The organism is Paenibacillus sp. FSL R5-192, assembly GCF_000517845.1.
In the GTDB taxonomy this organism is placed as follows: domain Bacteria; phylum Bacillota; class Bacilli; order Paenibacillales; family Paenibacillaceae; genus Paenibacillus; species Paenibacillus amylolyticus.
The window spans coordinates 173,015-230,685 of sequence record NZ_ASPR01000079.1 but is presented as its reverse complement, the minus strand read 5'-3'; the positions used below and the strand labels follow the sequence as shown (position 1 = coordinate 230,685).

Sequence of the window (57,671 nt, the reverse complement as noted above, 5' to 3'; positions counted from 1 at the left end):
TAGACAGGATCGGCTTAATGTTAAGCAACGTTCCCAAGATGGCTGAAGCTTTGCCAATCCGACCGCCCTTTTGCAGATACTCCAAAGTATCTACAAGAAAGAACAACTTGCGAGATTGTTGCATCCCTTCAATAGCCGCAGCGATTTCGACTGCTGACTTGCCCTGTTCGGCAAGTTCAGCAGCCTGTACCACCATTAGACCGTATCCATAAGATGCTGACTTCGAATCCAGCACGGTGATGTCACCCTCAGTCTCAAGCAAAGACTTGCCAAGCATGGCCGATTGATAGGTACCACTCATGCCGGATGACAGGTGGATCGATACAATCGGGCGTTCCGGGTTCTCATCAAGAAGTGATTGGTACACATCCATGAAATCGGTTGGAGATGGCTGTGAAGTTGTAGGCAACACAGATACCTTCTTCAACTTTTCGTAGAACTGTTCCGAAGTCAGATCAACGCCATCTGCATAGGTCTCTTCACCGAACAGAACACGTAGCGGAACAATATGAATCCCGTATTTGCGAATGAGTTCTTCGGGAATATCTGCCGTACTGTCTGTTACTATCGTAACCTTGTGGCTCATGACTCTCCTCCTCTTCGCTAGAGTGCTATAAGTACATGTTCAAAAAGTCAACTAGAGACTTTTTGAACAACCTTTATTAGGACTCTACGGAGAACAAATAATAATACACAGGCTGTCCTCCAAGATGTACCTCTACCTCAGCATCAGGATACTGTACTTCAAGCCATGCAGCGAGGGCAGCAGTAACCTCAGGGTCAGCTTCTTCCCCTTCAAGGATCGTCACCACTTCATCTCCACTCTCCATCATCTGTTTGAGCAGACCTTCACATGCTTGAAGCATGGTTTCATCCGTCGCTACAATTTTGGAGTTATGAATACCGATATAGTGCCCCGCCTTAATATCTAATTCATCATATTGCGTATCACGAACCGCATGAGTCACTTGACCGGACTGTACCCGGCTGATGGCCTCCAACATTTGGTCACGGTTTGTTTCCGCAGACTCATCTTCTTGGAAAGCAAAAGCAGCAGCCATTCCCTGTGGAATGGTCTTGCTTGGAATAACCGTAATCCGGCGCTCATCTTCAAGCAATTCACGAGCCTGCTCGGCAGCCAGTACAATATTCGAGTTATTCGGGAGTATAAATACCTGCTCCGCAGCAATGGAACGAACGGCTTTTACAAAATCCTCAGTACTCGGATTCATCGTCTGTCCACCGGACAGAACAACATCAACACCAAGACTTTGGAAAATCTCTGCAATACCGTCACCGGAGGATACCGCAATAAAACCATACGGTGCCATCTCATCTGCAGGAAGCACAGCCTCTTCCATACTGCGCGCTGCCTCAGGTGGAATCTCTGCAAACAATTCAGGTGATGGAGCAATGTCCATGCCTGCTGTCAGGAGATCCCGATGCTGTTCACGCATATTGAGAATATGAATCTGTGTAATCTCACCATAATGCAGCGCCAAGTTTAATACATCGCCTGGTGTCTTGGAATGGACATGAACTTTGATGACTTCATCATCGGCAATGATGATGATCGAATCCCCATTAACTGACAACGCTTTCCGGAATGCTTCGTCATCAAATGCCACTCCTGCGTTCTCTCCAAGCTCACGATTAATGAAGAATTCCATATCATACAGGAATTCAATATCTTCCGTTTCCAGTCTCGCCTGAGCAGACAATGGCATCTCCGGTGCAATCACCTGCTGTGCAGGCTTCTTGATATCCACTGCTGTCGGTGCAGCCGGTTTCAAAGCAGATGCTGCCACGGATGGGGTTACTTCTTTGTTCAGTGAAGTACGACTCCCTCCGTCACTTTGCAGCAATACTTCCATAAAGCCCTCGTAGATATATACAAGCCCCTGACCACCTGAATCCACAACACCAACCTGTTTCAGTACAGGCAGTAATTCCGGAGTCATTGCCAGTGCTTCTTTTGCTTTTAACAAAACTTCATTCATTAATTCAGTAATATCATTCGTCCGTCTTGCGTAGTAGTTGGCATGTTTCGCCGCTTCCTTGGCTACGGTAAGAATGGTCCCTTCAACGGGCTTTACGACTGCTTTGTAAGCTGCGTCAACACCGTTCTGCAGGGCTGCTGCAAATTGGAGCGTATTCAGTTCCTCATAGGGAGCAGCTGAACGACTAAAACCACGGAACAATTGCGACAGAATAACTCCTGAATTCCCCCGTGCGCCCATAAGCAGGCCTTTCGATAGAATACCGGCAGCTTCGCCGATGGAGGCAGAACTTTTTCTTTTAATCTCTGCGACTCCTGCACTCATTGTCAAATTCATGTTCGTTCCCGTGTCACCATCCGGCACAGGGAAAACATTCAGGGAATTGACGTGCTCTGCATGCTGTCCAAGTTGTTCCGCTCCGGCAAGTACCATTGCGGTGAAATCTGTTCCATTTAAAGAACGTATACTCAAGTGAGAATTCCCCTTCCTAGCTTGATACACGAACACCTTGCACCAAGATGTGTCTGGTCTGTTCATGCGCTAACGCGGACTGCGTTATTCTTCGTCCATACCTTGTCCGGCACAGGCATACAATACAACATGTCAGCCGGATTAACGGTCTGGGCGGCCGGGCTACCAATATCCTGCACTCTCTGCACCCCTAACTTCGGGGCATACGGATATGCACCGGTATCAAGAGCCGGCATGAATGCCGCATGGAGACTGGTGCCAATGATGGAATGCCGCAGCTCACAGCGTTGCCAAAAAAGCAGACCACCGACCTCTAAGTACGGTTTATTCTCCGACTTCCTCGCGGCAACAGCCTGTTCACCACTGTATTATGGACTACTCAACATTGTACTATATTAGACAGGAGAAATAAATAAAGTTTTTGGATCAGTTGACGAAGCTTTTTTAATTATGATATTATATTCAAGTATTGTTTTATGCAGGTTAAGTAATGGAAATGATCCGGTTCATGCCGGCTTAAACAACGCCATTAGCTACTGAAACCTGATCTTTATGATCAGGAAGAACAATTTAGTCCTTATGGAATGACTTTTCGTTTCTGAAGGCAACTGGTTATTTTAGGATAGGAGGTGTAATCTATGTCTCGCAAATGTTATGTGACAGGTAAGAAACCGGGCACCGGTAACCACGTATCCCACGCTAACAACCGTAACCGTCGTACTTGGGGCGTAAACGTTCAGAAGGTCCGCATTCTCGTTGACGGCAAACCAAAACGTGTATACGTAAGCACCCGTGCACTGAAAGCCGGTAAAGTGACTCGCGTATAATCACGCAAAGCTACTATAAATCGGGTAAGCAAAAAGCACCTTGTTCCTTGCAGGTGCTTTTTTGGTATTCAAAAAAGGGATTCTTGAATACGCTCATTAACATGTGAATGGCCGCCGCATGGCGCTTCGCAGGTACGAATTCCAGATAAGCCTGAGCCAAAGCGGCGGTATTCCCTGTTACCTTATCAATCGGATCAGTGCTTTTGAAACGTATTAAGAATCGCCTTTACAAACCCTCCCAAAAACTTCGGCAGTTTGAATGTGTAAAATTTCATAATTCACCCTCCCCATCATGCTCATGCGTCCGCCGTATCCTATGCTTCAGGCCTTCTTTACCTCAAACACGACAAAAAAGGCTACATGAGAAACCTGCTCATGTAACCATATTTATGCGGAACCTTCGATCCCTATTCCACAATGACAAGCCCGAAGATCAGGTCATTTACGTTTGGACAGGAATATATTGATAGGCAGCGATCATGAAAACACTCAGTAAATAATACAGTATGCCGAAAATGACAAAAGTAACCCGATGTCCCGTACGATCAAATTTGCGGAAATACATAATAACAACGCCTACCCCGATTAATGACGTGATGGCATTAAACGGGGATTGAATAACCGCAAACAAAGCAAGCACAAGTCCCGTCACGAGACTCGCAGCCATCGTCCACAGTGTCTCCTTGAGGTTCATAGATCAGCCTCCGTAGCTACGGCGTATTTCAGTAATCGCGGCAGCACGATCCTCACGGCCAAATACGGCACTCCCGGCAACGAGCACATCTGCTCCAGCTTCCACCACAAGCGGGGCTGTATCGGCAGCAATTCCGCCATCTACTTCGATATGTACATCATGGCGTCCCTTTTCGTTTAACCAAGTACGAATCTGCTTGATTTTGTTCATCGTACCCGAGATGAATGCCTGTCCGCCAAAGCCAGGATTGACCGTCATGACAAGAACCATGTCCACATCATCCAGAACTTCGAGAATGGCAGACGCTGGCGTTCCCGGATTAAGGGCAACTCCTGCCTTCACTCCTTGCTCCTTAATTAAATGAATAACGCGGTGCAAATGCACACAAGCCTCAGCATGAACGGTAATTACCGCTGCACCCGCTTTGGCAAATTCCTCAACATAACGCTCCGGATTCTCAATCATCAAATGCACATCGAGCGGCAAGCTTGTATGTGGAGCGATTGCCTTCACAATCGCAGGTCCAAGCGTAATATTAGGGACGAAATGACCGTCCATAACGTCAACATGAATCCAGTCTCCTCCTGCAGCTTGAGCTTCTGCAACTTCCGCACCAAGGCGGGCAAAATCAGCTGATAATATCGATGGGGCAATTTTAATCATGTTAATACCTCCGCTTCTTATCTTTCATTTCGGTCAGGAACAGCACATAGTGCTGATATCGGCTTTCGGAGATCAGACCTTCTTCCTTGGCCGCAAGCACACGACAGCCTGGTTCATGTGTATGGGTACAACCTCGGAATTTGCACTGATCTGCAAACTGGGCGAATTCCCGGAAACAAGTGGAGAGTTCCTCCACACCGATCTCCAGAAAGTCCAGTTGGCTGAATCCCGGCGTATCCGCAACAAATCCACCATTATCCAACGGAATAAGCTCCACGTGCCTGGTGGTGTGTTTCCCTCGTCCTAGACGCATGCTGATCGCATTTGTCTCCAGCGTCAGGCCCGGCATCAATGCATTTAACATCGAAGACTTGCCTACACCGGATTGTCCGGAGAATACGCTGATCTTACCAGCCAGACGGTCTCTGAGCAATTCACTGCCTTCACCGGTACGTGAACTTGTGGAGATCACTTCATAACCAACCTGCTCATACAATGCTTTCACTTCAGCAACAGTGTCTTTGGCTGGATCAGCCAAATCCAGTTTGGTCAACACAATGAGTGCATCCAGCCCCGCCTGCTCGATGTGAACAAGGAACTTGTCCAACAGGTTCAGGTTCATATCCGGTTCCTTCACAGAGAACACGAGAACAGCCAAACTTACATTGGCTACAGGAGGACGGATAAGTTCCGTCTCACGCTTCCGAATTTCATCAACCGTTCCTTCTCCGTTCTCAGTCAACATGTAGCTGACGCGATCACCTACAAGCGGTGATGTTCCCCGCTTTCTGAAGATACCTCTGGCTCGACATTGAACGGCGGAACCTTCAACCGAAGGAACCCCGTTGTCTTCCACTGGCATGACATAATAGTAACCGCTTAGCGCTTTAACGATGATACCTTCTGGCATAGCTCCGACGCCCTCCTTTAGATGGTGGTACATTTACTCCAGACGCCAGCATAAGCCGCCCTTATGGACGGCTTGATGCGTTAATGACTTCCTTTTTCTTCTCTTTTTCCTTGCCGTGCCCCTTACCATTATTCATGGCAGAAGTGTCCTCATCTACGCTTTCACCCTCACCGTCTGCCGGTGTGGACTCAGGTTCACCTTCCTGATTGGAATCAACGCTTCCCTCATCAACGCTACCTTCACCTGGATCAGGCTCATTTTCTGGCGGCGTCTCAGTGCTTTGTTCCGGGTCAATGGAAGGTACGTTAACTGTTCCGTTTTTGGCTTCACTGTAGGAGACAAGATACGTATCCAGGAACTGTCCATCACGATAGACGGACACAGCCCCATTTTCATTTGGAGCGAGTACAAGTGGAATGGTCAAGATCTGGGTTGAGTTCACGGTGCGAGTTCCCCATTCCTGATTCTTGCCACGTGCATCTTCATATGTGATACGGATTTTACTGTTTTTGCCCTCTTCTTTGGGTGATACATTGATATCAAAAGGATATTGCAGCGCTTCAGGTGGATACCCCGTGCTGATAAAGATCGTAATCTTATCGCCAGGACTCACATCTGCGCCCGCTTCCACAGGCCATTGCTGCGTCACTTTGCCCTTTTCTACCGTATAACTTTGTTCTTCCTGTACCTGAGCAAGCTCAAGTCCAGCAGATTTAAGTTTTTCCTCGGCTTCACTGCGGGTAAGATTTTTCAGATCAGGCATTTTGACCGTTTCAGTGCCTTTACTTACGGTTAACTCAATCTGAACTGTCTCTGGATCAAATTCCTCATTGACACCCGGTGTCTGGGAAATAACAGAACCTGAAGCCACATCATTGGAGAACTCGTCTTTCCGCTGAATCTGATCTTCCTTAATGCCAAGCGCAGTCAACTTCTTGACAGCCTCATCATAAGTTACTTGTTTGACATCAATCATCTTTAAAAGTTCTTTTTCTGCACCAACACTGATCTGGACCTCGGAACCTTCTTTGACAACATCGCCTTCTTTTCTGCTCTGTTCATAGACGATACCGGGTTCGACACCTTCCTGATACAGACGGATGACCTCATCACTGACGACGAGTCCTTTCTCCTCAAGCATTTCCCGAGCTTTTTCTTCCGTCTGGGTGATCACGTTAGGCACGGTTACTTCAGGTACAACCAGCATACCCTTGACATACCATACAACGCCCACCATGGCGATTAGAATAAGAACGGTTAATGAGATGAGTAGAGCTGGCTTCTTCCAACTCTTCGATTTTGCCTTACCCTTGCCAGTTTCTTCGTTAGACTCCATCACTGGCACCGCACCCGTCGATGTAACTCCGCGCGGTTCAGGCTTGATGGCTGGCATAACGCGAGTCTGATCTATATCATCCTCATCCGGAAAATCAATCTTCGTTTCATTACGTCTCTCCGGCATCAGGCAAGTTTCCAGATCGGTCTGCATTTCTTTGGCCGACTGATAACGTTCCTGCGGATTTTTACGCATGGATTTTAAGATGACATTTTCTACACTTTGCGGAATCAATGGATTGAATTTGCGTGGTTCATCGAACTCTTCCTGCAAATGCTTCAATGCCACACTGATTGGACTTTCACCCAGAAACGGAAGTTGCCCGGTAAGCATCTGGTAAAGTACGATCCCAAGAGAATATAAGTCCGATTTTTCACCAGTAACGATGCCTTTGGCATGCTCCGGTGAGAAATAATGTACAGAACCAACTACAGAACCCGTCTGCGTAATCGTTGTAGATGTAACGGCACGGGCAATCCCGAAATCCGTTACTTTCACGCGGCCATTCCGGCCAATTAATATATTGTGGGGTTTGATATCCCGATGAATGATTTGATTATGATGTGCATGATCAAGAGCATCTGCAATCTGGGAAGCGATTCGCACCGATTCGTCCACCTGCAGAGGGGCACGTTCTTTAATAATTTCATTCAAGTTTTTGCCTTCCACGTACTCCATGACAATATAATGAACGTCATCTTCCTGCCCCACGTCATAAATGCTAACTACATTCGGATGAGACAGCGATGCTGCCGACTGTGCTTCCCTGCGGAAACGGCGAATAAACTCTTCGTCATGCACAAACTGTTGTCTAAGGACTTTGATCGCTACATTCCGGTTCAAGAGAAGATCCTGGGCTTTGTACACAAGAGCCATGCCGCCACCGCCGACACGCTCAATCACTTCATAGCGTCCCCCTAGTTGGTGCCCAATCATGACTCACACCCCGTTTCCGTATCCACGGAACCTTCCCTCTGCAACTCGAACAAAGCAAGCGTGATGTTGTCGTCTCCCCCAGCAAGTAAAGCCAACTGAAGCAGTCGGTCTGCACGATCTTCCAATGCCAGTTCCAGATTGCCGGCAACCTGAATAATCTGCTCATTGCTGACCAGGTTACTGAGACCATCACTGCACAGGAGAAGAACTTCGCCTTCCTCCAGCTTGACGGTATCCAGATCTACCTTCACCTCGGCATCTGTTCCAAGCGCACGAGTTAGTACGTTGCGACGTGGATGATGGGACACATCCTCTTTGCTAATCTGACCATTTTTGAACAATTCATTCACCAGTGTATGGTCCTCGGTTAGCTGGATCACAGCTTTGTTCGCAATTTTGTAGGCTCTGCTATCACCGATGTGTCCAATAACACCTTCCGTATCGTTCAATAAAGCCGCAACCACCGTTGTTCCCATGTTGTGATACTTGTCATCTGTTGATGCCGTGCGGAAGATAACTTCGTTGGCATGCAAAATAGCATCGCTGAGAGCCGCAGACAGAGACGCATGTGACAGACCTGGTTCCAGTGTTCCCAGATCTTTCACCAACGTCTCTACTGCCAAGCGGCTTGCCGTATCCCCTGCAAGATGTCCACCCATGCCATCGGCAACAATACCCAGAATATATCCTGTATCGAGATTACGAATCCAGGCTGAATCTTCATTCACCGAACGCACTCGTCCGATATGGCTCACATGAACTGTTTTGATCAAAACGTTCTCACCTCAACTCCATATGCTTTGCACGAAGCTGACCGCAAGCGGCAGCAATATCATGTCCCTGTTCACGACGAATGGTTACATTAACACCCTGTTCCGAGAGAATCTTCTGAAAATTGAAAATGTCGCTTCTCGATGTTCTTACGTATTTGCGTTCAGGTACATGGTTAACCGGAATCAGATTCACGTGGCACAACATGTTCTTAAGCACACTTGCCAGTTCTGCTGCATGCTCTGGCTGGTCGTTTACCCCACCAATAAGTGCATACTCGAACGTAATTCTCCGACCTGTTTTGGCCAGATAATAACGAAGGGACTCCATCACGTCTTCAAAAGGAAAACGACGGTTAACCGGCATCAATTTCGAACGCAGTGCATCATTTGGTGCATGGATCGAAATGGCGAGGTTAATCTGTGTATCTTCATCTGCAAACTTGTAGATGTTCGGAACGATTCCGCTCGTGGATACCGTGATGTGACGCTGACCGATGTTCAGCCCTTTTTCATGAATCATAATGCGCAGGAAAGTCATCGTAGCTTCATAGTTTTCAAAAGGTTCACCCGAACCCATGATTACGATGCTGCTGACACGCTCGTTGCGTTCATCCAGAATTTTCTGAGCCTGCACAACCTGGGCAACAATCTCCCCAGCCGTAAGGTTACGCTTGAGACCACCCAATGTGGATGCACAGAACGTACAACCAATACGACAACCAACCTGTGTGGTTACACAGATGCTGTTCCCGTAGTTATGCTTCATGATTACTGTCTCAATGGCATGATCATCATGAAGACCAAAGAGGAATTTAACCGTTCCATCTTTGGATTCAAACTTGGTAATTTCCTTAAGCGTTACAAATTCAAATTGCTCTGTCAGTTTTTCACGCAATGGCTTGGACAGATTGGTCATTTCACTGAAATCATTCACGCGTTTTACATAAATCCAGTCAAAGATTTGGCCACCGCGAAACGCCGGCTCCCCATTCTCAACAGCCCATTGCTGCAGTTGTTCCAGAGAATAATCATATATAAAAGGTTTCATTTTGTTGTCAACACCTATTCCTTCTTTTCTTTTCGTTGGCTTCCTTCTTTTCGTTCCATTCGTCCTATTCTATCACAAAGACCACGTTACATCCATGTATACCCTTGATATCGGTACTTCATGCATTATAACATCTCAATGCCGCCATCGCACCCTGTCACCACATTCTCTGACAATTATATCGAAGTCTCATCACAAAGAAATCCGCCGAAGTTCCCCTCGGCGGTCATACTTCCGTGCTCTATTAAACTGTTATTCCGCTGTTTTTGTCAACCGTGCGATGAAAAATCCGTCGCTGTGAGCGTATTGTGGCAAAATCTGAATACCACCGTTCACAACCTTCAAGTTCGCTATCTCCGATTCAGACCAGACGAATGCTTCTGCTGGGCTGTATTCCGGATGTCGATTCAAGAAGTCTGCAACCATATCCTCATTCTCAGCAGGCTCAATCGTACACGTGCTATACACCAGAATACCACCTGGTTTTAACAACGGCGCAACCTGATCAAGCAATTCACGTTGCAAGCCTGCGATATCTTCGATATCTTTTACGGTTTTGGTCCATTTCACATCAGGCTTGCGGCGAATAACACCCAGACCTGAACATGGTGCATCCAGCAAAATGCGGTCAAACGACGCTTCCGGGTACCGTTCATTCAGGTCTAGCGCATCTCCAGTTACAGCATCGATACAAGTCAGACCGAGACGCTCCGCCTGATCCAGGATCAGCTGGCGCTTGTGAGCATGTACATCATTCGCGACAATACGACCGCGATCCTGCATTTTCTCCGCCATGTGAGCTGTTTTACCACCTGGAGCTGCGCAGCAATCCAATACAAGTTGGTCTACTTCTGGCGCAACTGCTTCAGCGACAAGCATGGAACTTTCGTCCTGTACAGAGAACAACCCGTCCCGATACCAGGACGTTAGAGCCATGTTTCCGCCACTACGTACAAGAATTCCATCGGAACTCAGCTGAGAAGCTTCAACGACTGCACCTGTACTGGTCATCTCATGCATCAGTTTCTCCCGTGTGGTCATTGTTGTGTTGACCCGGACACTCACCGCTGGCGGCTCATTATTCGCACGACAGATCGCTTCCGCTGTCTCTTCGCCGTACTGGGCAATCCAGCGTTCAACCATCCATAACGGGTGGGAATGCTCCAGTGAAATACGTTCTGCAGCGGGCAGATGTTCTGGAATACGAAGTTCATCCCGATTGCGGATCATATTGCGGAGCACTCCATTCACCATACCCGAGATTCCCTGATGGCCCAGTTTCTTCGCCAGATTAACCGCTTCGCTCACCACGGCATGCTCCGGAATACGATCCAGGTATATCATCTGATAGACGCTGATTCGCAGCAGGCTACGAACCCATGGTTGCAGTTTGGATACTCCTTTGGCGACGTAACGTTCCAGAAAATAATCAAGTGTATTCAATCTGGCGATTGTTCCATACACCAATTCGGTAGCTAGTCCAGCATCTGCGGGGCTTAAATCCGCCTCTTTCAGACGGCGGTTCAACTCCAGATTACTGTATGCTCCATCTTGCTCAACAGCACTCAGAACCTTGACTGCCAATGTACGAGCAGATGTTTTGGGTTGCTGGGAGCGCGATGCACCACCCGATTTACCCGAATTCGGACGACGGTTTCCTTCACGTCCGGATGAATTCCCATTAGCTTTCTGGCCTTTTCCTGACGAACGACCTGGTATGTTCCCGCTCATCGCAGCACCGTTCCAGTTTTCAGTGTACCACCGCGAGCAAAGTCAGCGGCCTGCATCACCTTTTTACCTGCTGGCTGCACTTCAGTCAACCAGAGAGACCCATTGCCTGTGCGGACTTCAATCCCTGCCTTGTTCAATTGCAGCACCGTTCCCGGCACTGCTTGTCCAGCATCCGAAGAAGTTGCCAGGTCCACCTGATCGGGATTAGCCGCAGCCCAGACTTTGAAGACCTGATCATCCCACATCGTAAATGCACCGGAGAACGGCACAAGACCACGAATCTGATTGAACAGTTCACGTGAAGTACGACTCCAGTCCATTTTCTCGTCATCCCGAGTCAGATTGCGAGCATATGAAGCCTCGGCATCATCCTGAGGGACCGCTGTTGTCTCGCCTGCAATCAATCGTGGCATTTCTGCCTGAAGCAGTTTGGAACCAGCCTCACTTAATTTATCAAACATCGATCCTGATGTATCTTCATCCGTAATTGGCAGTTCCACACGCGAGATCATATCTCCGGTGTCCAGGCCTTCAGCCATATACATCAATGTGACTCCTGTCACGGATTCCCCGTTAATAATGGAACGTTGAATCGGTGCTCCTCCCCGATATTTCGGTAAAAGAGAGCCATGCACGTTCACACAACCGCGAACAGGCATATCCAGCACGGCTTTGGGCAGAATCTGTCCAAAGGCCGCGGTTACGATCAGATCCGGCTTCCATTCAGCCAAGCGGGCTACCGCTTCCGGATCACGCAATTTAACAGGTTGAAACACCGGCAGACCGTGGCGTTCTGCCGCGGCCTTAACCGGTGTTGGCGTAAGTACTTTTTTGCGTCCCTGTGGTTTATCAGGCTGAGTCACCACACCCACCACATTGTATCCCTCTGCCATCAGCATATCGAGAGAAGGAACTGCAAATTCAGGTGTTCCCATAAAAACAATATTCAAATCGATCACTCCTTAATTACGACGCGGTCCCGTTTGATCGGCTGCAATTTCGTACACTTTCTCGGCGACATCCGTAAAGAGTACGCCATCCAGATGATCAATCTCATGCTGGAATGCACGGGACAGCAAGCCACTACCCGTAATAATCAGCTCTTTACCTTCACGATCCAGACCTTTAACTGTAACGGTCTCGAAACGGCGAACATCACCATTAATTCCAGGGATACTCAGACAACCTTCAGGTCCAAATTGTTCTCCCTCACTTGCAATGATCTCCGGGTTAATCATCTTGATCAGCCCTTGCTCATCACCTGCGTCGATAACAATCAGACGTTTCAAAATACCGACCTGTGGCGCAGCAAGACCCACACCTTCCGCATCGTACATGGTATCAGCCATATCATCCAGCAATTTTTGTACATTTAGTGTAATTTTGGTTACTTCTTTGGCTCTCTTGTGGAGCACCTCATCTGGTTCTTGCACGATAATACGAATCGACATGTTGTAAGCACCTTCCTAATCCTCATCATAATTTCAGGACGATATCTGTATTTTTGGGGTATTCATTTAATCTATGTTTATACCGCTTGTTTACATCCGCATTTCTGCAAAATGCTTACATTAACATTTGCGGGTCTACATCCAGACTAATAAGCAATTTTTGCGCCTGAACATCATCGTCCATGCGCCGGGCCGTAGCCAGAGCGAGTCCTATGGCGTCTACATCCCCCCGCCATTTTATCATACATTGGAATCTGTATCTATTCTTGATCCGAGGAATCGGAGACGCTACCGGCCCCAGTACATCAAAGGCATCATTGCTGAATCGATCCAGACTGCCGAGCCATCCAGCCGCATTAGCCTTCTCTTTCAGTATTCGCGTATAGTTCTCGGCAAGACGAATCAATACCGGAAGTTGCTCATGCGAAAAGGTCACCAGAATCAGGCGACAGTATGGCGGATATTGCAAATTGCGACGGTGCAGCAATTCCTCACGTACAAACGACACATAGTCATGCTGACTCGCATGGCCAATGGAGTAGTGTTCCGGCGTATAGGACTGAACAAACACCTCACCAGGCAATTGGTGCCGACCCGCTCGGCCAGCTACCTGTGTTAGCAACTGAAACGTTTTTTCCGCAGCACGGAAATCAGGTAAATTCAACGCTGAGTCCGCTGTTATCACGCCAACCAGGGTTACATCCGGGAAATCAAGACCCTTCGCAACCATCTGGGTGCCCAGCAATACATCCGCCTTTTTCTCACGAAACTGTTTCAGCAGCTTCTCGTGAGCCCCTTTTTCCGTTGTTGTATCCACATCCATCCGAATGACCCGAATACCCGGGAAGAGCTTGGCAAGCTCTTCCTCGACTCGCTGTGTACCTGTACCAAAGTATCGAATATGCTCACTTCCACAGTCCGGACACACTTCCGGAGCCGCTTCCGCATACCCGCAGTAATGACAACGGAGATTATTCGAGCGCTGATGATACGTCAATGAAATATCACATTCAGGACAACCTGCCACATATCCACAACTTCGGCACATAACAAAGGTCGAATATCCACGACGATTCAGCAGAAGTACCGTCTGTTCACCACGTTCCAAGCGCTCCTCCAACCCTTTGTGCAAAGCCCTGCTGAACATGGAGCGGTTGCCATCCTTCAACTCTTCACGCATATCAACGATCCGCACTTCAGGCAGCTTGTTCCCCAGTGCCCGTGTTGGCATCTCCAGTAAGAGTGGTGCAAAATCATCATTACTCTGCGATCGTGCCGCGTAATAACTTTCCAGCGAAGGTGTCGCTGAACCCAGAACAACCACGGCCTGATGCTGCTGTGCTCTTTTTACCGCCACATCACGGGCATGATATTTCGGAGTTTCCTCCTGTTTGTAGGAAGTCTCGTGTTCTTCATCCATAATGATCAACCCAAGCCGACTGAATGGAGCAAATACGGCTGAACGCGCCCCAATCGCAACCTTCACCTGACCCTCACGAATCTTGCGCCATTCATCATAACGTTCACCGCCAGACAGACGACTGTGCATAACAGCAACTTGGTCCCCAAATCGCCCTTTAAAACGTTCTACCATCTGTGGTGTGAGTGCAATCTCGGGCACCAGTACGATAGCCTGCCGATCCTGTTCGATGCATTGTTGAATGGTTTGAAGATAGACTTCCGTCTTGCCACTTCCCGTAACACCATGTAACAAAAACATCCCATGGCGTTGTTCCTGCAATCGGCCATTGATATTGTCGTAGACAAGTTTTTGCTCATCGGTCAGAACCAGCGGTTCAGTCGCTTTGAACGTCCTGCCCTGATACGGGTCACGGAAGACCTCAACGTCCTCGGTGACAATCAATCCCTTTTCCTCAAGCCCTTTAATCGTCGCGGCCGATACCTGTAGTGTAGATAACACTTCTTTCATCGGCATGGGCAGCAGTTCTTTCATTTCCAGCAAAAAAGCCAGAATCTCCTTCTGCCGCTGTGCTTTCGCCGGGAATGAAGCAAGTGCTTCCTGAGCAGCAGCAATATCTACAGCCAGATCAACGGACTTCATCGTTTTTTTATTTAACTTGTCCTTGATGGCCTGACTTTCCAGCAGTACACCACCAAGCAATAATTTCTTAATTAGTGCAGCATGATTGGGATATTTCCGACTCAGTTGTTGCAGCGGTACCTGACCCCGACTTTTGACAAAACGGATGATATCCTGCTGTACTTTCTCGGTCGTAGACTCTTCTCCCCAAACAAATAACACCTCATCATCCGGTTGTGCTCCCGCCATCTGTCCATCAAGTGCATCTCCCAGCGAGATGTATCGCTCTGCTTTCCCTTTCAATGCCGTCGGCACCATGACCTGCAATGACAAAATCCGGTTACTGGCATAACGTCCACTCATCCATTCGGCCAACTCAACCAAATCCTTTGACAACGGGGGAACAATGTCCAGTAACTCCTGAATCTGCTTAAGCTTGAATGTTTCCTCTCCGGTACGCGGCACAAGATCAATCACGAATCCCTGCACCGTCCGATGACCAAAAGGCACACCCACCCGGCTGCCAATCTCGATCCATTCTCTCATCGATTCAGGTACCAGGTAATCAAACGGCCGATCTGTTTCCTTCACGGGAACATCGACTATGACCTTGGCAATCTCCATATCCTAATTCCTCCCGGCAATGCGCTCCGCCGCAATCTGGAGCAACCGATGAGCCACATCGTCCTTGGCCATCACTGGAAGCTCCTCCACCAAACCTTCCCGGCCATAGATATGTACCGCGTTGGTGTCTGTTCCAAATCCTGCACCCATGCGGGTTACATCATTGGCTACGATCAGATCACAGTTTTTCCGTTCCAATTTCTCACGTGCATACATCTCAACTGACTGAGTCTCCGCAGCAAAACCAATCAAAAACTGATGGGTTTTCTGTTTGCCCAGTGTTTCAAGAATATCTATATTTTTAATAAGTTCGAGCGACAGCGTGTCGCCTTTCTTCTTGATCTTCTCGGTGTAAACTTCCTTTGGACGATAATCGGCAACTGCCGCCGCCTTAACCACGATATCAGCATCGTCCCACTCGCGTGTTACCGCTTCATACATATCCTGTGCAGACTGTACAGGGATCAACTCAACGTTCTCCGGTGGCTTGGCTTGGGTACTGCCCATAACCAATTTCACATCTGCCCCCAGATCACGCGCAGCTGCGGCTATGGCAAATCCCATTTTTCCAGATGAATCGTTCGTAATGTATCGTACTGGGTCAATACGCTCAATCGTACCTCCAGCCGTAACGACAACCTTCTTACCTTGTAACAGTGAAGCTTGTCCTTGCCGGGCACGGTCTGCAGACTCTCGCTGTTCAAAGAAACGTTCCACCACATCCACAATGCTCTCCGGTTCTTCCAGACGTCCCTTACCCACATATCCACACGCAAGCAGACCTTCACCCGGTTCGATCATCATGGCGCCCCGTTCAACAAGCAGGTTCATATTATGCTTTACAGCTGGATGATCATACATATGTACATTCATCGCTGGAGCAATCATGACAGGGGCTGTCGTCGCAAGAAGAGTTGTTGAGAGCATATCATCTGCCATGCCATGCGCCATCTTGGCAATCACATTGGCTGTTGCGGGAGCAACCAGAACAAGATCAGCCAGATCGGCCAGATGAATATGAGATACGACTGCTGGCTCACGCTCATCAAATGTATCGGTATATACGGTGTTTCGGGTCAACGTTTGCAGCGTCAATTCGGTAATAAACTGTGTAGCGGAAGCTGTCATAATCACATGAACATCCGCTCCCTTTTGCACCAGTCTGCTGCATAATGTTGCCGCTTTGTAAGCGGCTATGCCGCCAGTCACACCAAGCACGATTTTTTTACCGTTCAACATGTTTATTTCCCCCGATATTTATACGACGTCTAGGGCGCGTCTGAAAACTCCGAAGGAAGCAGATTTTCCCGAATTTTCGTTCCAAGCAAGGAAGTTTTCCGCAGGCGTGCCGGGGCACGTCAAGGGAAAGTGACGCAGCAGGGGGCGAAAAGGCGGTAAAAGATGCACTTCAGCGAGTTTTGAGACACGTCCTAAGTAAGATTCCGTTAAAATATGCTTATTCGTAAAAAAATAACAACCTCGCGGTTGTCAATTAATCCGGCTTGCGCCGTATGCAGTTGAAGAGCAGCCGCAGGCGGCTTACTCTTCTTCTTCGTCCTGTCCTTTGATGACAACGAGCAGGTCTCCATAGATTTCTTCCAGTGCAACGCCAACTTGTTTATGGGATCTCGCACCTCTTAAATCCGTTTTTTCACCTTCACGTAGCTGTCTAGCCCGGCGGGAAGCAGCAACAACAAGGGAATACTTGCTGTCGACTTTGTTCATCATTTCATCAATAGAAGGATACAGCATATTAACAAACACCTCTTCGCATTAGTATAATCGCAAGTTGCCGCCTGACAGAACTGATGTGGCATGTCTTCACACCCGGGCATTCCGAGAAGGAGTGCTTCAGTATATGATATGACAACTGCCCCACTTATATCGCATTCTGCAGCGGCAAAAGGGATTATTTATTGATCTTACAATGTTCGGCGATTATGATGCTTTCTATTCTCTTGCACGCCAAATCAATTTCATCATTAACAACAGCGTAATCATACTGCTCCAGCAGACTGATCTCATCAACCGCCACAGACATCCGGTGATCAATGGTCGCTTGGCTTTCGGTACCACGGCCCTGAATGCGATCTTTCAGCTCGTCCAATGAAGGAGGAAGCAGGAAAACAAAGATGCCTTCCGGGAATTTCTCTTTCACTTTTAACGCGCCTTGAACCTCAATCTCCAGAATGATGTCGCGGCCTTCGTTAATCGTTTTCTCTACAAAATCACGCGGTGTTCCGTAATAATTACCAACATACTCCGCATGTTCCAACAATTGATCTTCAGCAATCATGTTCTGGAACTCTTCATGACTTCTGAAGAAATAGTTAACACCATGTTCTTCACCAAGACGAGGCTGACGGGTTGTTGCCGATACGGAATAGATCAATTCCGGCACCCGTTTGCGCAAAGCGCTGCATACAGTACCCTTCCCGACCCCAGATGGGCCGGACAACACTACCAGTAATCCCTTAGACATATTACACTCCATTTTATTCGTCGTTATCATCATCTTTCGAAGAAAGACGATGGGCGACCGTCTCAGGCTGAACTGCAGACAAAATGACATGATCGCTATCCGTAATAATTACGGCACGAGTACGTCTTCCGTACGTTGCATCAATCAGCATGTGACGATCTCTTGCCTCTTGTATAATTCTCTTGATCGGCGCCGATTCCGGACTCACGATGGATATAATCCGGTTCGCCGATACGATGTTACCGAATCCAATGTTAATGAGTTTGATTGCCATAATCAGGTTCTTCCCCCTATACATGCGACTCTTTTGCCGAAATGTGGCCGTTCATTCGATATTCGCAGCTTGCTCACGAATCTTCTCCAGCTCCGCCTTCATCTCGACAACACGATTCACCAGAGCCAAATGGTTGGCTTTTGATCCAATCGTATTGACTTCCCGATTCATCTCTTGAATTAGAAAGTCCAACTTACGACCTACGGGCTCATCACTCTTCAGCAGTTCCCTGCTCTGTCCAAAGTGACTCTGTAGACGCGTAAGCTCCTCTTCTATGTTAGAACGATCGGCAAACATTGCAATTTCCATACCCAATTTATGCTCATCAAAAGGGAAAGAGCCTTCTTCCTGCATTTCCGTAAGCCTTTGTCTTAGCTTGTTGCGATAATCACTTACCACAGTCGGTGCAAGATCAAGCATCTCGGTATGCAGTGACTCCAGACGGGTAATCCGCCGTTCCAGATCACTGGCCAGATGAAGACCCTCGCGAGCGCGCATCTGTTCAAGGCTGGACAGAGCCTCTTTCAATCCTTCCTGCAGAACTCGCTCCCATTCGTCCTTCTGCTCTTCGGGAATGGAACTTGTCCCATCCGAATGAACCATGACGTCCGGCAGCCCAAGCATATCCACAATACTTGGTTTGCCCTGCAATCCATATTGGGTCTCCAGTTGCTCTGCAGCCTTCAGATAGGCCCTGACCGTCTGTTCATTCAGAACAGCGGGAAGAGCCTGGTCTTCCTCTTTTTCTTTCATTACATAAACATCAATCCGCCCACGTTTCAAACGACTCTGTACGATCTTCCTCAAACCGTCTTCATAATACGTCCACTCTCTTGGCAGACGCATCATCACTTCGCAATAACGATGATTAACAGATTTGATCTCTAATTGTACCTTATAGCCGCCAAAATGAAAGGCGGATTGACCGTATCCGGTCATACTGAATGACATCGGCATCACATCCGTTTTACTATTGTAATTGATTATTAGGGTTGAAACAAGTAGGACATTGATGCTCCGACTTCTCCCATACGTATTGAGTCAGTTCGGCCGTCATGCCGTAGAACATAAACGGTGTCATGAGATAGATGCCTTTGAAATGCGCTGTTGCTACGTCCAGCAGTTCTTTGGCAATTTTCACTCCCATCGCACGGCCTTCTTCGCCTTCCAGACCGGCCATACGGGAACGCACTTCATCCGAAAGCTGGATTCCGGGAACCTCGTTGTGCAGATACTCTGCATTCCGTCCACTCGCTAGCGGCATTACACCTACAAAAATGGGCACATCCAGATGTTTAGTCGCTTCGTGCATTGCTACAATCAACTCAGGATCATAGATCGGTTGTGTCATGATGTAATCAGCGCCAGAGGCAATTTTCTTCTCCAGACGTTGTACAGCTTTCTCCAAATATTTCACATTAGGATTAAATGCCGCTCCGATGACAAAACCAGCTTTTTGCTTCAGCGGTTTACCTGAGAAAGCCACTCCATCGTTCAACTGTTTGATCATGCGTATGATTTCAAAAGAAGTCAGATCGTATACCGAGCTTGAACCCGGCAGATCGCCAAATCTTGCAGGATCTCCTGTTACAGCCAGTACATGATTAATACTCAAAGCATCAAACCCCATCATGTGGGACTGCGTTCCAATCAGATTCCGGTCACGGCAGGCAATATGCACCAGTGGACGAAGGCCCGTGCGATCCTGAACGAGGTGACCCAGCGCCATGTTGCTCATCCGTGTAACCGCTAGTGAATTATCCGCCAGTGTCAGGGCATCGGCTCCGGCTGCTTTTAATGTCTCGGCACCTTTCATGAACTTGGCAATGTCCAAGTCCCGCGGCGGGTCAAGTTCAACAATAACGGTGTGACGATGCTTGACCAGGTCAACGATCGTAGGCTGTCCGCCACGTCCGGAACGCTCATCCACATTTTCATGCAACACAATACGCGGTTTGGATTCTGACGGATCAGGCTCCAGAATAGGCGAAGGCACATAGTCAGCAAGCGCCTCTTTCATAGCGGTGATATGATCAGGTGTCGTACCACAGCAACCACCGATAATACGAGCACCCAGTTCAGCAAATTGCACTGCCGTCTGACCAAAGTACTCCGGAGTCGCACCATAACGGAACTCACCATCTACATAATCTGCTGCACCCGCATTCGGGTAGACGGACATTGGAATACCAATTCGTCCCGAGACGGTTTCCATGGCACGCATAATCCCGTTTGGACCTGAGCGACAGTTAAAACCAATGACATCCGCGCCCTGCTCCCGCATAATCCGGAAGGCTTCAGGCATTGTATATCCGTCCAGTGTGTGTCCTACATCCTCTACCGCGAACTGTCCAATTACGGGCAGATCACTTAGCTTGCGCGCTTGCAAAAGGGCAATATCCATTTCCTCGATATCATAGAAGGTCTCAAGCAAAATGCCATCCACGCCTTCATCTAGCAGTGCAGAGATCTGTTGTTGATAAAAGCGTTTCAGTTCACTCGTTGACACGTTTGTCCGCTTGCCACCTCGAATGGAACCAACTGCACCAAGCACATAACCGGTATCTCCAGCTACCTCTTTGGCAATGCGTACACCGGCACGGTTCACGTCCTCCACCTTGGACTCCAGACCGAACTTGGACAACTTGTCGTAATTGGCAGAATACGTATTTGTTTCAAATATTTCTGTACCTGCATCCCGATAACTGCGATGTACATCCGCCACTACTTCAGGTGAAATCAAGTTTAATTCTTCATATGAAATCCCCACCGGGAACCCCATTTGGTACAGAAATGTTCCCATGGCCCCATCTCCAACGAGAACCCGTTCCTGCATAACTTTCCGCAAATCCGCCTTCATCCCATTTCCCCCCGCCTAGCTGTGATCATTTACATACTAATGTAACACAAAAAACGCTAAAAAACGAAGAAAAACACAGGTTTTTAATGAGTATCCAGCTCATATGGACTTTCTTGCCATAGAGCCCCCAATATGTCTCTGTACAGGAGACACGACCTGTCCTTTTTGATAAAAAAAGAGGCCCGCAGGCCCCTTTGGTTAAACCTTCCACTTTTTATGAAGTGATTCCTTTAAAAACAACTTCAGCAGGTCCAGTCATGTACACATGATTGTCAGCTTCATTCCACTCAATGTGGAGATCCCCACCCTTGAGGCTGATGACTGCTGTACGATCTGTATGTCCATTCAGGACAGAGGATACCAGTGTCGCACAAGCTCCGGTTCCACAAGCAAGTGTGGGACCCGCTCCGCGTTCCCATACACGCATGTCCACATATCCACGGTCACGAACTGTGGCGAATTCCACATTGATTTTTTTTGGAAACATAGGGTGCACTTCAAGAAGTGGTCCCCAAGTCGTGAGGTCAAAATTCACAGCGTCATCTACATAGATAACCGCATGCGGGTTACCCATGGATACGGCGGTGAATTTGAACGCATGTCCATTCGCTTCAATGTAGTGATCAACCACTGGGTTGGCATCCACCGTTGTAGGCACTTGAAGACCGTTCAGGATCGGCTCGCCCATATCGACACGAACAGTTTCCACTTTACCATCACGAATGTTGAGACTCACAGGTTGTACCCCTGCACCAATCGTTTCAATGGTGATCTGCTCCTGGTTCACGTGACCATGATCGTATACATATTTGGATACACAGCGAATGGCATTACCGCACTGCTCTGCTTCCGAACCGTCCGAATTCATGATACGCATCTGAAAGTCTGCCTTCTCCGAAGGCAGTATATAAACCAGGCCGTCCGCACCGATGCCAAAGAAACGGTTGCACCATTTCACAGCCAATTCTGCTGCATCTGCCGGAAGCTCCTTTTCACCAAATACAACGATAAAATCGTTACCAAGTCCATGCATTTTCGTAAATTCCATAATCTTGCCCACTCCTTTTGGCAGTCTGCTGCCAAAGCTATATTCTTGCTCTTCTACAGGATTACCATAGAAATTCATATTCAACATTTACACAAAAAAGCTATCCTGCAAAATGCCAAAGCTGCCGCTTTGAATCATTTTGAGGATAGCATAACGAAATAGGTAAGGAAAAGGTATTGATTTTATGCCGAAAACTTTGTACTTTTCGGTACGAAGCGGCCAGTACCACCCATACGGCGGCGGTTACGACGACCACCCCAGACGCTGCCTGCGCCCATAAGGAACGTTGGAATGCCTGCAGCAACGATACAGAGCGCCCATTCACGCAATCCCAGAGGTACGGTTTTGAAGATCGGCTGCAATGGTTCAACGTACATGACAACCAGCATCAGTACAACCGATGAAATCACCGCAAGAACCAGATATTTGTTCTGTAAAGGATTCCGGTGGAAGATGGACCGCGAACTACGGCAATCAAAGACATGAATAAGCTGCGCCAAAACGAGTGTAGCAAAAGCAACAGACTGTGCCTTGATCAGTTGACCCGGATTATCCGGCGCAGCCTGAAGGGTAAGCCAGAACGCTCCGAGTGTGCATAACCCAATCAACACACCCCGGCTGACGATTTTCCACCCCAGTCTGCGAGCAAAAATGTTTTCCTTGGCGCCACGGGGTTTGTGTTCCATCAGATCTTTCTCAGGCTGATCTACCCCCAGCGCCATTGCAGGCAAGCCATCTGTTACGAGGTTAACCCACAGAATCTGAATAGGTACGAGTGGCAGCGGCAAGCCCATCATCATCGCAAAGAACATTGTCAATATTTCGCCCACGTTTGATGCCAGCAAATAACGGATAAACTTGCGAATGTTCTCATAAATATTACGGCCTTCTTCAATGGCAGCCACAATGGTTGAGAAGTTATCATCACTCAGAATCAGCGCCGAAGCTTCCTTCGTGACATCTGTACCCGTAATGCCCATCGCGATCCCGATGTCTGCCGCTTTAATAGCTGGAGCATCATTGACTCCATCACCCGTCATGGCGACGACATGCCCTTTGCGCTGTAACGATTTTACGATCCGAAGCTTGTGTTCAGGACTTACCCTTGAGAAAACATATATGCCCTCTACCTGTTTGTCCAGTTGATCGTCTGTCATGCCTGCCAGCTGCTGACCACTTAAGGAGGCACCTCCACGAGGAAGAATCCCGAGTTGATGAGCAATGGCTTCTGCCGTTGTTCCATGATCACCTGTGATCATGACAGTTCGTATCCCCGCCTTGCGGCATGTGGCAATCGCATCTCGCACTTCACGACGCGGTGGATCAATCATACCTGCAAGTCCTACGAAGACAAGTTGACTTTCGGCGGCATGTTCGTCAGCCACTTTTTCTTCCGGCCGCACTTCACGATAGGCCATTCCAAGGACACGTAGTGCCGCTCCGGCCATGCTCTCGTTAGCTGCCATCACTTTCTGCCGCAGTGTTCCAGTGAAAGGTACGACCTTGCCTTCCCACAAAATATAACTACAGTGTCCGATCAACACATCCGGGGCACCTTTGGTATAGATCATTCGGCCTCCCTGATGATGAACCAGGACCGACATGCGTTTTCGCTCCGAATCAAACGGGAATTCCTGCTGGCGGGCATACAACTCTTTGAGTCCGGCAGGAGTAAGCCCCATTTTGGAAGCCAGTGTGACGAGTGCTCCTTCCGTCGGATCGCCTTTCAGCTCCCAGAATACATTATCTCGTTGAACGGTTTCTTCTTGGAGTTCACCTTTTTTCGTGTTTTTCTTGCTTTCCTTTTTGGTATCCTTGCCCTTTTTCTTGCTCCCCACCTCGCTTGAAGCACTTTCCACAATACTCGCATTGTTGCAAAGCGCGCTGATCTGAAGCATTCTGCGTAGCGACTGGTCACTCTTCAGTTCCACCGTACGACCGTTCTCCAGCATCTGCCCTTCAGGTGCATAACCATCCCCGGTAACCTTGATGTTACGTCCCTCCAACCACACATCCGTTACCGTCATCTTGTTCTGGGTGAGCGTGCCAGTCTTATCCGAACAGATTACAGATGCACAGCCCAGAGTTTCGACAGAAGGCAGTTTGCGTACAATGGCTTTACGTTTGATCATACGCTGCACGCCTAGTGCGAGTGCAATGGTTACAATAGCCGGCAGACCCTCCGGTATGGCAGCCACCGCGAGGCTGACCCCCGCCAGAAACATGCCAACGGCTGGTTGTCCGTGCAATATACCTGCGACGACAACCATAATGGTTAATCCCAATGCGACAAAAATCAGAATTTTGCCCAGTTGTTCCAGCCTGTGCTGTAACGGTGTTTCCTGCTCCTCCGTATTCTGGATCAGATCGGCGATTTTGCCCATCTCCGTCTCCATCCCCGTACGGATAACCACACCTTTGGCTGTACCACGAGTGACCATGGTACCCATAAAACCAATATTCTTCTGATCACCCAACGGAACGTCCTCGTCCGCAATCGGAAGGCAGTGTTTGCTTACAGGAACCGATTCCCCGGTAAGTGCCGACTCCTCGACATCCAGACTGTTCGTTTGCAGCCAGCGCACATCAGCGGGTATGCGGTCCCCACTCTCCACCATGATAATATCCCCGGGGACAAGTTGTTTAGCGGCAACGTGTACTTCCTGGCCTGAACGAAGCACTTTGGCGAGAGGTGCAGACAACTGTTTCAATGCACGAAGAGATCGTTCAGCCCGGAATTCCTGTACAAACCCCAGAATCGCATTCAGTACGATAATAGCCACAATCGTTACCGCATCCAGATACTCACCCAGTAATCCGGATACCAACGTTGCTCCCATCAACACCAGCACCATAAAATCCTTGAACTGATTCAAGAGCAATGTAATTGGAGAAATGCGTTTCCCCTCGCTCAGCTCATTCGAACCGACCACTTTCCTCTTCTCTGCTACAGCTTCATCCGTCAATCCTTCCTGCGGGCTGACGCCAAGAGTGTTACGAAGCTCTTCATCACTAAGTTGATGCCACTTGGTATGTTCCATGCTTCAAGTTTCCCTCCCAGTCTGTATTTCATCTGCAAAATAAGCTCACATGACTCACCGGCGCGCTGGTCGACAGGCTGTACACTATGCCGGACAAACTACCTGCTCTATATGTATTCGGACAGGTCTGTGATTAGCACCCGGAAGGTGAATCCTTTCCCTGATGGACAGAATAGGCTAAAATAAAAGTCTGCGATGTTCTGCGCAGTACCAATTCCAGCGTTCAACAGGCAAGCAACGAAGAATCTGTAGCCAGTCCTTGTTTTTTTACATACCTGGTTGCACGTTTCAGTTATATAGATGAAGCATTTGGCATGATAAATGCAGATGCTCGATAGAGAGAGGAAGTGGAAAAAATGGCATTGGACGGCATTGTAACACGGGCCATTGTTCATGAACTGCAAGGCTGCATTGGTGGACGTATCAGCAAAATCCATCAACCGAATGGCCATGACGTAGTTCTCACCCTGCGTGCTCAGCGCGGAAATAGTAAATTGCTTGTTTCGGCAAGCCCAACCTATCCTCGTGTGCATTATACGGAAAAGACATTTCTTAACCCTACGGAAGCACCCATGTTCTGCATGTTGCTCCGTAAGCACTGTGAAGGTGCAATCATTGAGGAGATCCGTCAGATTGGCATGGAGCGTATTATCCACATCAATGTGCGCCAGCGCGACGAACTGGGGGATGTTTCGGTAAAACGGATCATCATTGAATTGATGGGGCGTCACAGTAATATTATTTTGCTTGATCCCGTTACAGGAACGATTCTGGATGGCATTCATCATGTGACTCCGTCCATCAGTAGCTACCGGGTAATCATGCCTGGATTCGCGTATACTGCCCCACCCGAGCAACATAAAAGTAATCCGCTCGAAGTGAGTCGTACAGCATTCGAGGACAGCTATCATGCCGCTGAGGAAGATGCATCACGCTGGCTTGTGAACTCCTTTAGTGGTCTTAGCCCGTTAATTGCGGGAGAGATTGCTGCTCGTGGAGTCGCTGCTGAAGGCACCGTGAGCACTCCAGCTGTGGTTGAGGGTGAAAGCCGAGTTGAGACTGGTGCACTCTGGAACGCTTTTGAAGCCGTGATGGGACCTGTCAGAGATCATATCTACACACCTGTAACCGGAATGAACGCCAAAGGCAAAATGATTTTCTCAGCCGTTCACCTTCAGAGCATTCAGGATTTGGAGAAAACCTATGACACGATGAGCAAGTGCATGGAAGATTATTACGGAGATAAGGCTGAACGAGACACGGTTAAACAGAGAGTAAGTGATCTGCTCCGTTTTCTGCAGAATGAGCGAAGCAAAAACATCAAAAAGCTGGACAACCTGAACAAGGATCTACTGGAAGCGGATGATGCGGACAAGTTCAGACTATGGGGTGAGTTGCTGTTTGCCTCCCTGCATCTGGTTCACAAAGGGGACAAGAGCGTGGAGCTTGTGAACTTCTACGATGAAGACCAAGCCAACATTACCATTCAGCTTGATCCACTGCTTACACCATCTGACAACGCACAACGTTATTTCAAGCGGTATAACAAATACAAGAACAGTCTGGCTGTCATTCATGAGCAGCTTGGCAAAACCAAAGACGAGATTGACTACCTCGATAACCTGTTACAGCAGCTCTCCATTGCATCGATGAACGATATTGAGGAAATACGGGACGAGCTTGTACAGCAAGGATACCTTCGTGACCGTAATAAAAAGGGTAAAAAGAAGAAGAAAAGTGACCGTCCAACCGTACACCAGTTCACCTCCTCGGAGGGAATTGATATTCTTGTGGGCAAAAACAACCTGCAGAATGAGTACGTGACCAACCGTCTCGCTTCTTCCAACGACACCTGGCTGCATACCAAAGACATTCCAGGTTCACATGTCGTTATTCGCAGTACGGAATTTGGTGAAGCTACATTGGAAGAAGCAGCACAGCTTGCTGCCTATTTCAGCCAGGCCAAGGAGTCCAGCAGTGTGCCTGTGGATTACACGTTTATCCGTCATGTGCGCAAACCAAGTGGTGCGAAGCCTGGTTTTGTGATCTATGATCATCAGAAGACGTTGTTTGTCACGCCAAATGATGAATTGATCAAGAGTCTGCCATCCACGATTAAAAATGGATAAGGCTATATAAGTTGAACTAAAGATTAGTTCCACTTATATAGATGTAACAGTAACAAAGACAGAAACAAAATCCCCTGACCATCAATGGTTCTGGGGATTTTTGCGGTTGCATTACTTGTTTGAATGATATGTGAAGCTCAGCTTATTTATCTTCCTTATTGAATATTAACTCATTTATATGTATAATAATTCAATTATGATGAATACAAATTGTAGTTAAAGGAGTGTATTATGACCATACATATTCGAGAAACTCAACCTGATGATCTGAAACCCTTGATGGCATTAATGCATGACTATGTGGTGGGATTCTACAACAACCCCTGGCCTGGTGATCAATCCATCCAGCTTTTGATTAATAACCTGCTTAATCAGCAGATCGGTGCTCAATTCGTGGCAGAAGAGAACGGGAAGCTTATCGGATTTTCCACCCTCTTCTTTACTTACAGCACGATGAAAGCAGAACGTGTCGCCATCATGAATGACCTATTTGTTACGGAAACATTCAGAGAAGGCGAAGCAGAAGCCAAATTATTTGCACACTGTCAGCAATATACACGTGACCATGGATGTGCATATATGTCTTGGATCACAGCAGTGACCAATGAGCGAGCACAGCAATTATTCGAACGTCTTGGGGCTACACGCGGCGCTTGGGTCAACTATTCGATTACATAAACTCTTTTTGACACAAAAAAGGACATGAATACATGCAGGTTTATCCCTAGCATGATCCATGTCCTTTAATTCTCAAACGTCCCTAAAATGTACCCCACTAACGGCAGAATTCATTATAGTCATAAGGAGCGTTACCACGTTTAGCTTATACTCCATATTGCTGTGAGGCAGCTGCCTTCAGCCTTTCTAACACATCAACCGTTACGGTCTTGCTACCCAGATCCCCGTGGAAAACGACACCTTGCCGTTCCCCATGATAATCAGATCCACCTGTTTCAATGAGGTCGTATTCCTTGGCCAGCTTACCATACCTGCGTTCCTCTTCTGGGCCATGGTCCGAATGAAACACCTCAATGCCATCCGGAAGGGCGTCTTCAATGATGCGACGTACCAATTCATCATCATTATAGAGACCCGGATGGGCAATCACAGCGGCTCCACCTGCGGCTCTGATCCACTCACACGCATCCTCTGGTGCAACGCGGGGTACAGATACAAAGCCTGGCTTGCCTTCAGCAAGATACTGATCAAATGCATCCCGCATGTCAACAGCGTAGCCTTTTTTCACCAGCACATCGGCCATATGAGGTCTGCCAATACTCTCATCCGGCTCTAACGGTCGTCCCAGCTCATCCAGTACCTCCTGCCAGCTTATATCAAGCCCGAGTTCTTGCAGCTTGGCGATAATCAGATGATTCCGCTCATCTCGCGCTTCTCGTAATCCGGCCAACCGTTGCAGGAATATCTCATCCTCCGTATTAACGTAATAGCCCAGTACATGAATATCTTTGCCGCCAGCCCGGGTGCTGATCTCCACTCCGGCAACAACATCAATATCGTACTCTTTTCCCGCTTGCTGTGCTTCCGCTACACCAGCTACTGTATCATGGTCCGTTAGGGCAACCGCAGATAGCCCTTTTTGTTTGGCAAGCTTCACATTATCAGCAGGTGGCTGCATTCCATCGGAAGCCTGACTATGCGTATGAAGATCACAGCGTCCTTGGCGCTGATCCATGATCAACAGCTCCTTTGTTTAAAATTGATTATGATTCAATCTTATCTACCATTGATGTTGCCAACGATTATGCCTTCCCCGTCTTATGTACCGACTGAGGCTGCTCCTGCTGACGCAGATAATTCAGGAAAGCGACTGCTGACAGGGGCAACAAGGACGATTTTAGATGGATAGCATAGAACTGCCTTTTGAATTCGAGTCCGCGGATATCCACAATATGAACAAGTCCCAGAGCCAGTTCATGCTGCACCGAAGAAGGAGATAACATCGTAATACCTACCCCTGCCTCCACGGCCGATTTTACCGCTCCTGTACTGCCAAGTTCCATCACTACATTCATATCTTGTGGATCAATCTTTTTCTTTTGCAATTGGTCTTCCATCACCTGACGAGTACCCGAGCCCTTCTCACGCAGCACAAAAGGATAATTCATTACATCCTCAATATTCACTTTGCTACGCTTAGCCAAATCATGTCCGGCAGGTACAATTAGTTTCAGCTCGTCCTGCATGACAGGCTCCACAATCATGTCCGGGTGGTGCACTGGCGCTTCAATCAGACCAAAATTAAGCTGGTGCTTCAATATATCATCCATAATTTGCGTTGTATTCATCACTTTCATGACAATTGAAATATCCGGATATTGAAGTGCAAATGGTCCGAGCATGCGTGGAAGCACATATTCCCCGATCGTTAAGCTGGCTCCCAGCTGGAGTCTGCCCTGTAACATCTGAGTAAACGCCGACATCGCTTCGTCCGTCTGTCTGACCAACTCTACACTCCGTTTCGCATGAGGTAATAAAGTTCGGCCAGCCTCGGATAATTCTATTTTTTTGGTGGAACGATGCAATAACTTGGTGCCAAAATAGTCCTCCAATGATTGAATCTGCATCGTTACTGCCGGTTGAGTCATATGTAATGCTTGTGCAGCCGCCGAGAAACTCCCCTTCTCTGCTACCGTATAAAAAATATGCAATTGGTGAAAATTCATATCTTCGCCCCTCTTCGATTACACTCTCTACATTGTAGCCGATTTCCCGCTTAGCAACAAAAAAAGCATGCAGCTTGTCTGCATGCGATAATACTTGAATCTATGATTTCAACATATTGAATCTACCCAGGCTTACTTATGCTTGCGACTATTTTTGACCAGCGTCATTCTTCTTGAATGTCTTAACCATGAATAATATGACTTCAGGTCCCTTAATTCAATGGTCTCCGACATACGTCCCAGAAACGTAACTACAATCATTTTGTGTAGCGGGTTGCCCGCAATATCATATTCTCCTTCAAGTTCGGAAAATTCGGCGACCACCACCAGATCCTCATCAATCAGGTAGACGTCCTGTTCATTACGGTAGTATGGTGTTATACGGTCCTGCTTCAGACACTCCCATAACCACGCCGCAATATGGTCATCATCACTACGTGCAGGCTCAATACGGTCTGCATACCGCATCTTGGCATGATGGGTAATGACGATGTCGGCCACTTTCTTGTCTCCAAGAGCCACGAAAAACGGCTCGTAGGTGCTCCAACGTTGCATCACCTTATCACGCATGGGAATCACTCTCCACCAGATAGGACTTTCTATCTATTTATTACCAAATATATTACAACATTAGTCCCGCAACCTCAAGGCGTAAGTTTAACTTTTTTTCACAATAGCCAATTTGTGTATAATTCAAGAAAAGAGCGACCCCAAAGGGTCCCTCTAGTTTCTCTTCTATATTCCGTAAAAGCTCGTTTTGTCCATCGTTTTGCTGGCATACTCGGTTTTGATCTCATTACGATACGAGCGTTCGATCTTGCGCACATAGGAAAGCCGCTTCACATTTTTCATCGTATCATCTGCCCGTTCTGCATTAACATACATGACTACATAATGCATACGGCGGGAGATATAATGCACGGTGCCATATTTTTCGAGATTACGGGCAGCTTTCAAATCACTGACCCAAATAATGAATCCTGTCCTTTCCGCAAACATCATCGTTCCCCGCCCTTCTATAATGATTACTTAACTGCAACCACATTTGCCGCCACTACCGCAGCCGCCCTTCGGATTCGGATCATTGCTCGGTACCTTAATGGTCGTTGACACTGCAAATGCAATGGTCTCTGACATCTGAAATAACATATCATCCAGGGACTTCTCTGCCTGTTTGAAGCGGATTACCGCCTCGAAATTTTCCAACTCCTGTTCCAGAGCCTTCACCTGGTCTTTTGCTGCATGATAATCCGGGTGAAAATGACCGAAACGCTGTGTTTCTTCAAACAATTCCTTCTTGGCATTCAGCTTCCGAATCCCCATCTGAATCTCAGGAGTAGTCTCGACTTGCTGCTTCCAATATAAATAATCCGATACTTCGGCAGATTGGTTAATCATGTCGCCCAGTTCATATGCGCCCGTTAACACTTGGGCCATATCGACCGTGTTCATTTCCGCTACGCTCATGAAATATTCATCCTATCTATATATAAAGTTCTACTTAACGTAGACTACCTCATCATAGCATATCCATGAATAGTTAAGAAGAGTTTTTCCTGCAATTAGAAATAGGGGGAACTCGAAAATTCGCCTTTCAACCTGATATTCACGTAAAATAGTCAGGTTATGACATCATCTGGCAGGATAAGACGCATTGTATCCCACTCTGACGGGGAGAATGTACGCCATTCCGTCTCTGATGTATTTTCACTTGAATCCAACATGCACCAACCGCTTAAAGTCCATTGTTCATGACCCTCTACCTGATGTGGAATGAGGTATTGCGTACGATTTTCCTGTTGTATCCCCAGCTTGGTCTGCCACTCAATGGCTTTGGCAGCAATCTGTCGGGCGGTTGAACTATGATATCGACGCCACTCCTTGTACCAGGTCTCCGGTATCTCCTCAAATCCCAACAGAGAGAACTTCTTCTCAATGACAGAATGATCACGCTCCAACCCATGCAGAGATGCAGGGACATCAACCAGACCTTGATTATCGGGTGTGTAGAAAGAAGAATATACACCGCTCGACATATCTTTTTCTAATAACTTCGGATCATCTGCGGAGCCTGTACTTGCCTCCATTACCTTCATACTCCGATTTACAGTCAACGGTGCAGCATCCGTCTCCTTGCCCCAATCTGCTAACGCAATACGTACATTCTCTGGTATGCCTGTCAGCGCATATTGATCCAGACACTCTATCACTTCATGTAATTCATACCCTCTGGCTAAGGCGGAAATGAATCGCTCTCTTGTCATACGGTAGATGGACATTCGATCACGCGTCACCCGTTCTGCGCATTGCTCCAGCATCCAGATCACATCAGGCCCTGCTTCGGGCGGCACCAACATTTCGAAATCAGGCTGCATGTAAAATCCACACGGCTCCGCCTCACTTACCATCTCTTGTTCTCGATATAACAGGCTATGCGGTTCGATCAGCCAACGGAATGCCAGCGCTCCCGACTGATCTTCTCCTACTTCACCATAACCCCAGCCAGCCAGTGCGTATAGCCAGCCCCTGATCCGTGGTTTCAATTCCAAATTCTCTATATGGCACCATATGTTTTTTTCTGGAGCCAACACTGCCAATTGATAACGGAAATGCTGCAACGCGGGTTCAGCTTCTCCGTATCTTTCCATACACGCTTGATATATTTCCCGATGCATCTGTCTCCACGAGAGCTGCAACCATTTTTGTAATCGATGATCTACAATCTGAATTTGGCCATCTGACTTGTGAACGAGATTCAGACTGAGCAGTAGATCGAGAAGGATAGCTACGTGGGTCGGATACAAATCCGAATGATCATATCGGATGCCCAGACCTTCAAAGTCTGTCGAAGATAACACCGTGATCACACTTAATTTTTGAACACTTTTCTTATGTATAGTGCCCTTCCCTGTCAAAGGAAGTCCTTCTCTTTCAATCCACGCGATCAGATGAAGAAGTTCCGCAGCAGTATCCGGCTTTCCTTCCTGTAATACATGAGCATGCTGTGCCATCTGTTTAACGGTTATACCCACTCTTTGTGCGTAAGCAATCGTCAATGTCTCCATCAGCGAAGCAGGAATATAGAATAATCGCTCCCCCCAACTCTTATATACAGATTCAATCCATCCTTGCTGCCTAAGGTTGGCGAATGAAGAATTGGCTTCTGCGACACTTAGTCCTTCGATGGCCCACTGTTCTCGTGGCAGGAGGGAGGAAAAAGGCTGACCGGCATGTTTGTGAAAAATTGCACCAAGCACTTTTTGTTCCACCAAAGCAAGCTTTGACCATGAATCAAGGTTCAGTACCACAGGCTCATCTATTGCTTCAAATGAAGACATATCCCAATCCCTCCTCTTTTCGCGAGTATAAATGGACTATTCGTTCTCATGAACGATGGCATATTCATATCCCTGCTCGACCAAGAACATCTGACGGTTTAATGCAAACTCCTGTTCCTTACTATCCTCTGATACCAACGCATAGAAATATGCTTTGTTTTCTCCAGCTTTTGGTCTCAGAATTCTTCCCAAACGCTGTGCCTCTTCCTGCCTTGACCCGAAACTTCCGGATATCTCAAGCGCAACAGCAGCATCAGGCAAATCCACAGCAAAATTGGCAACCTTGGATACCACAATTGTTTTAATCTCTCCACGTCGAAAAGCGGCAAACCACTTGATTCGCTCTTGCTGTGACATGTTACCCGAGATCAAAGGTGCTTCAATTTCCCGGGCAATCAACTCAAGTTGATCCAGATATTGTCCAATCACTAGCGCAGGCATATCCCGATGACGTTCCAGCAAACGCTTAACTACATGTACCTTCGCCGGATTCTCGGCAGCCAATCGAAATTGATGTTTAACCTCGGCTTGCAGATAATTTGATCTTAGTTCCGGGGAAAACGGAATACGTATCTCTTGACATTGTACATCAGCAATCCACCCTTGCTGCTCCAGTTGTTTCCACGGCATATCATAGAGCTTTGGACCAATCAACGAAAACACATCCTGTTCACAGCCATCCTCTCGAACCAAGGTGGCCGTCAATCCCAGCCTTCGCGTAGCTTGAATATCCGCAGTTGCACGAAACACTGGTGCTGGCAGCAAATGTACTTCATCATATATGATCAGCCCCCATTGCCGCTCACTGAGCAGTTTGATGTGGGTAAAATCAGCATCCTTTGATTTCCGGTGTGTAAGAATCTGATATGTAGCTACAGTCACAGGTTTCACCTGTTTTTTCTGACCGGAATACTCACCGATCTGTTCGCTGGTAATCGTGGTTTTGTCTTGAATTTCCTGAATCCACTGTCGCACAGACGTTGTATTGGACGTCAAAATAAGGCATTCACATTGAAGCCGCTCCAGCACGGCCATGCCAATGACCGTTTTTCCTGCCCCGCAAGGAAGTACGAGTAAACCGCTTCCTCCCATGCCCTCACTGCCTTCGAATGCATCCACAGCCTCTCTCTGGTAAGAACGCAGCGCAAACCGCTCAGAGTGGTCCCCCGGATCATTAGACCGCCAATCAAATGAAAGCTTGGTTCCCTCCCGATATCCTACGTAATCAAGTACGGGGTAACCCAATCGTGTTAATTCCCTTTTTAATAACCCTCGCTGTTCTCCTGGGAGCAGAAGTTCATGAGCGTCCTTACGTTCCATGCGAAAGGCAGCTATCGATTTCAATCCACTTAATTCATCCAGCAACCGCTCATCCTCACTGTAAAGACGCATTCTAGTGTGATCTGCTTCGGAATGCAGTTTTAATTTGCCATACTGATCCATGATTCTCCGAACATCCTGTATAAGTGCAGCAGGCACGTTCCAGCGGGATACCAGCTCCAAACTTGCGATGACCTGATCTGCATTCCATCCCAGCGCAGCCGCATTCCAGAGCGATAACGGAGTGATTCGGTAAGTATGGAACGCTGCCGGTGTCTTAACTAGTTCTGAATACATCCCAAGCTGCTCTCTTGCTCTTTCGAATCCGGGGTGGCCAACTTCCAGCAAAACTGTAAAATCTCGCTGAACGATACAAGCATCTGTCCTTACCATATGTTCTGTTCCTTCCATTTGGTGCCTTCCTCCTATCACAAAAAAGTCCAGTTCCGGCAGCTTCCGAAAATGAACCACTTTAAGTGCACGTTCCAAAAGTCTAGTTTTCAGTACCGAAAAGTGGACTTTTGGACAACATCTATAAAATCCACAAAAAAACATCCTGCCCATACCTCGGTATGAACAGGATGCCCAACTGCATCTAAAGTCATTCGGCTGTGTAACCCTTAGCCATAGCTATGAACAATCTAACGGCCGTCTGCATTGCGTCTTCATCAAAATCAAACATCGGATGATGATGCGGATAGATCGCATTTTTATCCGGGTTGCCTGCTCCAACAAACATAAAGCACCCTGGAACCTTCTGCAAATAATACGCAAAATCTTCCGCTGGCATCAGCATCGGGGAAGCTTGCACTCGTTCTGCCCCAAATAATTCTGTAGCTTCTCTGAAGAAACGTTCTGTCTCCTGTTCATCGTTCACCACAGGCGGATATCCCATAATATATTTCACTTGCGTCTCTGCGCCATAAGCTGCCCCTGTCTGGGCTACCATGGTAAGCACACGCTCTTTCATCCCGTTTCGGGTCTCTTCATCAAATGTTCTTACCGTACCGCTCATTTTGCATTGCTCTGCAATTACGTTCTGAGCCGAGCCCGCCTGCATTGTACCAATGGTCAGCACCGCGGGTTGCAATGGATCCACCGAACGACTGACAACGGTCTGAAGCTGCATCACAAGCGCAGAACCCGCGATAAGACTATCTATCGTGGATTGTGGCATCCCGCCATGTCCACCTTTGCCTTTGATCTCAATGTAAAAATCGTCCGCCGCCGCCATCATCGGTCCTGCCTTACTGGCAACAACACCTACAGGCAGCGGGGTCCACAGATGAATGCCATATATGACATCCACGCCTTCAAGCGCACCATCCGCAATGACCTGAACTGCACCGCCCGGCAGCAGTTCTTCTGCTGGCTGGAACAAAAAGCGAATCTCGCCTTGGATCTCCTGCTTGTGACGGCTGAAATACAATGCCGTACCGAGCAAGATCGAGATATGACCATCGTGGCCGCATGCATGCATCGCTCCTGCTTGTTGTGACGCATACTCGATATTCTTCTCATCCTGAATTGGCAGTGCGTCCATGTCAGCTCGCAGCATGACGACAGGACCCGGCTTGTCCCCACGAATAGTACCGATGACCCCGTGACCACCAACATGACGCCTCACGTCCACGCCAAAACTCTCCAACATATCCGCTACAAAAGAGGATGTCTTCTCCTCATGAAAGGAAACCTCAGGATTGCGATGAAGGTGACGCCGCCATTCCACCATGTGGATCTGCAGATCTTCCCACCATATATTATTAGTCATGTCTCTCCACCCTTTCAATCTTAAACGGGACTTATATCAAGCCCGAACCTTCCTCTTCAAACCTATTGCTGTATATTGTAGCAGAATTGGAAGAAAACCGATACGAAACGCCTTCGGAAAGCTTGCACGGGAAGGGGAAACATACTATCATGAACTAGAGAAATACTCGAGAAATTATACTCGGAAGCTTATGAGGAGGATCAAACGCTTATGATTTTTGAGAATACAGGCTTGGATGGCTTGAAGAGCGACTTGGCATACCTGGATGAGAGCGCCGAGAAAGTCGGATTTGTCCGGTGGCAATGGGAATATTACCGTGCTACATATGACTACAAAATTGAAGATGAACTAACCAACTCAGAATACTTTGTACGCATTAATACCCGCGCTGTGGAAGGCAAATTGGAAAAACCGGATACCGTTCTTGCTGTGGAAGCAGTATACCTCGGCAAAGCCACTTTCCCTCACGGCCTGGATTATGACTCTTCCGTTCCGCAACCAGTCGTGAAGCTGGCAGCCGAAAAATTACAGCAGCTTAAAGAACTGCTGGAAGCATAGGCTGGGCCAAACGATGAAACAACAAACGGCCCAAACGAAAACGAAGAGAGGCACGCCGGATTTTCAACTGCTAATCCTCACTTTATTGTTGGTGGGCTTTGGACTGGTGATGGTATTCAGCTCCAGTTCCAGCATTGCAATCGCAAGCGATAAATTTAACAATGATGCCCTTTACTTCACGAAAAAACAACTTATGTGGGCGATTATCGGTCTATTTGGTATGTTTTTTGCCATGAATATCCGCTTCAACAAGTACAAAAAGCTCTATGCACCCTTTTTCCTGCTCACTACGGTCATGCTGGTGATTGTTTTGATCTCAGGTGCAGTATTAAACGGTGCACGAAGCTGGATTCACATTTTTGGTTTCAGTCTTCAGCCTGCAGAGTTCGCAAAAATTGCTATCATTCTCTATCTCTCTGCTCTTATTACCAAAAAAGGTGAGAAATTCAGGGTTTTCAAGACAGGGTACGTTCCCGTCTTGTTCATCGTTGGATTCATCGCAGGGCTGATTATGCTGCAACCAGACTTCGGTACCACCTTCATTCTGGTGTCCACCTGTGGTCTCTTGATCTATGCCGGTGGAGCCAGTATGAAACATATCCTGGGTTCGATTCTCTTGGTTGTACTCGGTGGGGCACTGGCGTTTGGAGCGAATTCCTTGTTTTCTTCCATGTCTCCTCCCGACACAACGACTGCTACAACAGCAGTCACTGCTGAGCAGAACTACAAGATCGGACGTATTCAAGCTTTCTTGAATCCATTATCCGATATTAATGGGGGAAGTCTTAACCTCTACCGTTCCCTTGTTGCCATTGGTGATGGCGGCATGACAGGTTCGGGAATTGGACAAGGTACGATGAAGCTGCACTATTTGCCAAATGCGTATAATGACTTTATTTTCTCCGTAATTGGGGAAGAACTCGGATTCATTGGAAGTGCATTATTCCTGCTTGTTTACCTGTACTTCATCTGGCGCGGAATTATTGTCTCTCTCCGCTGTCCCGATCCATTCGGAACATTGGTCGGCATAGGTATCATGGGACTAATCGCGATTCAGGCATTTATCAACATCGGTGGTGTAACTCAAACCATTCCGGTGACGGGGGTCACGCTTCCATTTATCAGTTATGGGGGTACCTCACTCTTTGTAATGATGGTTGCCATGGGCATTCTGCTCAGTATCTCACGTACTAACAATCTGGACGTGATCAAGGAAGAGAAAACGAAGTCCGTGACTGTACAGACACAGACTCGTACCTCTCCTGCTCTTCGTTCACGGGAGTCCATTCGTCGGATTCGATAAAAAAGCAACACAAAAAAGGCTGTGCACCCAATGGATGCGCAGCCTTTTTCTGTGTACTGAATAAACTCTGTCTATCAAGATGAAGAACAGGTCAATATCGCTCTGTCCTCCATTGCGGATTGCGATTTCTACAGATCGTCGCCTTTGAAAGATACGCCTTCTACCTTTACATTGACTTCAACCACGCGTAATCCGGTCATGGTCTCTACCGCTTCTCTTACATTCTGCTGAAGCATACGGGAAACTTCATGAATCGGGGTTTCGTACAGGACGATGATGCGCAGGTCAATGGCTGCTTCCAGCTGGCCGACCTCAACGCTCACGCCTTTCTGTACGTTTTTACCGCTGAGTCGCTTCGCCCAGCCCTCTGACAATCCTCCAGACATTGCGGCAATTCCGGGTGTTTCCATTGCAGCCATTCCGGCAATTTTTGCAACCACGTCATCGGCAATCCGGATGTTTCCGCTCTCCAGTTGAAGTTGTTCTGCCATGCCACATCCTCCTTCACTTCGTTACTCGTATTTTAAATCCTTTCCACCCCAAAAAGCAAATTAAACTCAAAAAGATGCGTTTACAACCTACCACCATTTGGTTATATTGAAATATGAAAATAATCTCATAAGCGATTTACAATGCAATTCAAAACAAAATAATTTATAACCGAGGTGTTTGTTGTGAGAAACCGGATTTCATCCATTTTGCTGATTGCGTTCTTTGCACTCAGTGCCATCGCCCACTACTTGAAATGGGATTCGATTCTACAGTTCGTGATATCAGCCATTTCGGTTATTTTTGTGGCCGGTTTTTTAGGCAAAGCCACCGAAAATGTAGCCCACTACGCCGGACAGCGGCTGGGTGGATTCTTGAATGCCACCTTCGGCAATGCTGCCGAATTGATCATCGCCATTTTCCTCGTCAAAGAGGGACTCTTCGACATGGTCAAAGCTAGTCTGACAGGTTCCATCATCGGAAATCTACTGTTAGTGCTCGGGTTAAGTATTTTTGCCGGAGGACTCAAGTTCAAAATTCAGAATTATAATGTTTCCCTTGCAGGTCTGAATGGTTCCCTGATGATTGTTGCCATCATTGCCCTGTTTATTCCGGCAGTCTTTCTCAATACACATTCCATTACACAGAAAGACACCAATACACTTAGTCTCATCGTGGCCGGATTGCTCATCCTCGCGTATATTGCGTGGTTGCTATTCTCCATGGTGACACATAAGAACTACCTCGCAGACGTCACTGAGGATCGCGATGAAGAGCTACCTCATGAGCATGCTCCAGCATGGTCCAAGAAAAAATCAATTCTCTATCTGGTGCTCGCAACAGTCATGGTTGCCTTCGTCAGTGAATGGCTGGTGGGCACGCTTGAAGTCTTCACTTCGGAATTTGGACTTAGCGAACTGTTTGTCGGTGCATTCCTTGTGGCCATCATCGGTAATGCGGCCGAACACAGTGCAGCCATCATGCTTGCCATGAAAAATAAAATTGGAGCCGCCGTTGAAATTGCGGTTGGCAGCAGTTTGCAGATCGCACTCTTCGTTGCTCCTGTACTGATTTTTGTCAGCTACTTCACAGGCAGAACCATGGATATCGTATTCACAACGATTGAACTGGTCGCCATCGGCGTATCCGTATTTATTGCAAAGTCCATTACCCAAGATGGTTCAACGAATTGGTACGAAGGTTTACTCCTGCTCGTGGTATATATCATACTCGGTGTTTCCTTCTTCCTCGTGTAACCAGGCCCTCACGTAGCGATTAAAATTACAAGCCACAAGAGGCAGTCCGAATTTACATTCGGTGCTGTCTCTTTGTTTGTATACGCCTTCCGGCTGGTTGTATCCCCATCCCGTTCAGACGCACAAAAAAAGCATGCATAAACGCCTGCATGCCTTCTATTCTGACCCGCGCATTTGCAGGCTATTGCTCATTCTTTTTGTTCAAGGCTTCATATAAAATTGCCAAATTCCGCTCAAGCGCGCTAACCAGCTGCTTACCTGCACCTTCTGGAAGGAGCCCTGCACGAACAGCAAAATCAACTTCTTTGGAGAACCCATACATCTGTGTATCCAATACTTCCTCATAGAGAGGGCAGTAGCGGGTAGCCAGATTCTCCATCTGTACTTCAATAAGCTTCTGTATTTTATCTGCATCTTCTTGAAGAAGACTGATCGCTTTCAAACTCAGCTGGTCCTGCAGATCAGATGAAGTCATGCATTTTTCCCCCCTATGTCCCAAAAATCGCGTAAAGACGTTCTACCTCTAATATTAGACGAAATGAAGAGCTAATACAAGAACCTGACCAAAATAAGCCCGCAAAGTTAAGCCTTTTGTTGAAGCTTAATCCACCTGTTCCAGTCACGTCCAGACGAGTATTCAGATCATTCCATGCCAAAAAACACCCCTGCCAAAAAAGGCAAAGGTGCTTCTTGAGAGCTATTACTCAGATGCGATGCTTACATTCAGTCCATGCTTGGCAAATACTTCTGACATGGCTGCTTTCGCTTCAACTGCATCTGGACCATGAACATGCAGTTCATAGCTGTGCGTGCTGATCAGCGTTGTAAACAATCCGAGAATACTTTTTACATCGATATACTTGTTCTCCGAATGAAGCACGATTGAAGAAGTAAACTTGCCTGCTGTTTGAGCAATTTCTACTACAGCCGCGTTATTACTCGACATAGGAATCCCTCCGTCTTTTTACTATTGGTATCATCTATTAATTACCACTACATGATACCGTGAATCCGCTTTCCTAGCAACAGCAAAATCCTGTTCCTACTTCAAACGGTCCGGATTCAAGCATTCCAGCTCAGGAATGACAAAGATACCGTCTTTACGAATCAGCACATCGTCAAAATAAATCTCCCCGCCGCCATAATCCGGACGCTGGATCAATACGAGATCCCAGTGGATGGACGAGCGGTTGCCATTGTCGGTTTCTTCATACGCCTGACCTGGCGTAAAGTGTAAGCTGCCTGCGATTTTTTCATCGAACAGGATATCTTTCATCGGATGCAGAATATGAGGGTTAAATCCAATCGCGAATTCACCGATATGACGAGCACCCTCATCCGAATTCAGGATTTCATTCAGACGCTCTGTATCGTTACTTGTCGCTTCAACAATTTTGCCATCCTTGAAGGTGAACTTGATATTTTCAAAAGTCACTCCGTTATACAGGGTTGGCGAGTTATAACTAATCGTTCCGTTCACGGAATTACGCACAGGGGCACTGTACACTTCGCCATCCGGGATATTTTTTTGGCCAGAACATTTCTCTGCACCGATATCTTTAATGGAGAAGCTCAGCTCTGTTCCTGGTCCGGTGATACGAACTTTGTCCGTCCGCTTCATCAGGTTAGCAAGCGAGTCCTGCGCTTTGTCCATTTTGGCGTAATCCAGGTTACATACGTCGAAGTAGAAATCTTCGAACGCTTCTGTACTTGTATTGGCGAGTTGCGCCATACTTGCGTTAGGGTAACGCAGTACAACCCATTTCGTATGTTTGACACGTTGTTCACTATGTACCGGGTGGGAGTACAATGAATTGTACATTTTCATTTTTTCTTCCGGCACATCGGACAGATCATTCACATTTTCTCCCGCACGAATACCGATATAACAATCCATCTGTTTCATACGGTTTAGATCAATCTCTGCCCATGTTTTCATCATTTCTTCTGTGGCATTTTTCAGCATCGCACGCTGTACGGTTTTATCGGTCAACTGTACAAAGACGTTACCACCTTTTTTGCCTACCTCTTCAATAATGGCGTTAATCAGATCACGTTCCGATCCAATCATCTCAACCAAAACATTTTCACCAGGCTGTACATCTACTGAATAGCCCACCAGGTTTGTTGCAAGCTTTTGAATTCTTGGGTCTTTCATCTTGGTAAAATCCTCCTGTCATCTGCCATACTTGAATTGAACAACGGTAAATTACGATACTATTGTAGCACGCGAACAGTCATCCCGTCAGCAGGCAGTCCCTCACTTCGTTTATTGATATGACTTGAAGTTAACATCGGTGACAAGGGCTTCTTTGTTACTTTTACGGTTGTTGTCCGTGTAACTCATCTGACTTTCAGAGGATAAGCGAAGAGGCAGACTGCTCTTCCGATCTACCGTGAGATGATATACCGTCTGCACGCTCGCTTGTTTCATCATCTGTTGCATCGTTGTTTCGCCCTGTTTCCAAACTTTCTCCAGATCCTTCTCAAGCTTCTCCTTACGCGCCCCTTTCACCGTAGCTGCCTTATGCATATATTCTGCCCGAATGGCGTTCATCTCGTCGTTTAGCTGGGTTACAGCCCATGATTTGGCGTCTTCCGGTGCAAGTTCAATCCGTAATGTTCTGGTTCGACGACCGGCCCCATACTCGGATTGAATGGTTTTGTGCATCCCATCAATCTTCTCCAATTGGGCGATTGGGTTAAATCGAGAAAGAGACCCACGCAGCGGCTCATGCTGCGCTGACAATGCCGTCCATTGCCCTTGTTTCCGCTCAAAAGAGGCGCTAAACCCACTGGGCTGTCCATTATTTTTTACGGCAGTTGTTTGAATGCCTGTCCCCACAGCAGTTACTTCTCCAGGTAAGCGGGTCTGAAGGGTCAGACGATCATGATTCTCCAGCTTGCCTTCAAATTTGAACTGATTTTCAAACAGCCCACTGTTCTCCCGTCGAAGTCCTGCCTCTCCTTCAAAACTCAACGTTTCTTTTCCCGCTATCCCCGATAAAGCCAAGGAAAAAACCTCCTCAGGCGTTTGATCTCGCTGCATTAATCCACAACCCGGAACACCAATAATCACGATGCTCACAAATAACCATAATGTACGTACCGAATGGCGATTAAACATGTCTATCTTCACCCTTCCGTGAACTTTCTCCATAGATTGCCCCGCCCGTATACGCTTATACTTCTTCTATACACATCTTGATCTGCGATGCACAAAAAAAAGAGAACGACTCCGCAATTGGAATTGTTCTCTCTTAACGTGTTACTTCCTGTTCCTCTACAACGATTCTGTTCCGACCACCATTCTTGGCGCTGTACAAAGCCATATCAGCCCGATAAAACAAGGACTCTACACTGACCTTTTCATCCATCCAACTCCACTCTGCGATGCCACTGGATACCGTAACGGGCGGTCTGGTCTCTTCTGCGACTCTCTTTCGAATCACTTCCGCATAATCTAACGCCTGCCTTACACTCACCTGTGGCATATAGATCGCCAGTTCTTCTCCACCCCATCTGGCGCAGACATCCTCCGAGCGAACAGAGCTGGTGACGATCTCACTCACTTGCTTCAATACTTGATCCCCCGTCTGGTGTCCGAACGTGTCATTCACCTGTTTGAACTGATCAATATCCACCACAATGAGGGAGCCACAGAATTCATGAGCCTGTCGCTCGTGAATCACACTGTCCAGATAATGCCTCACGTACAGACCTGTCAACATATCCAGATTAGCCAAGCGCCGAACCTCGGCATGCAGCGTGGCATTTGACAGGGCAAGCCCGATATGAATAGATAACATCTGCAAGAGCCTATAGTTATCATATGAAAAGTAGTGCTCTCTACTGTGTCCCAGCAAAATGGCACCCTTCACTTCACCATTGACTCTGATCGGTGATGCAATCAGTGACATGGATCCCGTATCTTCCATGAAAAAGGAGGACACTTTATCAAATTGCGCATAATTGGCTATAATAAGCGGTTCCTCTGTTCGATAGACCAAACCTGCGATACCGTAGTCTACAGAAAAGGATTGGTGAAAAACATCTTTCACGTTAGATGACATGACTTCGAAGTCATTTGTACTGTCATTGAGTTGAAGAATGCAACACGTTTCAGCCTGGAATATTTCCTTTAACTCTTGTTCGGATAGTTGATAAATCTCCGAAAGATGCAGACTCTTGTTCAACCGCTGTGTAAGATCATTAATTAAACGAAGTTCCTGAATTAACATATTGGATTGTTCATGCAACTTGGCGTTCTCAAAGGCCGTTCCTGCAGTGTCTACCATCATCGTAATCAATTGCAAGTCCGATTCTTCCATAATCTCTTCATTCATTTCGATATGGAACACACCGTATATGCCTTGTTTGCCTTTCAGCGGAATCCCTACATCTACAATGCGGTTCTCTGCATCATGTGAGCGAGCAACGATCAGCTTACCTTCCATAAATGAACGCACACAAATATCTTCTCCTCGCTCGTGGACAAGCAACGGTTTAATCCGTGGATCAGAGTTGCTCTGATCCTGAGACATATACAATTTGATATAAGTGGCCGGGTACAAGTAATCCATACTGTCAAATACCTCATCCAATATGGCCTCGACATCCATTTTGTCATGCATTCGCTGAACAATCTGAAAGAGGATGGACCTCCGGTGTTCCTCACGAGCTGTTTGTTCATGAGCATGTAACAGGTCCGTCATAAATATGTATTCGAATCTTCGGTAAAAGCAGGTGTGATAATGCAATGCCTCAGATTGAACCACAGCTTCAGACGTTTCATATCCATTGGATTCATAGATCACAGCAGTGAATACGGCAAACATATCCTTGTTAGTTCTGGAGAATAAGGGATGTGTTATTATAAGATATTCTCCGTGTTCGCTTGTCCCTTTAAGGGACAGGGCCTGTCTCTTATCCAAACATTCCAATACCAGCCTGCGTGCATTTACGCCCGGATCAGCTTCATGATCGCTATCGAATCCTATGCAATCACCTTCCGTGTTCCACACGCTGTAAAAGGTTGATGGTCTGGCCAGCCTTGAACCCACTCTGGAGTTCCAGTCACTGTATGCCTGCTCTAGCAAGCTGCCCAAATATGAAAAATCAAAAGGTGTGATATCCATTTTTTGCATCCACAACACATGCTCTTCATGAGAACGAGGAGCGGCAAAAGATGCGGAATCGCCCGAACTTCGTGAATTCAAGCTGGCAGGTAAACTTCTTAGATGTTCTAACATGTCAGGCGCTCCTTTGCACCGTTTTTGCATCCGCCAGGATGCATTAATCTGCAGACGTTATCGCAAACCTGCAAATTCGTTGCGATAACCTTGTTACATAAAGATGATTTAAAGTTAAGATACAATCTATTTTACTCTGTTTAAACCATTTTTGCATCCATATTTCAGAAAATTGTCCCATTATTTTAGGCCCAATGACCTATCGACAAATTTAGACGTTTTTTTGCTTTTATTCTGCGCTTGACTTTGTTTCTCTTAAACTGTAATATAAATTGTTGATGAAGACTACTAATGGGTCTTTAAATTTGGGCATTACCGGTTGTGTCACCCTCATTCTTTTTGTTGCTTTCAGGACAGCGGCTGAACTTTCCTGATCGTTCTATGCGTGGCCAAGCCCGCATCAACAAATTGGAGCGCAAACAGAGCCCTAATATGAACTTTAACTAAAAAGGAGCTACTTTAAACATGGCACGTTACACTGGTCCTAAATTTAAATTGAGCCGTCGCCTCGGCATTTCCCTTAGCGGAACAGGCAAAGAATTGAAACGTCCTTTCCCTCCAGGTCAGCACGGAGCTAACCAACGCAGAAAAATCAGCAACTACGGTATGCAATTGCAAGAAAAACAAAAATTGCGTCACATGTACGGTTTGGGCGAGAAGCAATTCCGCACACTGTTCTCTAAAGCTCAAAAAATGCAAGGTATTGCCGGTGAGAACTTCATGTTCTTGCTTGAGTGCCGCCTTGACAACCTCGTTTACCGCCTTGGGTTTGCTAACTCCCGCGCTGGAGCGCGTCAGTTGGTAGCACACGGTCACGTAACTGTAAACGGTAAAAAAGTCGATATCGCTTCTTACCAAGTAAGCACTGGCGATGTAATCGGCTTGCGTGAGAAGAGCCGCGCTCTTTCTTCCATTAAAGAAGCTTTGGAAGGCCGTTCGCATCTTCCAGCATACGTTGAATACAACGAAGCAGCTGTAGAAGGTAAATTCATCCGCTTGCCTGAGCGTGCTGAATTGTCCCAAGACATCGATGAAAAACAAATCGTCGAGTTCTACAACCGTTAATCGTTGCAATCACATTAAAGTTTCAACCCAAACAGCTGTCGAGATTTTCTCGACAGCTGTTTTTCTATGCTTTTTTTTAATTATCTTCATTATAGGAACGTAAATAACGATATAAAATATAGACTCCCTTCAGGAGAAGCACACATCCATATATACATCACAAGAATGACATCGAGGGGGATTAAAACATGCATTTTTTTCGCAATCGCAAGCTCGCTGTTAAGCTTGGACTTTTACTCGGGATCGTATTACTCTGTTGTATTGGAGCCCTGATTGCATTTAATACCAAATCCATTTACGACAAAAGCCTCCAGTACGGCGAAACCGTTGCTGGACAGGCAGCAAACCGGGCTACGAATGAGTTTATGACTGACATTAATCAGGTGAAAAACACGTTGGACACCATGAGTACCACGTTATTGGATGCAGCTCAGAACGGATCACTCAACCGTGAAGAAGTCGTCAGACTCCTTGAACAATATCTGAAGAAGGACGAGAAAGTTTTTGGCTTTTATACGGGCTGGGAACCAAATGCCTTTGATGGAAACGATGCGGAGCACATCAACAAAAAAGAATATGATGATGCTACGGGTCGATTCGTTCCATACGTTATACGTGATGGCAACTCCCTGCATTTTGAGCCTATGCCTACTTATGAGGGAAGCGGTGAAACTAGTACTTACTATCAGCAGCCAAAGAAAACCAAATCCATCTATTGGTCCGAACCTGTTACCTACACGGTTGGCGGAAAAGAAACACTGCTCGTTTCGATTGTCCTCCCTCTATTAGATGAAAACAAAAATTTTCTAGGCATTGTTGGGGCCGACTTTACCATTGATCGTTTTCAGCAAAATATAGCATCACTTAATCCCGATCAGGGTTATGCCATGCTTATTACTAGTGAAGGACAGATTGCTGCACACGGCTCCAAACCGGAACTGGCTAATGAAGGAGCCGTAATTCCATCTGAGATGAAGACAGTCATTCAGCGTATACAGTCTGGCGAGTCTCAGTTTTACGCTACAGACCCTGAAGTAGGTGAAGAACTATTTATTGCCGAGCCTGCCAGGTTACAAGGAACAGATTCAAACTGGTACCTTGTATCGGCGCTGCCAAAGAGCCATATCCTTCAACCCTTCTATGACAGCTTGAACTGGTCCATACTGATTGCCGCACTGGCAGTACTTCTGCTTGCAAGTGTGGTTACCTACACCATCGTCTCCATTGTAAGGCAGTTGAATCAAGTTAATATCGTCGCTGGACAGCTGGCTGGCGGGGATTTGACACAAAAGTTACCTGTACGATCCAAAGATGAATTTGGCGTTATGGCGGGTCATATGAATCAGATGATGGATACACTGCGACATACCATATCGGTTATATCCGAACATGCTTTATCTGTCGGCTCCACCTCTCAACAGTTGACCGCAGGTGCCGAAGAAACAGGTAAAGCAGCCGAACTGATTGCATTAACAGGAGTCGAACTTGCAGATAAAGCAGGTAAACAGGTGCAGGAGCTGCAAGAGTCCTCCCGTTCCATGAATGAAATATCTGCAGGGATCGGAAGAATTGCAAAGGCCGCCTCCGATGTATCCGATTCATCGCGAACTGTGGCTGAGCGAACAACTGTTGGGACCGATAAGATTCAGTCCGCCATGCGTATGGTTGATAGCACCACCTCTTCTGTGCAGACGTCCATGACCGCACTGGAGAATTTCCGCCAACGTTCGGAAGAGATTGGCCATATTACAGGCATGATCACGGAAGTTAGCCGTCAAACCAACCTACTTGCACTTAATGCTTCCATTGAAGCATCGCGAGCAGGTGAACACGGGCGCGGGTTCGGTGTAGTTGCTTCCGAGATTCGTAATCTGGCTGAACAATCCAGAGTATCGGCAGCGCAGATTGCAGCGTTAATTCATAGTGTTCAGCAAGAGGTCCTTTCTCTCGTTGAAAATATGGAGCATGGGAATGCCGAGGTGAGCCATATAGCGGAAGTGATTAATGAGAGTGGTGAACTATTCCTCTCGATTTCATCACAGATTTCAGATGTTAATGAGCAGATTGAGCATGTCTCAGCCATTGCGCAGCAGATGTCAGCTGGATCACAACAGGTTGATGCCACGTTAGTGCAACTCAAAACCATTGGTCATGAGACAGCAGATCACGCAACTCGTGTCGCCTCTGCCTCTGAAGAACAACTCGCATCCATGGAAGAGATTACGGCGGCATCTGCCTCACTGGCTAATCTTACCCAGGAACTATTAGAGCTGATTCAACGCTTTAAAACCTAATGTAGAAGACCTCCAATACGACACATCATTCAGGTCACCCTATGCACCTCAGCATGGAGGTGGCCTGCTTATTTTGGCTTACAACTCATGAAATGTGCTTCAATATCGCATGATATATAGCATAATGCATGGCAGAATGGCAAATTTCGACCATTACTTGTATTTCTCAGGCATGCAAACCCGCCTTTTTATGCTATAATAAGTGCTGTTAAAAGGAGGAAGACACTGAATGGTTGATGTTAATAAGAAAAAGCCCGATGAACAGCCTGTACGCAAGCGTAGCTTTGCCCGCAGACTGGGAAGTTTCATCAAATGGATGGTTGTCCTTGGCTTTATGGGGGCACTATTTGTAGGCGGTGCTTTGATGGGATACGTCAGTTCCATTGTGAAAGACGAGCCTGTCCGTTCAAGGGCCCTGATTGAACAAAAAGTCAGCGAAAACTCCATCACAGGCTTTGCTTACTTTGCCGACGGCAGTCCGATCGGTCAATTACGTACGGAAGAAGACAGGCGTCCGGTCACTACGGACCAGATCCCACAGAAGGTTATTGATGCTGTCGTTTCAATTGAAGACAATCATTTTTACGAACATAAAGGTGTAGACATGAGCGGAACCCTACGTGCCGTGAAACAGAAAGTGCTGAAAGAATCAGTACAAACCGGCGGTAGTACACTGACTCAGCAATTGGCGCGTCGTGTGTTTTTGAATCTGGATCGCACAGAAGATCGGAAAGTGAAAGAAATTTTGCTCTCACTCCGACTCGAACGTTTCCTGACCAAAGATGAGATCATGACAGCCTATCTGAACAAAGTTCCTTTTGGTAATGGTTCCAGCGGATACAACGTTTACGGAATCAAAGCAGCCGCCAAAGGATTGTTCAATATTAACGATCTGGAAAAAATCAACATCGCTCAAGCTGCTTATCTTGCTGGATTGCCACAACTCCCCTCCTCTTACTCTGCTTTTAACGGTAAAGGTGATTTTGTAGAGGAGAATTTTGACCGCGCAATCAACCGTCAGCATCTGGTACTGCGCCGTATGCTTGAACTGGGCAAAATCAATCAGTCCGAGCATGACGAAGCTCTAGCTTTTGATATCAAAAGCGCACTCGCTCCGAAGACCATCAAGGCTTACAACACTTATCCATATCTTATGATGGAAACGGAACGACAAGCTGCACAGATTTTGATGAAACAGTTGAATTCCGACACAGCTGAATCTACAGACAAAGCTACGGATGCAGACACACCTCAGAAGGAAAGCAGTGCATTATTAGAGGAAGCTCAGACGCAACTGCGGACAGGTGGATATCGTATATACACGACCATCAACAAAAGTATTTACAAAACGATGCGTACCATTGCGGAAGATGACAGCAATTTCTCAGCAGATGATCCTGTCAAAGGGAAAGAACAAACTGCTGCTATGCTGATTAATCACAAAACCGGTGCAATTCTAGGGATGATTGAGGGTCGGGATTTCCAGGACGAACAGATGAACTATGCAACACAGATGGTACGTCAGCCAGGATCAACGATGAAACCTATTGCAGCTTATCTGCCAGCTCTGGATGAGGGTCTGGTCCAACCTGCTTCAATTATTGATGACTCACCGATCATTCTCAAAAATGGTCCGAGCGGATACCACATTGCCAAGAATGCCAACAACCGGTATCAGGGACTAGTCACTGCCCGCAGAGCACTGAATTATTCTCTCAATATACCAGCTCTGAAGTTGTTTAATGAAGAAGTGGGGATCGAGAAGGCTTGGACCTTCGCCAAGAAACTGGGGATTACCACCATTCAGAAGGAAGACTATCAGGCTCAGACTGGTGTTCTCGGAGGTCTCCAATACGGTGTAACGGTTGAAGAATTAACCAGTGCCTATGGTGCTATCGCCAATAAGGGTGTATATAACGATTCTTACATGATTAGCAAAATTGTAGATTCCAAAGGAAACATCGTTTATAAACACGATACTGAACCTGTCCAAGCCTTCTCGGAGCAGACAGCATACCTGATGACCGATATGCTGCGGACCGTTATTACAGAAGGAACGGCAGATAAAGTACGTGAAAATTACAAATATTCCAAGAGTGTGCCAATCGTAGGTAAAACGGGTTCCACTCAAAACTACGCAGATGTGTGGTTTGAAGGTTATACACCAGATGTCACACTTGGTGTGTGGGTTGGATACAAACAGCCCGTGAATACGCTGGAAAGTAAATCACAGAGAAAACGTGCGCAGCAACTGTGGTCGAAAATCCTGAACGAAGTGATCGATACGCAAAAAGATCTGTTCGTTACGGATTCGTTCAAAAAACCGTCTGGCATCGAAACGCGCACGGTGTCTGCATACAGTGGCAAGTTGCCAACATCCATGACTGACAAATTTGTTACGGATATTTTCAACAGCAAGTTTGTTCCGAAGGATAGCGATGACGGTGTCTCCAAAGCTAGGTACATTACTTACAATGGTGTAAACTATATTCCGCGTGACGGAACACCTTCGGACATGTTGAAGGAAAAAACAGTAATTAAGCGTAAAAAACCAATCTCGGATCTCATCAAAGAATTGCAAAATGCATTCTCACGTATGAGTCGACATGAGTCACTTGCTTATTATCTTCCTGAAGATGCTGGTGCAGACATGCCAACACAGATTGATCCAAGGACAGATAACGGCAAAGCTCCTGATGCACCAGGCAACGTACGCATCTCAACCTCAGGTGATAGAGCTGTCATTACATTTAATGCCACACCTGAAAATGATGTCGTGGGTTATCGTCTGTACCGTTCAGTAAACGGTGGAGGATTCCAGAACCAGGGTCAGGTTGTCTTAGCTGGTGAATCCAGATCATTCTCTGCATATGCAGCGCAAGGCGGTAACTTCGCCTTCTATGTAACGGCAGTGGATGTTGCCGGCAGAGAATCTGCTCCTAGCGCTACAGTAAATAGTGCTGGTGTAGCTCCTCCTGTGGAAGAAGAGATTGATGAACCGATTGAAGTTCCAGGTACAGTCGTTACGCCGGGAGAAACGCAGACCGATAATACAACAACGACAACCCCAGGCACACCTGGTCAAGTCAGCGTATCTGCCCTCACTCAAGGACTGCGTATTCAATGGGCGGCCAGTCCAAACGCAGATAGTTATACTGTATATTACAGTGAAACAGGCTCGGCTCCTTATACCAAAATTGGAACAACAGCGGGAAATACCATGGATTATGGAGTACCCGCATCGACCAGTGGATGGTTCAAGGTATCTGCCAGCAACAGTGCGGGTGAATCCGAACCTTCTGCAGCCCTACATTTTCAACCCTGATTCAGGCATAGCGTTCCAAAACAAGCCGCATCCTCAGACTGTATCTGAGTGTGCGGCTTTTTATTTGTATTTACAGCAGCCAAAAAGCCTGCTTCATGCCATTGGCATAAAGCAGGCTTTTACAATCCATTTTAATGGGTAGAGTCACTATATTTGGCTTCGTAGAGTATTAACTTCTCCCCACTACTCAATGTATCGGTATCGATAGCACCACATTGATGATCCTAGCACTGTCGCGTTAGTCTTCAATGGTGGATAGATCTCCTGTTGGCAGATCAAGCTCCCAGGCTTTCAGGACACGGCGCATGATCTTTCCGGAACGAGTCTTGGGCAGTTTATCCTTAAACTCAATCTCACGCGGAGCAGCGTGGGCAGACAGGCCCTCTTTAACAAAACGATAGATCTCTTCTTTCAGCTCCGGTGTCGCCTCATATCCTTCACGAAGCGCCACAAAGGCCTTGATGATCTCCCCACGTGTCACATCCGGCTTACCGATTACACCCGCCTCAGCTACCGCAGGATGCTCCACGAGCTTGCTCTCCACCTCAAAGGGGCCGATACGCTCGCCTGACGAATTAATCACATCATCAATACGTCCCTGGAACCAGAAATATCCTTCTTCATCCATATAAGCGGAGTCACCGGATACATACCAGCCCGTAAGCCTGAAATACTCCTCGTATTTCACAGGGTTATTCCAGATCTTCGCCATCATGGATGGCCAAGGCGCCCGTATGGCCAGGTTACCCATACTGTATGGCGGCAATTCCTGCCCGCGTTCATCAATAATCGCTGCTTCGATTCCAGGCAACGGACGTCCCATGGAGCCAGGTTTGATCGGCATTCCGGGATAGTTACAGATCAGCTGTGCACCTGTTTCCGTCATCCACCATGTATCATGAATTCGCTGACCATAGGCTTTCCACCCCCAACGAACAACCTCCGGATTGAGCGGTTCACCGACAGACATGACATGACGCAGACTGCTCAGATCATGCTGGGCAATGGTCTCTTCTCCCGCTCCCATCAGCATACGGAAGGCCGTTGGTGCACTGTACCAGATCGTGACTTTGTTCTTCTGGATAGTGCTGTACCAATCTTGAGGGCTGAAACGCCCACCCCGTATCACATTGGTCACTCCGTTGAGCCATGGAGCAAAGATACCGTAAGAGGTGCCTGTCACCCAACCAGGGTCAGCAGTGCACCAGTATACATCATCCTCGCGTAAATCCAAGACAACCTTACCTGTATAATAGTGCTGAATCATGGCATTTTGAACATGGTACACCCCTTTGGGTTTACCCGTAGAGCCTGAGGTATAATGAATAAGCAAACCATCCTCACGATTCAGCCACTCTACTTCCATCTCATCCGAAGCGGCAGACATCTCTGCATCAAAATCAATGAGTCCTTCTTCAGTCTGCACGCCCCCACCCACGATAAATATATGTTTGAGCTCGGGCAATTCGGAACGTTTGATGCGTTTTAGCAATTCCGGAGTGGTGACGAGCGCTACTGCTCCGCTATCCTCCAGCCGATCCTTCACAGCCGTTTCCATAAAAGCTTCGAACAACGGGCCCGCGATGGCTCCAGCTTTCAATATACCCAGGAGACTAAAATACAGCTCAGGACTTCGAGGCATAAAAATAAACACTCGTTCCCCTTTGGCTATGCCATATTTGCGGAGAACGTTCCCGAACCGACTCGACTGTTCACTCAGATCAGCAAAAGTATAGGACTCTTCACGTGAAGCATCGCTATACAATAAAGCGGTTTTTCCGCCCCTTCCTTCCAGTACATGACGATCAATCGCTTCATGCGCCATGTTAACTTTTCCGCTGGCGTGCCACGTAAAGTGCCTTTCCACCGATTCCCAATCGAACCGGCTTCTCGCCTCCGTGTAATCGCCCAGATTAGATTCAGACACAACCGTTTGCAGCATCTCACCATGTGCTTGACTCATGCTTGCCAGCCTCCTTCAACTCGACATTTCGATTCCCGTTAGGGGTCACTTCTCATTGCCTTTTTGTTGACTGAACTTCCAGTTAGCGCTTACATTAGTAGAGAGAACTTCTCATCATGTACTTGCTCGGCCAAACAGATGTTAACTATACTGTATTGAATTGTGAACATTTTTTGTCTACGCAATTATAGCAAATCTTTTCAATTGTCGTCTATGGCTTTTCAATTTTTTGGATTTTTTGCTATAGCGTTCTTTTTGAAGAACAACCTCTATAAGTAGGAAAGAGAGGAGCATGAACCATGGAACATATCAAAGAACATCATATGCGTTCCATCTTCAAGTCCGGCCACCAAATTACTGTTGAAGGCCCCGTGCAGGCCGAGGAGATAACCCGTCTTGCCTTCCATCCAGATCTGGATGCCTTTCGGCGCCCAACGGAGCAACAGGAAGCTCTGGCCGAGATCGCAGCATTGCCTGAAGGGCGAATTATCATTGCACACGAAAATGAAACCATTATTGGCTATGTAACCTTTCACTATGCGGATGATTGTGAACGCTGGTCCGAGGGTAATATGACTGATCTGATTGAGCTTGGGGCAATCGAGGTTGCGGACAACTATCGCTCGCTTGGCATTGGACGTGAGATGTTGCTTACCGCTCTGGAAGATAAATACATGGAGAACTACATTATATTCACCACAGAATATTATTGGCATTGGGATCTGAAGGGCAGCGGACTAAACGTATGGGATTATCGCAAAATGATGGAGAGGCTGATGGAAACGATCGACATGACCTGGTATGCAACAGACGACCCCGAAATCTGTTCACATCCTGCGAACTGTTTGATGGTACGTATCGGAAGTCAGGTGCCCATCACATCGGAAGAACAGTTTGATCGTGTACGCTTCCGCCATCGGTTCATGTACTAATTCAATGATCTGTTCCAAACGATATACATAACAAAAACCGCCTCTCGCAGCGTTGCTCCATACTTCATGGAACAGCTAATCAAAAGGCGGTTTTTCATTGATTTTGGGTTGGCATTGCAATCGTAATTTATGCCATTACATATTTTCTAACATATGCTCCACAATACGGTGTGAACGCTGAGAAGATTCCACGGTAAATTCAGCAAAGTTAACATGCGCCGAACCATCCGCTTTATCTGACATCCCACGCAGGACAACAAACGGTACTCGATTCATGTAACAGACCTGGGCAACTGCTGCCCCTTCCATCTCGGCACATGCACCGTCCATTTCAGTATATAACATGTTAACCGTATCTTTATTCGCAATAAATTGGTCTCCAGATAACACTTTACCGACCAGGTAATTGGCTCCCTGAGCTTTACACGCTTCTTCAGCCAGTGTAATAAGCGAAGCCTCGGCAGGGAATGCAGATGTCTCCTGGTAAGGAATAACCCCGCGTGCGAACCCCAGTGGCGTTACATCCATGTCGTGCTGAACACATACAGACGATATAACCATATCTCCAATGTTCAACTCCGGGTTAACTGCACCCGCAACACCTGTGAAGATAATCCGATTAACTTGAAAACGATCAATCAATATCTGCGCTGTAACCGCTGCATTTACTTTACCTACGCCGGATTTGCACACGACAATATGCTTGCCCAGCCACTCGCCCGCAACGTAAGTAATGCCGGTTTGTTTGACCGTCTCAAGCTGCTTCATACCTGCCAGCAAAAGCTCGACTTCCTCATCCATCGCTCCGATAATACCAATCGTTTCACTCATCTTCTGATACCCCCTGTTTTCATTTTTAAACTAATTCAGCACAAAAGCTCCGTCTCCGGAGCTTTCGCATATCCACTATGTAGAGAGAATGACTTCTCCCTTACTGTATATAATCCCGATTAAACTACATCTGCGTGACTTACAGACAGACGAAGAATCGTTTCATGCGGCAAAATAACCCGTGGGTTCTCCACATTTTCTTTCTTCATCAACTTGGTCAGCAAACGCATCGCTACTGCGCCAAGGTCGTACATTGGCTGAGCCACTGTTGTCAACTGAGGACGCACCATTGAAGCCATACGGATGTTATCCACACTAATAATGGAGAAGTCATCCGGTACTTTCAGACCGTCATCCTGAATGCTGTGAATGGCACCAATGGCCATTTCATCTGTAGCAGCAAAGATAGCTGATGGTTTTTTCTTGAGTCCAAGGAAATATTTCATTGCTTCCACACCGGATTCATATCGATAGTTACCAATTCGAACAAGATCCTCCTGGTATTCAATCCCCGCTGCTTCCAGTGCTTTTTTGTATCCTTGGAAACGGGCATATCCATTCGCCGGATCTTGCAGTGTACCACTGATCATCGCAATTTCCTTGTGTCCATGACGAATCAGAGTGTTTACCGCATCAAACGCAGCCGACTCATGGTCAATATCCACCGAAGGGAATGTGCCCTTCTCATCACTTGTTGCACAAAGTACAATCGGCACAGCCGCAGACTGGAACGCCTGAATGTGTTCGTCCGTTACTGTTCCGCCCATGAAGAGCAGTCCGTCTACTTGTTTTTCGAGCAACGTGTTGATAACACGAATTTCTTTTTCTTTCTTCTTATCTGCATTACACAAAATAATATTGTAGTGATACATATTCGCAATATCTTCAATTCCGCGGGCAATCTCCGCGAAGGTTGAGTTCGAAATATCCGGAATAACAACCCCGACCGTGGTTGTCTTCTTGCTTGCCAGACCTCTGGCTACCGCATTCGGACGATATCCCAACCGCTCGATGGCTTCATATACTTTTTTCCGCGTTTGCGGTTTGACATTAGGGTTATTATTAACTACCCGTGATACCGTTGCCATAGACACTCCAGCTTCACGTGCCACATCATAAATGGTTACCGTCACAGTACTTCTCTCCATTACCAGTAAATTTTCATACCATTTTCATTAAGATTTATATTACGACAAATTTTTGCATTAATCAATTAAAATAGGCTTTAGGACTCACTCAAAACATTCGTAAGTGTGGTTCTAGTAATATCTGAATGGGAAGTATGCCATACAGGAATTCCCTTTTTAATCAGGATCGCCTGTGGAGATTCGTGCTTAACACCCAGCTTGTCTGCTGCTTCATTGGATACCGGGCGATCTTCCACAACATAGATGATGCCATATTTCACTTGTTCATTGGCATTGTTAAGCAAATAATCGTTCATCTCCTGATAAGCGTTTGAGCTGATCGGACAGCGCGTGCTATGCTTAAACAGAAGCAAGGGTTGATCCTTGGTAGCCTCCACTGCGGAGTTTAGCTGTTCAATACTTGTCATTTTAGTCATGTCAGCCATTAGATATACATCCCCCTTTACCAGGAATACCGCTATGTTGAGCGTTTTCACTCTTCGATATCTTAACAAAAAGTGCGCGAAAAAGCCAATTTTCATGAAAACAAGCATTTTACACGTCAAAATTAGACAGCATTTGAGAAGTACTCCTGCCACACAAATCCGGATAATTGACTCAATCTGCGCTCCGTGGTCTCAATCCACGCTACATCACCAGACTTCGTTGCGTAACCCATAATGTCCAGTAACAGATTGATACGCTCCTCCACTGCTTGCTGCATTCGATATTCCATCTCCCGATCGGTCGCATCCGGCCAGGCCAGCAGTAGCTCATGAAACAGGTCTGCCAGTTCATTACGTTCACCAAAAGATACGTCTTGC

Annotated in this window: 51 protein-coding genes (2 of these 51 running past the window's edge); 10 read left to right on the top strand and 41 right to left on the bottom strand. The window is 47.0% G+C overall.

All coding sequences use genetic code 11. The annotated features are described in order from the left end of the window. The 3 genes from C161_RS30625 to C161_RS33265 form a co-directional block, all read right to left on the bottom strand. On the bottom strand, positions 1-586 hold the 5' portion of the coding sequence (locus tag C161_RS30625) for a DegV family protein (protein WP_036674905.1). Its footprint begins 278 nt before the window's first position; only the first 586 of its 864 coding nucleotides appear in the window; its start codon is at positions 584-586; its stop codon lies off the left edge, out of view. Between the two features lie 76 nt (positions 587-662). Then, positions 663-2,471 carry a DAK2 domain-containing protein gene (locus C161_RS30620; protein WP_036674903.1) on the bottom strand — a complete coding sequence of 603 codons (1,809 nt, stop codon included), beginning with the start codon at positions 2,469-2,471 and terminating at the stop codon, positions 663-665. 62 nt (positions 2,472-2,533) lie between these two features. Beyond that, positions 2,534-2,707: a hypothetical protein gene (locus tag C161_RS33265; RefSeq protein WP_155985128.1), complete on the bottom strand. Its 174-nt coding sequence runs from the start codon at positions 2,705-2,707 to the stop codon at positions 2,534-2,536. 402 nt (positions 2,708-3,109) lie between these two features. On the opposite strand from C161_RS33265, the gene rpmB reads away from it, so the two are divergent. After that, positions 3,110-3,298, top strand: coding sequence for a 50S ribosomal protein L28 (gene rpmB, locus C161_RS30615; RefSeq protein ID WP_017687459.1), 189 nt, complete (start codon positions 3,110-3,112; stop codon positions 3,296-3,298). Positions 3,299-3,492: 194 nt separating this feature from the next. On the opposite strand, the gene spoVM is transcribed toward rpmB, so the two are convergent. The 19 genes from spoVM to C161_RS30520 all read right to left on the bottom strand — a co-directional run bounded on the left by spoVM (position 3,493) and on the right by C161_RS30520 (position 25,210). Next, positions 3,493-3,573 carry a stage V sporulation protein SpoVM gene (spoVM, locus tag C161_RS30610; RefSeq protein WP_017687458.1) on the bottom strand — a complete coding sequence of 27 codons (81 nt, stop codon included), beginning with the start codon at positions 3,571-3,573 and terminating at the stop codon, positions 3,493-3,495. A gap of 167 nt (positions 3,574-3,740) precedes the next feature. Next, complete coding sequence (locus C161_RS30605; RefSeq protein ID WP_036674901.1) at positions 3,741-3,992, bottom strand: hypothetical protein; 252 nt, start codon at positions 3,990-3,992, stop codon at positions 3,741-3,743. Positions 3,993-3,995: 3 nt separating this feature from the next. After that, positions 3,996-4,655 carry a ribulose-phosphate 3-epimerase gene (rpe, locus tag C161_RS30600; RefSeq protein ID WP_017687456.1) on the bottom strand — a complete coding sequence of 220 codons (660 nt, stop codon included), beginning with the start codon at positions 4,653-4,655 and terminating at the stop codon, positions 3,996-3,998. A gap of 1 nt (position 4,656) precedes the next feature. Continuing rightward, the gene (rsgA, locus tag C161_RS30595) at positions 4,657-5,565 is read right to left on the bottom strand and encodes a ribosome small subunit-dependent GTPase A (protein ID WP_017687455.1); all 909 of its coding nucleotides are present in this window, start codon (positions 5,563-5,565) and stop codon (positions 4,657-4,659) included. A 61-nt stretch (positions 5,566-5,626) separates the two neighbouring features. After that, the gene (gene pknB, locus C161_RS30590) at positions 5,627-7,837 is read right to left on the bottom strand and encodes a Stk1 family PASTA domain-containing Ser/Thr kinase (RefSeq protein WP_036674900.1); all 2,211 of its coding nucleotides are present in this window, start codon (positions 7,835-7,837) and stop codon (positions 5,627-5,629) included. Further along, complete coding sequence (locus C161_RS30585; RefSeq protein WP_017687453.1) at positions 7,834-8,610, bottom strand: Stp1/IreP family PP2C-type Ser/Thr phosphatase; 777 nt, start codon at positions 8,608-8,610, stop codon at positions 7,834-7,836. The genes pknB and C161_RS30585 overlap by 4 nt, the downstream gene beginning before the upstream one ends. Before the next feature lie 7 nt (positions 8,611-8,617). Further along, on the bottom strand, positions 8,618-9,658 hold the full coding sequence (gene rlmN / locus C161_RS30580) for a 23S rRNA (adenine(2503)-C(2))-methyltransferase RlmN (protein ID WP_017687452.1): 1,041 nt from the start codon (positions 9,656-9,658) through the stop codon (positions 8,618-8,620). Positions 9,659-9,910: 252 nt separating this feature from the next. Beyond that, complete coding sequence (gene rsmB, locus C161_RS30575) at positions 9,911-11,389, bottom strand: 16S rRNA (cytosine(967)-C(5))-methyltransferase RsmB (RefSeq protein WP_051450040.1); 1,479 nt, start codon at positions 11,387-11,389, stop codon at positions 9,911-9,913. After that, the gene (gene fmt, locus C161_RS30570) at positions 11,386-12,339 is read right to left on the bottom strand and encodes a methionyl-tRNA formyltransferase (RefSeq protein ID WP_036674899.1); all 954 of its coding nucleotides are present in this window, start codon (positions 12,337-12,339) and stop codon (positions 11,386-11,388) included. The genes rsmB and fmt overlap by 4 nt, the downstream gene beginning before the upstream one ends. A gap of 12 nt (positions 12,340-12,351) precedes the next feature. After that, positions 12,352-12,840 carry a peptide deformylase gene (gene def / locus C161_RS30565; protein WP_036674897.1) on the bottom strand — a complete coding sequence of 163 codons (489 nt, stop codon included), beginning with the start codon at positions 12,838-12,840 and terminating at the stop codon, positions 12,352-12,354. A gap of 115 nt (positions 12,841-12,955) precedes the next feature. Then, positions 12,956-15,505, bottom strand: a complete 2,550-nt coding sequence (priA, locus tag C161_RS30560) for a primosomal protein N' (protein ID WP_036674896.1) — start codon at positions 15,503-15,505, stop codon at positions 12,956-12,958. 3 nt (positions 15,506-15,508) lie between these two features. Beyond that, complete coding sequence (gene coaBC / locus C161_RS30555; RefSeq protein ID WP_036674895.1) at positions 15,509-16,744, bottom strand: bifunctional phosphopantothenoylcysteine decarboxylase/phosphopantothenate--cysteine ligase CoaBC; 1,236 nt, start codon at positions 16,742-16,744, stop codon at positions 15,509-15,511. Between the two features lie 300 nt (positions 16,745-17,044). Next, complete coding sequence (gene rpoZ, locus C161_RS30550) at positions 17,045-17,257, bottom strand: DNA-directed RNA polymerase subunit omega (protein WP_036614619.1); 213 nt, start codon at positions 17,255-17,257, stop codon at positions 17,045-17,047. Positions 17,258-17,414: 157 nt separating this feature from the next. Then, positions 17,415-17,987 carry a guanylate kinase gene (gene gmk / locus C161_RS30545; RefSeq protein ID WP_017687445.1) on the bottom strand — a complete coding sequence of 191 codons (573 nt, stop codon included), beginning with the start codon at positions 17,985-17,987 and terminating at the stop codon, positions 17,415-17,417. A gap of 13 nt (positions 17,988-18,000) precedes the next feature. Beyond that, complete coding sequence (remA, locus tag C161_RS30540) at positions 18,001-18,261, bottom strand: extracellular matrix/biofilm regulator RemA (RefSeq protein ID WP_006209218.1); 261 nt, start codon at positions 18,259-18,261, stop codon at positions 18,001-18,003. A 51-nt stretch (positions 18,262-18,312) separates the two neighbouring features. Next, positions 18,313-19,212, bottom strand: coding sequence for a YicC/YloC family endoribonuclease (locus C161_RS30535; RefSeq protein ID WP_036674894.1), 900 nt, complete (start codon positions 19,210-19,212; stop codon positions 18,313-18,315). A gap of 19 nt (positions 19,213-19,231) precedes the next feature. Next, positions 19,232-21,121: a bifunctional homocysteine S-methyltransferase/methylenetetrahydrofolate reductase gene (locus C161_RS30530; protein ID WP_036674892.1), complete on the bottom strand. Its 1,890-nt coding sequence runs from the start codon at positions 21,119-21,121 to the stop codon at positions 19,232-19,234. Positions 21,122-21,335: 214 nt separating this feature from the next. Beyond that, a complete protein-coding gene (dapF, locus tag C161_RS30525; RefSeq protein WP_036614947.1) occupies positions 21,336-22,169 on the bottom strand; it encodes a diaminopimelate epimerase in 834 nt (277 codons plus the stop codon). A gap of 182 nt (positions 22,170-22,351) precedes the next feature. Beyond that, positions 22,352-25,210, bottom strand: a complete 2,859-nt coding sequence (locus C161_RS30520; protein ID WP_036674891.1) for a calcium-translocating P-type ATPase, SERCA-type — start codon at positions 25,208-25,210, stop codon at positions 22,352-22,354. Between the two features lie 356 nt (positions 25,211-25,566). Between C161_RS30520 and C161_RS30515 the strand changes: the two genes are divergently transcribed. Next, positions 25,567-27,339 (top strand): Rqc2 family fibronectin-binding protein, encoded by a 1,773-nt coding sequence (locus C161_RS30515; protein WP_036674890.1) that lies wholly within the window; start codon positions 25,567-25,569, stop codon positions 27,337-27,339. Positions 27,340-27,570: 231 nt separating this feature from the next. Then, positions 27,571-28,017 (top strand): GNAT family N-acetyltransferase, encoded by a 447-nt coding sequence (locus C161_RS30510; RefSeq protein ID WP_036674889.1) that lies wholly within the window; start codon positions 27,571-27,573, stop codon positions 28,015-28,017. A gap of 145 nt (positions 28,018-28,162) precedes the next feature. On the opposite strand, the gene C161_RS30505 is transcribed toward C161_RS30510, so the two are convergent. The 8 genes from C161_RS30505 to C161_RS30470 form a co-directional block, all read right to left on the bottom strand. Further along, a complete protein-coding gene (locus tag C161_RS30505; protein WP_036674888.1) occupies positions 28,163-29,032 on the bottom strand; it encodes a PHP domain-containing protein in 870 nt (289 codons plus the stop codon). 67 nt (positions 29,033-29,099) lie between these two features. Then, positions 29,100-30,023, bottom strand: a complete 924-nt coding sequence (locus C161_RS30500; protein ID WP_036674887.1) for a selenium metabolism-associated LysR family transcriptional regulator — start codon at positions 30,021-30,023, stop codon at positions 29,100-29,102. A 132-nt stretch (positions 30,024-30,155) separates the two neighbouring features. Further along, positions 30,156-30,593: a hypothetical protein gene (locus C161_RS30495; protein WP_017687436.1), complete on the bottom strand. Its 438-nt coding sequence runs from the start codon at positions 30,591-30,593 to the stop codon at positions 30,156-30,158. A 165-nt stretch (positions 30,594-30,758) separates the two neighbouring features. Continuing rightward, positions 30,759-31,022 carry a YlbG family protein gene (locus C161_RS30490; RefSeq protein ID WP_026080981.1) on the bottom strand — a complete coding sequence of 88 codons (264 nt, stop codon included), beginning with the start codon at positions 31,020-31,022 and terminating at the stop codon, positions 30,759-30,761. A gap of 30 nt (positions 31,023-31,052) precedes the next feature. Then, positions 31,053-31,490 carry a YlbF family regulator gene (locus C161_RS30485; RefSeq protein ID WP_036614642.1) on the bottom strand — a complete coding sequence of 146 codons (438 nt, stop codon included), beginning with the start codon at positions 31,488-31,490 and terminating at the stop codon, positions 31,053-31,055. A gap of 152 nt (positions 31,491-31,642) precedes the next feature. Continuing rightward, a complete protein-coding gene (locus C161_RS30480) occupies positions 31,643-33,361 on the bottom strand; it encodes a helicase-associated domain-containing protein (protein ID WP_036674886.1) in 1,719 nt (572 codons plus the stop codon). A gap of 36 nt (positions 33,362-33,397) precedes the next feature. Beyond that, entirely contained in the window at positions 33,398-35,092 is a 1,695-nt protein-coding gene (locus C161_RS30475) for a DNA repair helicase XPB (protein ID WP_084650512.1), read from the bottom strand. A gap of 190 nt (positions 35,093-35,282) precedes the next feature. Further along, entirely contained in the window at positions 35,283-36,452 is a 1,170-nt protein-coding gene (locus C161_RS30470) for a M20 family metallopeptidase (protein WP_036674885.1), read from the bottom strand. Positions 36,453-36,662: 210 nt separating this feature from the next. Between C161_RS30470 and C161_RS30465 the strand changes: the two genes are divergently transcribed. Both C161_RS30465 and ftsW read left to right on the top strand, forming a co-directional pair. Then, the gene (locus C161_RS30465; protein ID WP_036674884.1) at positions 36,663-37,010 is read left to right on the top strand and encodes a YugN family protein; all 348 of its coding nucleotides are present in this window, start codon (positions 36,663-36,665) and stop codon (positions 37,008-37,010) included. A gap of 13 nt (positions 37,011-37,023) precedes the next feature. Then, positions 37,024-38,313: a putative lipid II flippase FtsW gene (ftsW, locus tag C161_RS30460; protein WP_036674883.1), complete on the top strand. Its 1,290-nt coding sequence runs from the start codon at positions 37,024-37,026 to the stop codon at positions 38,311-38,313. 128 nt (positions 38,314-38,441) lie between these two features. On the opposite strand, the gene C161_RS30455 is transcribed toward ftsW, so the two are convergent. Continuing rightward, positions 38,442-38,804 carry an Asp23/Gls24 family envelope stress response protein gene (locus tag C161_RS30455; protein WP_017687428.1) on the bottom strand — a complete coding sequence of 121 codons (363 nt, stop codon included), beginning with the start codon at positions 38,802-38,804 and terminating at the stop codon, positions 38,442-38,444. 183 nt (positions 38,805-38,987) lie between these two features. Here C161_RS30455 and cax point away from each other — a divergent pair, with 183 nt between their 5' ends. Then, the gene (gene cax, locus C161_RS30450; protein WP_036674882.1) at positions 38,988-40,058 is read left to right on the top strand and encodes a calcium/proton exchanger; all 1,071 of its coding nucleotides are present in this window, start codon (positions 38,988-38,990) and stop codon (positions 40,056-40,058) included. A gap of 181 nt (positions 40,059-40,239) precedes the next feature. On the opposite strand, the gene C161_RS30445 is transcribed toward cax, so the two are convergent. From C161_RS30445 to C161_RS30425, 5 genes are all read right to left on the bottom strand, one after another. After that, a complete protein-coding gene (locus tag C161_RS30445; RefSeq protein ID WP_036614657.1) occupies positions 40,240-40,533 on the bottom strand; it encodes a YlaN family protein in 294 nt (97 codons plus the stop codon). A 225-nt stretch (positions 40,534-40,758) separates the two neighbouring features. Beyond that, positions 40,759-41,004, bottom strand: coding sequence for an HPr family phosphocarrier protein (locus C161_RS30440; RefSeq protein ID WP_036614658.1), 246 nt, complete (start codon positions 41,002-41,004; stop codon positions 40,759-40,761). 96 nt (positions 41,005-41,100) lie between these two features. Then, on the bottom strand, positions 41,101-42,216 hold the full coding sequence (locus C161_RS30435) for an aminopeptidase (protein WP_036614660.1): 1,116 nt from the start codon (positions 42,214-42,216) through the stop codon (positions 41,101-41,103). Between the two features lie 111 nt (positions 42,217-42,327). Further along, positions 42,328-43,185, bottom strand: a complete 858-nt coding sequence (locus C161_RS30430) for a hypothetical protein (RefSeq protein ID WP_036614661.1) — start codon at positions 43,183-43,185, stop codon at positions 42,328-42,330. A 133-nt stretch (positions 43,186-43,318) separates the two neighbouring features. Next, on the bottom strand, positions 43,319-45,310 hold the full coding sequence (locus tag C161_RS30425) for a sensor domain-containing diguanylate cyclase (protein WP_036614676.1): 1,992 nt from the start codon (positions 45,308-45,310) through the stop codon (positions 43,319-43,321). 465 nt (positions 45,311-45,775) lie between these two features. Between C161_RS30425 and rpsD the strand changes: the two genes are divergently transcribed. The 3 genes from rpsD to C161_RS30410 all read left to right on the top strand — a co-directional run bounded on the left by rpsD (position 45,776) and on the right by C161_RS30410 (position 51,994). Then, the gene (rpsD, locus tag C161_RS30420) at positions 45,776-46,375 is read left to right on the top strand and encodes a 30S ribosomal protein S4 (RefSeq protein WP_017687421.1); all 600 of its coding nucleotides are present in this window, start codon (positions 45,776-45,778) and stop codon (positions 46,373-46,375) included. A 188-nt stretch (positions 46,376-46,563) separates the two neighbouring features. Continuing rightward, on the top strand, positions 46,564-48,669 hold the full coding sequence (locus tag C161_RS30415; protein WP_036614678.1) for a methyl-accepting chemotaxis protein: 2,106 nt from the start codon (positions 46,564-46,566) through the stop codon (positions 48,667-48,669). A gap of 229 nt (positions 48,670-48,898) precedes the next feature. Beyond that, positions 48,899-51,994 carry a transglycosylase domain-containing protein gene (locus tag C161_RS30410; protein WP_036614680.1) on the top strand — a complete coding sequence of 1,032 codons (3,096 nt, stop codon included), beginning with the start codon at positions 48,899-48,901 and terminating at the stop codon, positions 51,992-51,994. A 238-nt stretch (positions 51,995-52,232) separates the two neighbouring features. Here C161_RS30410 and acsA read toward each other — a convergent pair whose 3' ends face one another. Further along, positions 52,233-53,957 carry an acetate--CoA ligase gene (acsA, locus tag C161_RS30405; RefSeq protein WP_036674880.1) on the bottom strand — a complete coding sequence of 575 codons (1,725 nt, stop codon included), beginning with the start codon at positions 53,955-53,957 and terminating at the stop codon, positions 52,233-52,235. A gap of 299 nt (positions 53,958-54,256) precedes the next feature. Here acsA and C161_RS30400 point away from each other — a divergent pair, with 299 nt between their 5' ends. Next, on the top strand, positions 54,257-54,889 hold the full coding sequence (locus C161_RS30400; protein WP_036674879.1) for a GNAT family N-acetyltransferase: 633 nt from the start codon (positions 54,257-54,259) through the stop codon (positions 54,887-54,889). Positions 54,890-55,024: 135 nt separating this feature from the next. Here the strand turns inward: C161_RS30400 and C161_RS30395 are convergent, their stop codons facing one another. The 4 genes from C161_RS30395 to C161_RS30380 all read right to left on the bottom strand — a co-directional run. Continuing rightward, positions 55,025-55,720, bottom strand: a complete 696-nt coding sequence (locus tag C161_RS30395) for a 5'-methylthioadenosine/adenosylhomocysteine nucleosidase (protein ID WP_036674878.1) — start codon at positions 55,718-55,720, stop codon at positions 55,025-55,027. 119 nt (positions 55,721-55,839) lie between these two features. Further along, positions 55,840-56,853, bottom strand: a complete 1,014-nt coding sequence (gene ccpA, locus C161_RS30390) for a catabolite control protein A (RefSeq protein ID WP_036674877.1) — start codon at positions 56,851-56,853, stop codon at positions 55,840-55,842. A gap of 92 nt (positions 56,854-56,945) precedes the next feature. Next, positions 56,946-57,293 (bottom strand): bacillithiol system redox-active protein YtxJ, encoded by a 348-nt coding sequence (gene ytxJ / locus C161_RS30385; RefSeq protein WP_036674876.1) that lies wholly within the window; start codon positions 57,291-57,293, stop codon positions 56,946-56,948. A 122-nt stretch (positions 57,294-57,415) separates the two neighbouring features. Then, positions 57,416-57,671 carry the 3' portion of a hypothetical protein gene (locus C161_RS30380; RefSeq protein WP_235193983.1) on the bottom strand. It continues 248 nt past the right edge of the window, so only the last 256 of its 504 coding nucleotides appear in the window; its start codon lies beyond the right edge, outside the window; its stop codon occupies positions 57,416-57,418.

What these genes read in the sequence shown, in the direction of transcription:
- C161_RS33265 (WP_155985128.1), bottom strand. Translation starts at nt 2,707, where the DNA reads ATGCCGGCTCTTGATACCGGTGCATATCCGTATGCCCCGAAGTTAGGG.
- rpmB (WP_017687459.1), top strand. Translation starts at nt 3,110, where the DNA reads ATGTCTCGCAAATGTTATGTGACAGGTAAGAAACCGGGCACCGGTAAC.
- spoVM (WP_017687458.1), bottom strand. Translation starts at nt 3,573, where the DNA reads ATGAAATTTTACACATTCAAACTGCCGAAGTTTTTGGGAGGGTTTGTA.
- C161_RS30605 (WP_036674901.1), bottom strand. Translation starts at nt 3,992, where the DNA reads ATGAACCTCAAGGAGACACTGTGGACGATGGCTGCGAGTCTCGTGACG.
- rpe (WP_017687456.1), bottom strand. Translation starts at nt 4,655, where the DNA reads ATGATTAAAATTGCCCCATCGATATTATCAGCTGATTTTGCCCGCCTT.
- rsgA (WP_017687455.1), bottom strand. Translation starts at nt 5,565, where the DNA reads ATGCCAGAAGGTATCATCGTTAAAGCGCTAAGCGGTTACTATTATGTC.
- pknB (WP_036674900.1), bottom strand. Translation starts at nt 7,837, where the DNA reads ATGATTGGGCACCAACTAGGGGGACGCTATGAAGTGATTGAGCGTGTC.
- rlmN (WP_017687452.1), bottom strand. Translation starts at nt 9,658, where the DNA reads ATGAAACCTTTTATATATGATTATTCTCTGGAACAACTGCAGCAATGG.
- rsmB (WP_051450040.1), bottom strand. Translation starts at nt 11,389, where the DNA reads ATGAGCGGGAACATACCAGGTCGTTCGTCAGGAAAAGGCCAGAAAGCT.
- def (WP_036674897.1), bottom strand. Translation starts at nt 12,840, where the DNA reads ATGTCGATTCGTATTATCGTGCAAGAACCAGATGAGGTGCTCCACAAG.
- priA (WP_036674896.1), bottom strand. Translation starts at nt 15,505, where the DNA reads ATGGAGATTGCCAAGGTCATAGTCGATGTTCCCGTGAAGGAAACAGAT.
- coaBC (WP_036674895.1), bottom strand. Translation starts at nt 16,744, where the DNA reads ATGTTGAACGGTAAAAAAATCGTGCTTGGTGTGACTGGCGGCATAGCC.
- rpoZ (WP_036614619.1), bottom strand. Translation starts at nt 17,257, where the DNA reads ATGCTGTATCCTTCTATTGATGAAATGATGAACAAAGTCGACAGCAAG.
- gmk (WP_017687445.1), bottom strand. Translation starts at nt 17,987, where the DNA reads ATGTCTAAGGGATTACTGGTAGTGTTGTCCGGCCCATCTGGGGTCGGG.
- remA (WP_006209218.1), bottom strand. Translation starts at nt 18,261, where the DNA reads ATGGCAATCAAACTCATTAACATTGGATTCGGTAACATCGTATCGGCG.
- C161_RS30535 (WP_036674894.1), bottom strand. Translation starts at nt 19,212, where the DNA reads ATGTCATTCAGTATGACCGGATACGGTCAATCCGCCTTTCATTTTGGC.
- C161_RS30530 (WP_036674892.1), bottom strand. Translation starts at nt 21,121, where the DNA reads ATGAAGGCGGATTTGCGGAAAGTTATGCAGGAACGGGTTCTCGTTGGA.
- dapF (WP_036614947.1), bottom strand. Translation starts at nt 22,169, where the DNA reads ATGGAATTTACGAAAATGCATGGACTTGGTAACGATTTTATCGTTGTA.
- C161_RS30520 (WP_036674891.1), bottom strand. Translation starts at nt 25,210, where the DNA reads ATGGAACATACCAAGTGGCATCAACTTAGTGATGAAGAGCTTCGTAAC.
- C161_RS30515 (WP_036674890.1), top strand. Translation starts at nt 25,567, where the DNA reads ATGGCATTGGACGGCATTGTAACACGGGCCATTGTTCATGAACTGCAA.
- C161_RS30510 (WP_036674889.1), top strand. Translation starts at nt 27,571, where the DNA reads ATGACCATACATATTCGAGAAACTCAACCTGATGATCTGAAACCCTTG.
- C161_RS30505 (WP_036674888.1), bottom strand. Translation starts at nt 29,032, where the DNA reads ATGGATCAGCGCCAAGGACGCTGTGATCTTCATACGCATAGTCAGGCT.
- C161_RS30500 (WP_036674887.1), bottom strand. Translation starts at nt 30,023, where the DNA reads ATGAATTTTCACCAATTGCATATTTTTTATACGGTAGCAGAGAAGGGG.
- C161_RS30495 (WP_017687436.1), bottom strand. Translation starts at nt 30,593, where the DNA reads ATGCGTGATAAGGTGATGCAACGTTGGAGCACCTACGAGCCGTTTTTC.
- C161_RS30490 (WP_026080981.1), bottom strand. Translation starts at nt 31,022, where the DNA reads ATGTTTGCGGAAAGGACAGGATTCATTATTTGGGTCAGTGATTTGAAA.
- C161_RS30485 (WP_036614642.1), bottom strand. Translation starts at nt 31,490, where the DNA reads ATGAGCGTAGCGGAAATGAACACGGTCGATATGGCCCAAGTGTTAACG.
- C161_RS30480 (WP_036674886.1), bottom strand. Translation starts at nt 33,361, where the DNA reads ATGTCTTCATTTGAAGCAATAGATGAGCCTGTGGTACTGAACCTTGAT.
- C161_RS30475 (WP_084650512.1), bottom strand. Translation starts at nt 35,092, where the DNA reads ATGGAAGGAACAGAACATATGGTAAGGACAGATGCTTGTATCGTTCAG.
- C161_RS30470 (WP_036674885.1), bottom strand. Translation starts at nt 36,452, where the DNA reads ATGACTAATAATATATGGTGGGAAGATCTGCAGATCCACATGGTGGAA.
- C161_RS30465 (WP_036674884.1), top strand. Translation starts at nt 36,663, where the DNA reads ATGATTTTTGAGAATACAGGCTTGGATGGCTTGAAGAGCGACTTGGCA.
- ftsW (WP_036674883.1), top strand. Translation starts at nt 37,024, where the DNA reads ATGAAACAACAAACGGCCCAAACGAAAACGAAGAGAGGCACGCCGGAT.
- C161_RS30455 (WP_017687428.1), bottom strand. Translation starts at nt 38,804, where the DNA reads ATGGCAGAACAACTTCAACTGGAGAGCGGAAACATCCGGATTGCCGAT.
- C161_RS30445 (WP_036614657.1), bottom strand. Translation starts at nt 40,533, where the DNA reads ATGACTTCATCTGATCTGCAGGACCAGCTGAGTTTGAAAGCGATCAGT.
- C161_RS30440 (WP_036614658.1), bottom strand. Translation starts at nt 41,004, where the DNA reads ATGTCGAGTAATAACGCGGCTGTAGTAGAAATTGCTCAAACAGCAGGC.
- C161_RS30435 (WP_036614660.1), bottom strand. Translation starts at nt 42,216, where the DNA reads ATGAAAGACCCAAGAATTCAAAAGCTTGCAACAAACCTGGTGGGCTAT.
- C161_RS30430 (WP_036614661.1), bottom strand. Translation starts at nt 43,185, where the DNA reads ATGTTTAATCGCCATTCGGTACGTACATTATGGTTATTTGTGAGCATC.
- C161_RS30425 (WP_036614676.1), bottom strand. Translation starts at nt 45,310, where the DNA reads ATGTTAGAACATCTAAGAAGTTTACCTGCCAGCTTGAATTCACGAAGT.
- rpsD (WP_017687421.1), top strand. Translation starts at nt 45,776, where the DNA reads ATGGCACGTTACACTGGTCCTAAATTTAAATTGAGCCGTCGCCTCGGC.
- C161_RS30415 (WP_036614678.1), top strand. Translation starts at nt 46,564, where the DNA reads ATGCATTTTTTTCGCAATCGCAAGCTCGCTGTTAAGCTTGGACTTTTA.
- C161_RS30410 (WP_036614680.1), top strand. Translation starts at nt 48,899, where the DNA reads ATGGTTGATGTTAATAAGAAAAAGCCCGATGAACAGCCTGTACGCAAG.
- acsA (WP_036674880.1), bottom strand. Translation starts at nt 53,957, where the DNA reads ATGAGTCAAGCACATGGTGAGATGCTGCAAACGGTTGTGTCTGAATCT.
- C161_RS30400 (WP_036674879.1), top strand. Translation starts at nt 54,257, where the DNA reads ATGGAACATATCAAAGAACATCATATGCGTTCCATCTTCAAGTCCGGC.
- C161_RS30395 (WP_036674878.1), bottom strand. Translation starts at nt 55,720, where the DNA reads ATGAGTGAAACGATTGGTATTATCGGAGCGATGGATGAGGAAGTCGAG.
- ytxJ (WP_036674876.1), bottom strand. Translation starts at nt 57,293, where the DNA reads ATGGCTGACATGACTAAAATGACAAGTATTGAACAGCTAAACTCCGCA.